General features: G+C 64.4%; 48 protein-coding genes and 1 pseudogene (1 of these 49 running past the window's edge). 26 read left to right on the top strand and 23 right to left on the bottom strand.

Annotation, left to right across the window (positions count from 1 at the left end):
* The 5 genes from dnaA to RH950_RS16250 form a co-directional block, all read left to right on the top strand.
* On the top strand, positions 1 to 306 hold the final stretch of the coding sequence (dnaA, locus tag RH950_RS16270) for a chromosomal replication initiator protein DnaA (protein ID WP_350058648.1). It extends 1128 nt beyond the left edge of the window; the window shows 306 of its 1434 coding nt (coding positions 1129-1434); its start codon lies off the left edge, out of view; it ends in the stop codon at positions 304 to 306.
* 185 nt (positions 307 to 491) lie between these two features.
* A complete protein-coding gene (gene dnaN, locus RH950_RS16265; protein WP_350058646.1) occupies positions 492 to 1610 on the top strand; it encodes a DNA polymerase III subunit beta in 1119 nt (372 codons plus the stop codon).
* A gap of 83 nt (positions 1611 to 1693) precedes the next feature.
* Positions 1694 to 2884, top strand: a complete 1191-nt coding sequence (gene recF / locus RH950_RS16260; RefSeq protein ID WP_350058644.1) for a DNA replication/repair protein RecF — start codon at positions 1694 to 1696, stop codon at positions 2882 to 2884.
* Positions 2885 to 2907: 23 nt separating this feature from the next.
* Complete coding sequence (gene gyrB / locus RH950_RS16255) at positions 2908 to 5358, top strand: DNA topoisomerase (ATP-hydrolyzing) subunit B (protein WP_350058642.1); 2451 nt, start codon at positions 2908 to 2910, stop codon at positions 5356 to 5358.
* A 126-nt stretch (positions 5359 to 5484) separates the two neighbouring features.
* Positions 5485 to 6102 carry a hypothetical protein gene (locus tag RH950_RS16250; RefSeq protein ID WP_350058640.1) on the top strand — a complete coding sequence of 206 codons (618 nt, stop codon included), beginning with the start codon at positions 5485 to 5487 and terminating at the stop codon, positions 6100 to 6102.
* A gap of 14 nt (positions 6103 to 6116) precedes the next feature.
* On the opposite strand, the gene RH950_RS16245 is transcribed toward RH950_RS16250, so the two are convergent.
* Positions 6117 to 6986, bottom strand: coding sequence for an MBL fold metallo-hydrolase (locus tag RH950_RS16245; RefSeq protein WP_350058638.1), 870 nt, complete (start codon positions 6984 to 6986; stop codon positions 6117 to 6119).
* A gap of 94 nt (positions 6987 to 7080) precedes the next feature.
* Here RH950_RS16245 and RH950_RS16240 point away from each other — a divergent pair, with 94 nt between their 5' ends.
* Complete coding sequence (locus RH950_RS16240; RefSeq protein WP_350058636.1) at positions 7081 to 7413, top strand: ArsR/SmtB family transcription factor; 333 nt, start codon at positions 7081 to 7083, stop codon at positions 7411 to 7413.
* Between the two features lie 26 nt (positions 7414 to 7439).
* A complete protein-coding gene (locus RH950_RS16235) occupies positions 7440 to 7982 on the top strand; it encodes a rhodanese-like domain-containing protein (protein ID WP_350058634.1) in 543 nt (180 codons plus the stop codon).
* Positions 7983 to 7985: 3 nt separating this feature from the next.
* Here the strand turns inward: RH950_RS16235 and RH950_RS16230 are convergent, their stop codons facing one another.
* On the bottom strand, positions 7986 to 9368 hold the full coding sequence (locus tag RH950_RS16230) for a tetratricopeptide repeat protein (protein WP_350058632.1): 1383 nt from the start codon (positions 9366 to 9368) through the stop codon (positions 7986 to 7988).
* A 335-nt stretch (positions 9369 to 9703) separates the two neighbouring features.
* On the opposite strand from RH950_RS16230, the gene RH950_RS16225 reads away from it, so the two are divergent.
* Complete coding sequence (locus tag RH950_RS16225) at positions 9704 to 11629, top strand: transglycosylase domain-containing protein (protein ID WP_350058630.1); 1926 nt, start codon at positions 9704 to 9706, stop codon at positions 11627 to 11629.
* Here the strand turns inward: RH950_RS16225 and RH950_RS16220 are convergent.
* The 4 genes from RH950_RS16220 to ada all read right to left on the bottom strand — a co-directional run bounded on the left by RH950_RS16220 (position 11626) and on the right by ada (position 15892).
* A complete protein-coding gene (locus RH950_RS16220) occupies positions 11626 to 12549 on the bottom strand; it encodes an endonuclease/exonuclease/phosphatase family protein (protein ID WP_350058628.1) in 924 nt (307 codons plus the stop codon). The two genes, RH950_RS16225 and RH950_RS16220, sit on opposite strands and share 4 nt — an antisense overlap.
* 91 nt (positions 12550 to 12640) lie before the next feature.
* Positions 12641 to 13363: a M48 family metallopeptidase gene (locus RH950_RS16215; RefSeq protein WP_350058626.1), complete on the bottom strand. Its 723-nt coding sequence runs from the start codon at positions 13361 to 13363 to the stop codon at positions 12641 to 12643.
* 91 nt (positions 13364 to 13454) lie between these two features.
* Positions 13455 to 14660 (bottom strand): multidrug effflux MFS transporter, encoded by a 1206-nt coding sequence (locus RH950_RS16210; RefSeq protein WP_350058624.1) that lies wholly within the window; start codon positions 14658 to 14660, stop codon positions 13455 to 13457.
* Between the two features lie 86 nt (positions 14661 to 14746).
* Entirely contained in the window at positions 14747 to 15892 is a 1146-nt protein-coding gene (ada, locus tag RH950_RS16205; protein WP_350058622.1) for a bifunctional DNA-binding transcriptional regulator/O6-methylguanine-DNA methyltransferase Ada, read from the bottom strand.
* Between the two features lie 227 nt (positions 15893 to 16119).
* On the opposite strand from ada, the gene ugpB reads away from it, so the two are divergent.
* From ugpB to RH950_RS16185, 4 genes are all read left to right on the top strand, one after another.
* A complete protein-coding gene (gene ugpB / locus RH950_RS16200; RefSeq protein WP_350058620.1) occupies positions 16120 to 17427 on the top strand; it encodes a sn-glycerol-3-phosphate ABC transporter substrate-binding protein UgpB in 1308 nt (435 codons plus the stop codon).
* Positions 17428 to 17506: 79 nt separating this feature from the next.
* Positions 17507 to 18385 carry an ABC transporter permease gene (locus RH950_RS16195; protein WP_350058618.1) on the top strand — a complete coding sequence of 293 codons (879 nt, stop codon included), beginning with the start codon at positions 17507 to 17509 and terminating at the stop codon, positions 18383 to 18385.
* 15 nt (positions 18386 to 18400) lie between these two features.
* Positions 18401 to 19243 carry a sn-glycerol-3-phosphate ABC transporter permease UgpE gene (gene ugpE / locus RH950_RS16190; RefSeq protein ID WP_350058616.1) on the top strand — a complete coding sequence of 281 codons (843 nt, stop codon included), beginning with the start codon at positions 18401 to 18403 and terminating at the stop codon, positions 19241 to 19243.
* A 10-nt stretch (positions 19244 to 19253) separates the two neighbouring features.
* Positions 19254 to 20324, top strand: coding sequence for a sn-glycerol-3-phosphate import ATP-binding protein UgpC (locus tag RH950_RS16185; RefSeq protein WP_350058614.1), 1071 nt, complete (start codon positions 19254 to 19256; stop codon positions 20322 to 20324).
* Position 20325: 1 nt separating this feature from the next.
* Here RH950_RS16185 and RH950_RS16180 read toward each other — a convergent pair whose 3' ends face one another.
* Entirely contained in the window at positions 20326 to 20844 is a 519-nt protein-coding gene (locus RH950_RS16180) for a MarR family winged helix-turn-helix transcriptional regulator (protein WP_350058612.1), read from the bottom strand.
* 110 nt (positions 20845 to 20954) lie between these two features.
* On the opposite strand from RH950_RS16180, the gene RH950_RS16175 reads away from it, so the two are divergent.
* From RH950_RS16175 to RH950_RS16160, 4 genes are all read left to right on the top strand, one after another.
* Entirely contained in the window at positions 20955 to 21557 is a 603-nt protein-coding gene (locus RH950_RS16175) for a nitroreductase family protein (RefSeq protein WP_350058610.1), read from the top strand.
* An 18-nt stretch (positions 21558 to 21575) separates the two neighbouring features.
* Positions 21576 to 22502, top strand: coding sequence for a DMT family transporter (locus RH950_RS16170; RefSeq protein ID WP_350058608.1), 927 nt, complete (start codon positions 21576 to 21578; stop codon positions 22500 to 22502).
* Between the two features lie 78 nt (positions 22503 to 22580).
* Entirely contained in the window at positions 22581 to 24365 is a 1785-nt protein-coding gene (locus RH950_RS16165) for an SLC13 family permease (RefSeq protein WP_350058606.1), read from the top strand.
* A gap of 45 nt (positions 24366 to 24410) precedes the next feature.
* Positions 24411 to 25331, top strand: a complete 921-nt coding sequence (locus RH950_RS16160; protein ID WP_350058604.1) for a DMT family transporter — start codon at positions 24411 to 24413, stop codon at positions 25329 to 25331.
* A 59-nt stretch (positions 25332 to 25390) separates the two neighbouring features.
* Here the strand turns inward: RH950_RS16160 and RH950_RS16155 are convergent, their stop codons facing one another.
* From RH950_RS16155 to cobS, 4 genes are all read right to left on the bottom strand, one after another.
* Positions 25391 to 26317, bottom strand: coding sequence for a dihydrodipicolinate synthase family protein (locus RH950_RS16155; RefSeq protein WP_350058602.1), 927 nt, complete (start codon positions 26315 to 26317; stop codon positions 25391 to 25393).
* 116 nt (positions 26318 to 26433) lie between these two features.
* Positions 26434 to 27042: an SCO family protein gene (locus RH950_RS16150; protein WP_350058600.1), complete on the bottom strand. Its 609-nt coding sequence runs from the start codon at positions 27040 to 27042 to the stop codon at positions 26434 to 26436.
* Between the two features lie 301 nt (positions 27043 to 27343).
* Positions 27344 to 27976 (bottom strand): histidine phosphatase family protein, encoded by a 633-nt coding sequence (locus RH950_RS16145; protein WP_350058598.1) that lies wholly within the window; start codon positions 27974 to 27976, stop codon positions 27344 to 27346.
* Positions 27973 to 28788, bottom strand: coding sequence for an adenosylcobinamide-GDP ribazoletransferase (cobS, locus tag RH950_RS16140; protein WP_350058596.1), 816 nt, complete (start codon positions 28786 to 28788; stop codon positions 27973 to 27975). Before cobS ends, RH950_RS16145 begins: the two co-directional genes overlap by 4 nt.
* 127 nt (positions 28789 to 28915) lie before the next feature.
* Between cobS and cobT the strand changes: the two genes are divergently transcribed.
* Positions 28916 to 29950: a nicotinate-nucleotide--dimethylbenzimidazole phosphoribosyltransferase gene (gene cobT, locus RH950_RS16135; protein WP_350058594.1), complete on the top strand. Its 1035-nt coding sequence runs from the start codon at positions 28916 to 28918 to the stop codon at positions 29948 to 29950.
* 4 nt (positions 29951 to 29954) lie between these two features.
* Positions 29955 to 30563 (top strand): NUDIX hydrolase, encoded by a 609-nt coding sequence (locus RH950_RS16130; RefSeq protein ID WP_350058592.1) that lies wholly within the window; start codon positions 29955 to 29957, stop codon positions 30561 to 30563.
* Position 30564: 1 nt separating this feature from the next.
* On the opposite strand, the gene RH950_RS16125 is transcribed toward RH950_RS16130, so the two are convergent.
* Both RH950_RS16125 and RH950_RS16120 read right to left on the bottom strand, forming a co-directional pair.
* Positions 30565 to 31398, bottom strand: a complete 834-nt coding sequence (locus RH950_RS16125; RefSeq protein ID WP_350058590.1) for an ABC transporter permease — start codon at positions 31396 to 31398, stop codon at positions 30565 to 30567.
* The gene (locus RH950_RS16120; protein ID WP_350058588.1) at positions 31395 to 32168 is read right to left on the bottom strand and encodes an ABC transporter ATP-binding protein; all 774 of its coding nucleotides are present in this window, start codon (positions 32166 to 32168) and stop codon (positions 31395 to 31397) included. Before RH950_RS16120 ends, RH950_RS16125 begins: the two co-directional genes overlap by 4 nt.
* Before the next feature lie 105 nt (positions 32169 to 32273).
* Between RH950_RS16120 and RH950_RS16115 the strand changes: the two genes are divergently transcribed.
* Positions 32274 to 33617, top strand: a complete 1344-nt coding sequence (locus RH950_RS16115) for an ActS/PrrB/RegB family redox-sensitive histidine kinase (RefSeq protein WP_350058586.1) — start codon at positions 32274 to 32276, stop codon at positions 33615 to 33617.
* A 77-nt stretch (positions 33618 to 33694) separates the two neighbouring features.
* A complete protein-coding gene (locus RH950_RS16110; protein WP_350058584.1) occupies positions 33695 to 34249 on the top strand; it encodes an ActR/PrrA/RegA family redox response regulator transcription factor in 555 nt (184 codons plus the stop codon).
* Between the two features lie 48 nt (positions 34250 to 34297).
* Here RH950_RS16110 and RH950_RS16105 read toward each other — a convergent pair whose 3' ends face one another.
* Positions 34298 to 35542 carry an EAL domain-containing protein gene (locus RH950_RS16105; protein WP_350058582.1) on the bottom strand — a complete coding sequence of 415 codons (1245 nt, stop codon included), beginning with the start codon at positions 35540 to 35542 and terminating at the stop codon, positions 34298 to 34300.
* A 468-nt stretch (positions 35543 to 36010) separates the two neighbouring features.
* Here RH950_RS16105 and RH950_RS16100 point away from each other — a divergent pair, with 468 nt between their 5' ends.
* The 4 genes from RH950_RS16100 to RH950_RS16085 are packed head-to-tail and all read left to right on the top strand — an operon-like array spanning position 36011 to position 41673.
* Positions 36011 to 37243 (top strand): outer membrane beta-barrel protein, encoded by a 1233-nt coding sequence (locus tag RH950_RS16100; RefSeq protein WP_350058580.1) that lies wholly within the window; start codon positions 36011 to 36013, stop codon positions 37241 to 37243.
* Positions 37244 to 37252: 9 nt separating this feature from the next.
* On the top strand, positions 37253 to 37849 hold the full coding sequence (locus RH950_RS16095) for a polysaccharide biosynthesis/export family protein (protein ID WP_350058578.1): 597 nt from the start codon (positions 37253 to 37255) through the stop codon (positions 37847 to 37849).
* A 9-nt stretch (positions 37850 to 37858) separates the two neighbouring features.
* A complete protein-coding gene (locus RH950_RS16090) occupies positions 37859 to 40231 on the top strand; it encodes a GumC family protein (protein WP_350058576.1) in 2373 nt (790 codons plus the stop codon).
* 29 nt (positions 40232 to 40260) lie between these two features.
* Positions 40261 to 41673, top strand: a complete 1413-nt coding sequence (locus tag RH950_RS16085) for an undecaprenyl-phosphate glucose phosphotransferase (protein WP_350058574.1) — start codon at positions 40261 to 40263, stop codon at positions 41671 to 41673.
* Here the strand turns inward: RH950_RS16085 and RH950_RS16080 are convergent.
* Genes RH950_RS16080 through RH950_RS16055 form a run of 6 tightly spaced genes read right to left on the bottom strand, consistent with a single transcriptional unit; the run spans position 41670 to position 47790 of the window.
* Positions 41670 to 42593, bottom strand: coding sequence for an NAD-dependent epimerase/dehydratase family protein (locus RH950_RS16080; protein ID WP_350058572.1), 924 nt, complete (start codon positions 42591 to 42593; stop codon positions 41670 to 41672). The two genes, RH950_RS16085 and RH950_RS16080, sit on opposite strands and share 4 nt — an antisense overlap.
* Complete coding sequence (locus tag RH950_RS16075) at positions 42593 to 43375, bottom strand: WecB/TagA/CpsF family glycosyltransferase (RefSeq protein ID WP_350058570.1); 783 nt, start codon at positions 43373 to 43375, stop codon at positions 42593 to 42595. Before RH950_RS16075 ends, RH950_RS16080 begins: the two co-directional genes overlap by 1 nt.
* Positions 43372 to 44544 carry a glycosyltransferase gene (locus RH950_RS16070; RefSeq protein WP_350058568.1) on the bottom strand — a complete coding sequence of 391 codons (1173 nt, stop codon included), beginning with the start codon at positions 44542 to 44544 and terminating at the stop codon, positions 43372 to 43374. Before RH950_RS16070 ends, RH950_RS16075 begins: the two co-directional genes overlap by 4 nt.
* The gene (locus RH950_RS16065) at positions 44541 to 45701 is read right to left on the bottom strand and encodes a glycosyltransferase family 4 protein (RefSeq protein ID WP_350058566.1); all 1161 of its coding nucleotides are present in this window, start codon (positions 45699 to 45701) and stop codon (positions 44541 to 44543) included. The genes RH950_RS16070 and RH950_RS16065 overlap by 4 nt, the downstream gene beginning before the upstream one ends.
* A complete protein-coding gene (locus RH950_RS16060) occupies positions 45670 to 46953 on the bottom strand; it encodes an O-antigen ligase family protein (RefSeq protein ID WP_350058564.1) in 1284 nt (427 codons plus the stop codon). Before RH950_RS16060 ends, RH950_RS16065 begins: the two co-directional genes overlap by 32 nt.
* A 21-nt stretch (positions 46954 to 46974) precedes the next feature.
* On the bottom strand, positions 46975 to 47790 hold the full coding sequence (locus RH950_RS16055) for a glycosyltransferase family 2 protein (RefSeq protein ID WP_350058562.1): 816 nt from the start codon (positions 47788 to 47790) through the stop codon (positions 46975 to 46977).
* 114 nt (positions 47791 to 47904) lie between these two features.
* On the opposite strand from RH950_RS16055, the gene RH950_RS16050 reads away from it, so the two are divergent.
* Positions 47905 to 48531: a class I SAM-dependent methyltransferase gene (locus RH950_RS16050; protein WP_350058560.1), complete on the top strand. Its 627-nt coding sequence runs from the start codon at positions 47905 to 47907 to the stop codon at positions 48529 to 48531.
* On the opposite strand, the gene RH950_RS16045 is transcribed toward RH950_RS16050, so the two are convergent.
* Together RH950_RS16045 and RH950_RS16040 are read right to left on the bottom strand one after the other, a co-directional pair.
* Positions 48521 to 50146 carry a hypothetical protein gene (locus RH950_RS16045; RefSeq protein ID WP_350058558.1) on the bottom strand — a complete coding sequence of 542 codons (1626 nt, stop codon included), beginning with the start codon at positions 50144 to 50146 and terminating at the stop codon, positions 48521 to 48523. The genes RH950_RS16050 and RH950_RS16045 overlap by 11 nt on opposite strands.
* Entirely contained in the window at positions 50133 to 50921 is a 789-nt protein-coding gene (locus tag RH950_RS16040) for a hypothetical protein (protein WP_350058556.1), read from the bottom strand. The genes RH950_RS16045 and RH950_RS16040 overlap by 14 nt, the downstream gene beginning before the upstream one ends.
* 41 nt (positions 50922 to 50962) lie before the next feature.
* On the opposite strand from RH950_RS16040, the gene RH950_RS16035 reads away from it, so the two are divergent.
* Positions 50963 to 52354: a lipopolysaccharide biosynthesis protein gene (locus tag RH950_RS16035; protein ID WP_350058554.1), complete on the top strand. Its 1392-nt coding sequence runs from the start codon at positions 50963 to 50965 to the stop codon at positions 52352 to 52354.
* A 13-nt stretch (positions 52355 to 52367) separates the two neighbouring features.
* On the opposite strand, the pseudogene RH950_RS16030 reads toward RH950_RS16035, so the two are convergent.
* Positions 52368 to 57671 (bottom strand): annotated as a pseudogene (locus RH950_RS16030) (hypothetical protein); the annotation flags it as partial.

Raw genomic sequence — 57671 nt, 5'->3', positions numbered from 1 at the left:
CTGCGGGCGAATGATCGCCGGGTGACGGTCGAGGAAATCCAGCGCCAGGTCGCCAACCATTTCCAGATCCGGTTATCCGAGATGCATTCCGCCCGGCGCTCCCGGGCCATTGCCCGTCCGCGGCAGGTGGCGATGTATCTGTCCAAGCAGCTGACCTCGCAGTCACTGCCGGATATCGGCCGGAAATTCGGTGGCCGGGATCACACGACGGTGCTGCACGCGGTACGGAAAGTCGAGGAATTGCGCGGGCTCGACAAGCAGTTCAACGACGATGTCGATCTGCTCCGGCGCATGCTGGAATCGTGATCTTTCCGGCACTGTTGGCCGACCGTTCATAATGGGTCAGCAGCACGAACTTTTTTACCCTTGAAACTACCGCAAGCGCCCTGCACTTGTGCTATAGTTTCATGCGCTTGTCTCATGCGGAGGCGCTCGCTCGCCGCTGGGTCGGCGATTGGGGGATCAACTTTCCAGCCGATAAGTAGAAGAATATGAAAATCGTTATTGATCGCGCGGCTTTGCTTAAGCCTCTCGGACACGTCCAAAGTGTTGTGGAACGCCGGAATACGATCCCGATCCTGTCCAATGTGCTGTTGAAAGCGCAGGACGGGCGGCTCGGTATGAGCACGACAGACATGGACATGGATATTGTCGAATCCGTGGCCTGCGACGTGCCGGAAGCCGGGATCGTGACGGTGCCGGCCCATACGCTCTACGATATCGTCCGCAAGCTGCCCGACGGATCGGATGTCGAGCTTGCCGCCACCGGCGATGTCAGCCGCGTGACGATCCGCGCCGGCCGCTCCAATTTCTCTCTTCCCGCTTTGATGCCGGAGGAATTCCCGGCCCTTAGCGGCGATGCGCTGCCACACAGTTTCGTCATCAGCGCGGCGGATTTCTGCATGCTGATCGACCGGAGCCGGTTCGCGATCTCCACCGAGGAGACCCGCTATTACCTGAACGGTATTTTCCTGCATGCGGCGGAAGCCGACGGCGTCAAGGTGCTGCGCGCGGTGGCGACCGACGGTCACCGTCTCGCCCGGGTGCAGATGCCGCTGCCCGAAGGCGCGGGGGACATGCCCGGCGTGATCGTGCCGCGCAAGGCGGTGAACGAGATCCGCAAGCTGATCGACGGTATCGAGGGTGAGGTCACGATCTCCCTTTCCGACACCAAGCTCCGGGTTTCCTTCGAGGATACGGTGGTCACCACCAAGCTGATCGACGGCACCTTCCCGGACTACGAGCGGGTGATCCCGAGCGGCAATGACAAGATGCTCCATGTCGACCGCCAGCGCTTCTCCGAAGCGGTGGACCGCGTGGCGACGATCTCGACCGAGAAATCCCGGTCGGTGAAGCTCGCCGTCACAAGCGGCCAGCTGACCCTCTCGGCCAGCAGCCCGGACAACGGCACGGCGCAGGAAGAGGTTGAGGTCGATTACACCGCGAGCGATATCGAGATCGGTTTCAATTCGAAGTATCTGCTGGATATTACCGGGCAGATCGAGGGCGAGCGGGCAGTGTTCCAGCTTGCGGATCAGGCATCGCCGACGATCATCCTCGATCAGGATGACGAAAGTGCCCTTTACGTGTTGATGCCGATGCGCGTCTGAGGACGTGCCGGCCCCCGGATGACCGGGGTCCGGCGGTGAGACCAGCACGAATGGAAATGTTGAACGCATTGCGAAACACGGACATGTCTCGATCGACAGCCGCACCGGTGCTGACCAGCGCCGGACAGGTCTCGCCGCGCGTCAACCGCCTGTCCGTCGCCGGGTTTCGCAATTATGCCGCGGCCCGGATGGATGTCTCCGCCTCGGCGATCGTGCTGACCGGCCCGAATGGCGCCGGCAAGACCAATCTGCTTGAGGCGGTTTCGTTTCTGACCCCCGGGCGGGGGCTGCGCCGGGCCAGGATTTCGGAAGTCGGCCGGGCGGATGCCGATGGAAACAATGCGGCCTGGGCGGTTTCCGCCGAGGTCGGCGGCATGGCGGGACTAGTGCAGATCGGCACCGGCCGCGATCCGGGGCCGGAGGGTACCGGCCGTGACGGCGGTGAGAAGCGCCTGGTGCGGATCGACGGCGCTCCGGCGAAAAGCCAGACCGTGCTGGCCGAGCATCTGGCCGTTTCCTGGCTGACGCCGCAGATGGACCGTCTCTTCATCGAAGGCTCCTCGAACCGGCGCCGTTTCCTGGACCGGCTGGTCTATGCCTTCGATCCGGACCATGCGACGCGGGTGAACGCCTATACCCACGCGCTGCGCGAGCGGGCGCGGCTGCTGCGGAATGGCACGCGGGACCGGGCCTGGTTCGCGGCGCTTGAAGAATCCATCGCCGAAAAGGCGGTTGCCATCGCCGCAGCCCGATCCGGGCTGGTGGCGCGGCTGAACGCGGTGACGACAGCCGGCTCCGATCCCTTCCCGGGGGCCGAACTCAGTCTTGACGGCTATGTCGAGACGGAAATTGCCTCGCGGCCGGCGCTTGCGGTGGAAGACGAGCTGAAAGCGCGGCTGGAAAAGGCCAGGCGCCTGGATGGCAGCGAACCCGCGGCCGTTCCCGGCCCGCACCGCAGCGATCTCGAGGTGCGGCACCTGACCAAGGGCATGATGGCGCCACACTGCTCGACGGGCGAGCAGAAAGCGCTGCTGATTGCCATCGTGCTCGGCCATGCAAGGCTGGGCGCGCAAGAAACCGGCGCGGTTCCCGTGCTGCTGTTGGACGAGGTGGCTGCCCATCTCGACAGCGGCCGGCGGGCCGCGCTTTACGATATTCTCCTCGCGCTCGGCGGGCAGGTCTGGATGACCGGCACCGACCGGGCGCTATTCGCGTCCCTTGAGGGCGCCGGTCAGTTCTTTGCCGTTGAAGACGGCGACGTGCGGGCCGATTGATCACCTAAGGACTGGGAGCCGACATGGCACAAGATGATCTTCCGGAAGAGAACGGCGCGACGGCCGAGGATGCCGCATACGGCGCCGAGTCGATCAAAGTCCTGCGCGGCCTCGATGCGGTCCGGAAACGGCCGGGCATGTATATCGGTGACACCGATGACGGCTCGGGCCTTCACCATATGGTCTACGAGGTGGTCGACAACGCCATCGACGAGGCGCTGGCCGGGCATTGCGATCTGGTGACGGTCACCCTGAACGCGGACGGATCGGCGACGATCACCGACAACGGGCGTGGTATCCCGGTGGATATCCATTCCGAGGAAGGGGTTTCCGCCGCCGAGGTCATCATGACCCAGCTCCATGCCGGCGGTAAGTTCGACCAGAATTCCTACAAGGTCTCCGGTGGTCTGCACGGGGTCGGCGTTTCGGTCGTGAACGCCCTGTCCGAAAGTCTCGAGCTGCGGATCTGGCGGAACGACACGGAATATGTGGTCCGCTTCCGCCACGGCGAAGTCGAGGCGCCGCTGGCCGTGGTCGGTCCGGCGAACGGCAAGAAGGGCACGGAGATCACGTTCCTGCCCTCGACAGAGACCTTCACCAAGACGGTGTTCGACTTTAAGACCCTGGAACACCGGCTGCGTGAACTGGCCTTCCTGAATTCCGGCGTGCACGTGCTGCTGAGCGACAAGCGCGAGGCCGAGGAAGTTGCCGTCGACCTGTTCTACGAAGGTGGCCTGAAGGCCTTTGTCGATTACCTCGACCGTAACCACAGCCCCCTGCACGAGTCGATCGTGGTTTCCGGCGAGCGCGACGGGATCACCGTCGAGGTGGCCATGCAGTGGACCGACAGCTATCACGAGAACACGCTCTGCTTTACCAACAACATTCCGCAGCGTGACGGCGGTACGCACCTTGCCGGTTTCCGCGGTGCCATGACCCGGACGATCAATGCCTATGCGCAGGAAAGCGGGATCGCGAAGAAGGAAAAGACCCAGCTCAGCGGCGACGATGCCCGCGAGGGTCTGACCTGCGTGCTGTCCGTGAAGGTTCCGGACCCGAAATTCTCCTCCCAGACCAAGGACAAGCTGGTCTCCTCCGAGGTCCGGCCGGTGGTCGAGTCGATCCTTGGCGAGCGGCTGCAGCAATGGTTCGAGGAACATCCGGCGGACGGCCGGAAGATTGTTTCCAAGGCGTATGAAGCGGCCGCCGCCCGCGAGGCTGCCCGCAAGGCGCGCGAGCTGACCCGGCGCAAGGGCGCGCTCGATATCGCCAATCTGCCGGGCAAGCTGGCAGACTGCCAGGAACGCGATCCGTCGCTCTGCGAAGTCTTCCTGGTCGAGGGTGACAGCGCCGGCGGTTCCGCCAAACAGGCGCGGGACCGGAAGACCCAGGCCATCCTGCCGTTGCGTGGCAAGATCCTGAACGTGGAACGGGCCCGCTTCGACAAGATGCTGTCCAGCCAGGAGATCGGCACCATCATCGCCGCGCTCGGCACCAGCATCGGCTCGGAAGAGTTCAATATCGAGAAGCTGCGCTACCACAAGATCATCATCATGACTGACGCCGACGTGGACGGCAGTCACATCCGGACCCTGCTGCTCACCTTCTTCTTCCGGCAGATGCCGGAACTGGTGGAACGCGGCCATCTCTATATCGCTCAGCCGCCGCTTTACCGGGCCAAGAAGGGCAGTTCCGAAACCTATCTGAAGGACGACCGGGAGCTGGAAGCCTACCTGATCAACAACGGCATTGACGGGGTGACCCTGAAGCTTGCCGACGGCACCCAGATGTTGGGCCCGGACCTGGAGCGGATGGCCGAACAGGCGCGGGATGCCAAGACCCTGATCGAGCCGCTGGTGCGCCGCATCGGCTCCGCCTTCGTGGTGGAGCAATGCGCGATTTCCGGCGCATTGAGCCCGGAATTGCTTGCCGATCCCGAGCGCGCCGCGGCAACGGCCACCAGCATCGCCGAACGCCTGGACGCGTTGTCAGAGGATATCGAGCGTGGCTGGACCGGTCATTTCGACACGGACAATGTCGAACTGGTGTTCGAGCGCACCCTGCGCGGCGTGACCGAGCGGTACCGGATCGACCAGATTCAGGTCCGGTCGCCGGAATCCCGCCGCCTGACCGGCATGGCCGAAGAGCTGAGCGGGACGTTCGGCAAGGGTGCAAGCCTGCTGATGAAGGACGCTGAACGGCCGATCCACGGTCCGATCGCCCTGATCGAAGCGATCCAGGAAAGCGGCCGCAAGGGTCTGACCGTGAACCGGTATAAAGGTCTTGGCGAAATGAACCCGGATCAGCTCTGGGAGACCACCCTCGACGTCAATCAGCGCACCCTGCTGCAGGTCCGGGTCAATCATCTGGACGAGGCGCAGGAAATCTTCTCGACGCTGATGGGCGACGTGGTCGAGCCGCGCCGGTTGTTCATTCAGGAAAATGCCCTGAAGGTCGCCAACCTGGATATCTAGCCAACCTGACAAGGCTGCATACCGGCAGCTCCAGTTGCGTGCTCATTTATTTGTAATTGCACGCGATTCTGGCCGCCGGTAGACTCCTCCCGGGGAACACTTACAGGTGCTTTGGGGGAGTGTGGCATGATTCGCCGCAGTGTGGCCGTTTGTCTGATTTTGAGCATTACGGCCTGCGCCGGTCGCGAGGCGGTCCCGGTGGCGACCTCCAACGCGCAGGACCAGACCATGAGCTGTCTGGAGATTGATCGCGAGATCGGCCGGAACAACTCGTCGATGCGGGCTCTGGCGGGCGAGAACCACGGCAGGACGGGGCGGAACATTCTGGCTGGCGCCGTCGGCCTCGTGCTGTTCTGGCCGGCTCTTTTCGCCCTGGACCTGAGGGATGGGGCGGGCAAGGAAATGGTCGCCCTGGATTCCAGGAACGATATGCTCGAGATGCTTGCGCGGCAGAACAGCTGCACTGTCCAGGCTGCTCTGAGATCGGAAACCGCAAAGACGGAATATGCGGCGAATCTCGACGAGGACGGCAATCCGATCAGGACGCTCGCCCCCTTTCAGGAGGCACAATCGCCCGGCACGCCGCTCGCCATGACGCCGGGATCGCATCCCGTGCCGGCCTCGGCGAAACCGGCAGCCGACGCCCAGGGCGGTGACGGCTTGAAATGGCTGATGGATTCTTTCCTGAACGGCGATATCGACCAGACGGAATATGAACAGCGCCGGGTTGCCCTCGGGCTCTGAGGGGCGGGCGCCGCTCAGAACTGGTTGAGCGGCAGTTTCAGATAGCGCACGCCATTGTCTTCGGGTTCCGGCAATTGTCCGGCCCTGACATTCACTTGGATGGCCGGCAGGATCAGTTTCGGCATGTCGAGAGTCTTGTCCCGGGCCTCGCGCATGGCGACGAAACTTTCCTCGTCGGCACCGTCCTTGAAATGGATGCTCCGGGCCTTTTCCGCGGCGACACTGGTCTCGAAGGCAAGCTCCCGCCCGCCTGGCTGGTAATCATGCCCGACGAAGATCCGGTATTCGTCCGGCTGGGACAGGATGCGCTGGACCGAGCGATACAGGGTACGGGCGTCGCCGCCCGGAAAGTCGCAGCGGGCGCTGCCGAAATCCGGCATGAAGATGGTGTCCCCGACGAACAGCGCGTCGCCGAACCGATAGGTCAGACAGGCCGGCGTATGGCCGGGTGTATGCATCACCGCGCAGTCCAGATTGCCGATCTTGAAGCTCTCGCCATCCTGCCAGAGATGCTGGAATTCGTTCGGTTCCTCGCTCAGGTTCTGCAGATTGAAGACCGGCTTGAAGACGTCCCGGACATCCTTGATGTGCGAACCGATGGCGATGCCCACTCCGAGTTCGCGCCGCATATAGGGCGCGCCGGATAGATGATCCGCATGGGCATGGGTTTCCAGCAGCCAGGCGACATGCAGATCCTTCTCCCGGACATAGGCCAGCACCTTGTCCGCGCTTTCGGTAAAGGTCCGGCCCGAGGCGGAGTCGAAATCGAGCACTGAATCGATGATCACGGCCTGCTGCGTATCCGGACAGCTGGCGACATAGGTGATGGTCGATGTGCGTGTGTCGAAAAACCCTTCGACCAGAGGCTTTGTCAGAGCGTTCACGGCATTTCTCCCGGAAAAGGCTTGTTTCCGCTTCGGTGATTTAATATATAAGCAATTACTTATATATGTAAACCGGATCCCTGAGGATTTGTGAATGGCGGGACTTCCCCTCGAGATCATGGAGCAGAAGGCCTCCGAGGTTGCAGATTTTCTGACGGCAGCCGCCAACAGGAACCGGTTGATGGTGCTCTGCCATCTGGCCGATGCGGGTGAGCTGAGTGTGAATGATCTCGCCGGTCGCCTCAATTTGTCGCAACCCGCCCTGTCGCAGCATCTGGCCCGGATGGCAGAGGAGAATCTGATCGAGGTCCGGGCAGACGGCCGCCGTCGGTATTACGCCCTGACGCCGGGGCCGGTCAGCGACCTGCTGGCCGTCCTGCAGAAACATTTCTGTCCGCCCGAAGCGGTGGACACAGCGGCCGAATAGAGTCCGGCCGAACGAAAGGAAGATCCATGCAGACCAACCATCCGCAGCTCCCCGGCATTGACGCCCAGAGCGCCGCCCCGCAGATCGAAGGCGGGACCCTTGTCCTGATCGATATCCGCGAGCCCGACGAACGGGCACGGGAATGGATCCCAGGATCGGTCGCCATTCCGCTTTCGGCATGGAAATCCGCGGATCTCGCTCCCTACCTCGACAAAGGCGTCGTGCTCCACTGCCGTTCCGGTAACCGGACCATGATCAATGCGCCGCTTTTTGTTGAAGCCGGGTTTGCCTCCGCCGCTTTTCTTGAAGGCGGCATCGAGGGCTGGAAGGATGCGGGCCTGCCAGTCACACGGAACAAGAAGGCGCCGCTGGAAATCATGCGGCAGGTGCAGATCATCGCCGGATCCCTCGCCTGTGCCGGGGGGCTCGCGGGCTATCTGGCCGATCCGGTCTATGCCCTGATCCCGGCCTTTGTCGGTGCCGGCCTGCTGATGGCGGGCGTGACCGGCTGGTGCGGTATGGCGCGCCTGCTGGGCCACATGCCCTGGAACAAACAGGCCTCTGCCTGACGCCTATCCGTGCAGGGCGATGGCCCGGGCTTCGGCTTCCGTCGCCCGTGTATGATCGCCGAGACCGCGATGGGCCCGGGCGGCGAAGCGCCAGTTCAGCGGGCTCGTCGGTTTCAGGGCCGTTCGCTCGGAGGCCAGGGCCAGCGCGAGATCGTTCCGCCCGCCTCTGAGGGCGGCTTCCAGCAGGGTCATGCCGATAATGTCCCGCTGGGCGTGACTGCCGCCGAGATACCGGGTCCGGTAGCGGATCGGCAGCAGGGTATCGACGGCCTCTCCGTACTTTTCCTCGGCAAAGGCCTTCAGGGCCTTGCAGAAGGGCTGGCCAACCGTCCGGGTCATGGCCGCATTGGCGTCGCTGGCGGCGGTGGTGTAGCGCTCATGCGCGTTCAGAACCCGCTCCGCCACGTCCCAGCGGCCATCGGCGACAAAGGTCATCATCGCGTGCACGTCATTGAAGGCATAGAGCGTGTCCGTCGCGCTCGGCTCCCACTTGTCCGCCAGCGTCTTCCAGCGGTCGCCGACATCGACGCCAAGCAGCTCAAGGCGCCAGAGCAGCGCGGCGGCGTCCAGCTCCTCGTACTTGTCGCCGCTGGGATCGGTGCTGCGCAGACGGCGATCATAGATATCGAGCACCTGATCGTTCTGGGCCAGGTCGAGATGGTAGAGCGAGAGATGCCACCAGAGATGACTGGCGAAATTGCCATAGGCCCAGTCCTGCTGGCGTGACTGCATCCAGTTGATGCCGCCGGACTGGCGCCCCTGGCTTTCCATCACATGGCCGACCGCGTGAATGGCATAGGCATCCTTGGGGTTCATCGCCACGGCGCGGCGGCCGCATTCCTCGGCAATGTCGAAATCCCGGTTCTCCTCCAGCCCGAAAGCATAGAGGCCGAGGACATAGCCGTATCCGGGCACGCTCTCGTCCCAGGCATGGAGAATGCGGGCCACCCGGTCCCGCTGGTTGTCCGTATCGCCGAGCAGCACGTCGGAGAGATGGGCGAGCTGCAGGGCCAGCAAATCGCGCGGGAACTGCACCAGCAGGGCGTCCCAGAGATCGACGGCGCCGTGGAAATCGCCATCGGCCCAGGCCCGGATCGCCCCGATGTGCCGCCGTTCCCTTTCATTCGCCCGCGGCGCCAGGGCTTCGGCAGTTTTCAGTGTGCTTACCAGGTCCGGATAGATCCGGGTTTCCATTGCCTGGGTCAGCAGTGCCGCCTTGAAGATCTGTCCCATGACAAAATCCGGCTCGGCATCGAGTATCTCGGTGATCTCGCCGAGCGGGTCGCCGGAATAGGTGAGGAACATCTCGTGGGCGTTCTCCAGTGCCGCGACGAGGGCGTTGTCGGCATTCGAGACGGCGAGGTCCCTGCAGTCCGTGATGGTCATGGCGGATCTCCGGCCGGTGATGGTGGTATTGTCAGTCCATAGCTACGCGTCTGGATGATCACGGGCAATGCGAGAGCGCGTGATCGGGTCGAGAGAGTCTGGAAATAAACCTTTATGCCATTTTTTCCGAGTATATTTATAAAGTTAACGCAATAAATTAGAATCATATTGAAGAAAAATATTTAACATATTGATATAGGATCATTTTTTCGTTTCGGTGTAAAATTTTATGCGATTTTCACACTTAATCCAATGCATTAAGTAAGATAAAAATATTTGCTTATATCAATTACTTATGAGTTAATTCTAACATTCGACATTGGGTGCGGTTCCAGATGGCACGGACTCCGACAAAAAAGCCTGCGGCGACCACCCGCCGCGCATCTTCCGGCGCGCGCAAGGCCGCCGGGAAGAGCGATGCTGCACGCAAGCCTGCAACGTCCCGGCGGCGCAAGTCTGCCGTGGTCCGCAAGCGCACGGGAATTGTCGTCCGGCTTGTCAAATTTGGAATTGTTGCCGCGATCTGGGCATTCGTGCTGGTCGGTGGAGTGTTTGCCTATCATGCCTACCAGTTGCCGGACATTACCGACCTGGACAGATATGAGCGGCAGGGCGCAACCCGGCTGCTCGATCGGGACGGGGCTTTGTTCGTATCCTACGGCGCCCTGCACGGGCGTCCGGTCACCGCGGCCAATCTTCCGCCCCCGCTGATCAATGCCCTGGTTGCGACCGAGGACAGGCGGTTTTTCTCTCATTTCGGTATCGATCCGATCTCCATCCTGCGTGCGGCCTTGGTCAATCTGAAGGCCGGGCGGACGGTGCAGGGCGGCAGCACGCTGACACAGCAGCTCGCCAAGAATGTCTTTCTCAGCGCGGACCGGTCCTATTCCCGGAAAATCCAGGAACTGCTGCTGGCTTTCTGGCTGGAGCATCGCTTCAGCAAGCAGGAGATCCTGGCGATCTATCTCAACCGGGTCTATTTCGGCGCCGGTGCCTACGGCGTGGACGCGGCGGCCCGGAAATATTACCGCCGTCCGGTGGAGGATCTGACCGCATACCAGTCCGCCATGCTGGTCGGTCTGCTGAAGGCGCCGTCACGCTACAATCCGGCCGTCGACCGCGCGCGTTCCGAGGGCCGGACCCGGCAGGTTCTGCTGAACATGGCCGATGCGGGATATCTGACCGAGGACGAGGCCGAGCGGATCGCCGCCAGACCGTCGGCAATTCAGGGCGCGGCGGGGGTCAGCCGGAACCATCGTTATTTCGCCGACTGGGCGCGTGAACGGGCGAACGGCTATGCTGGCCCCGGCGGCGGGGACCGGACAATCCGCACGACCCTTGACCGGCGGTTGCAGCGGATCGCGGAGCAGGCCGTCAGCGAGGGCATGAAACGCGGCGCCAAGAAAGGCGCCAGGCAGGTTGCCATGGTTGTGATGTCGCCGGACGGCGCCGTCCGGGCGATGATCGGCGGCCGCGACTATGCCGCCTCCCAGTTCAACCGGGCCACGCAGGCCCTGCGTCAGCCGGGCTCCGCCTTCAAGCCTTTCGTCTATCTGGCGGCACTGGAAGCGGGCTACACGCCGTCGACCAGACTGCCCGATACACCGGTGGCGTTGAATGGCTGGACGCCGCGCAATTTCGATGGCCGCTATCGGGGAGATGTCACGCTGGAGGACGCGCTGGCCAATTCCCTCAATGCGGCGACGGTCAATCTCTCCGAAGCAATCGGCCGGCGCCGGGCGCTTTCGGTCGCGCGCCGGCTCGGCGTGACGGCCACCCTGCCGGACCGGCCGAGCCTGGCGCTCGGAGCCGGTGAGGTAACGGTGCTGGAAATGACGGCGGCCTACGCGGCCTTCGCCAATCACGGGCAGTTCGTTTCGCCCTATGCGGTGGAACGGATCCAGACCTCGGCGGACGGGGCGATCTTTGCGCGCGATGACAGCGCCGCTCCCCAGGTTGTCGATGCCCGCATTGTCGCCGCCCTGAACCAGATGCTGCAGTCGGTCGTGGAAAGCGGCACCGGGCGCAAGGCCCGTATCGGACGTCCGGCGGCCGGCAAGACCGGCACCTCCCAGGATTTCCGGGATGCCTGGTTCATCGGCTATACGGCGGATCTGGTGGCGGGAGTCTGGGTCGGGCGGGACGACGCCTCCTTCATGGACGGCGTCACCGGCGGCAGCCTGCCGGCGGAGATCTGGGCGGCCTTCATGGCGGAGGCGGAAGACGGCCCGCCACGTCCGCTGGCCCTGAACCTTAACTAGAGCGTGCCTGTTTCCAGATCGATTATCAGCGGCAGATGGTCCGAGCTGACATGCGGCCCGACCGCGGCGCCGTCGGCCTTCAGGGTGGGTGTGATCAGAGCATGGTCGATCGGCAGCGCCATCAGGTCACCCAACCAGTTGTCACCCCAGGTGAAGGAGCGGCGCAGTCCGGGCACCAGCCGGGTGCCTGATTGGGCGGCGAGCTTCTGCACGGAGTGGCTCCACGGCGCGGCGTTGAAATCGCCGGTGATGACGAGCGGCGTGTCGAGCTGATCCCAGATACCGCTCAGCGCGTCGATCTGCTCGGCCTGGGGCAACGGGTACGGCCAGCGCAGATGCAGCGAGGCAACCGTCGTGTTCTTCCCGTCTTTGGAAACCGTGGCCCAGGCAAGCCGGTGATCGTTTATGCAGCCGGTTGCGGCAAAGGGCGTGCGCGACAGCACCGCGATCCCGACCGCGCCGCGATATCGGCAGATGACCCGATGCGGGTAGGCTTCCGTCAGGCGCTTCGTCACGCGCGGCGGCTCGACCGCGGCTTCCTGCAGGGTGACCACATCGGGCTGCATCTTTCCGATATAGGCCGCCACCCGGTCGATATGCGCGTTGTTGTGGTTCATGTTGAGGGACAGGATCCTGAGATGACCCGGTCCGTGCGGCCGGTCGTCCGCAAGCGTGCTGCCGCCGAAGAGTTGTCCCAGGGAGCCGATGCTGACCACGATCACGCCGGTCAGGAACAGGGCATTGATCCAGGCCCGTGTGGCCAGCAGCAACAGCAGGAAGGGCACGGCCAGCGCCAGCAGGTGCAGGCGCAGATGGGAGAAACTGTCCGCCGCTGGATGAAACGCACCGAACTGACCGGCGATCAGGGCGGCGGCGATGAGCCAGGAGCAGAACAGCGAGAAACGCCGGAGAGAATCCATACGAGATGTACCCAAAAGACAGCCATTGACGAATGTCCGGGACTCTCATGGGGAAATTTGACCGGATCATGACCCGGTGAGATGAGCAGGATCAGCCGTAGCGGTGCAGCGTGGCGCCGTGCCGCTTCAGCCAGGCGCGGGACATGTCCATATTGTCGACCAGACCGTCGACCAGCGCCCAGAACCGGCCGGAATGGTTCATCTCGACCAGGTGGGCGGCTTCATGGGCGCAGACATAGTCGAGCACATGTTCCGGCGCGAGGATCAGCCGCCAGGAGAAGGACAGCGCCCCGGTGGAAGAGCAGCTTCCCCAGCGGCTGCGGGTGTCGCGCACGGAGATCCGTGAAGGCTTCCGGCCGAGTTGCTCCGCATGGAAGCGGGCGCGGTCCGAGAGCTCCCGCCGGGCTTCCCGTTTCAGCCAGTCTGTCAGCCGTCGGGCCAGATGGTCGGCGCCGCCGGACACTTCCAGGTGGGGCGTGCCGTCCTCCGGCATCTCCGTGCGACGGACCGCGCCCCGCAGCTCCGGGGCATGCCGGATCCGGTGCTCGATACCGAGCAGGGGAATGGTGATGCCGTCGGCAAAGGGGATGGCGTCGGGCAGGCGGGCCAGCCGGTTTTCCAGCCAGACCACGTTGCGGGCGACGAAGCTCTCGGCCTGTGACAGGGAAACGCCGGGCGGCAGCACCAGCTCCGGCGCGCCGCGGGCCGGGTCGACCTTCAGCGACAGCCGCCGGGCCCGGGGCGAGATACGCACCGGCACTTCGATATCGGCGCCGTCACGGCCGCGCACGATCAGCGGGCGGGAAGCGGTCATGGGGCAGCTTTCGTCAAGGTCTTGTGGTTACGGATCGACAGACTACCAGATATTAGTGCCATTGAGGGAGCGCCTGATCAATCGCGGCGCGTCAATCCTTCGAGGCACCCGGGCGCGGGATCAGCATCACGGAGAGCACGCCGAGCACACCGACAACCGCGAACAGGTCCGGCATCACCAGGGGATGGTTGTTCTGCAGACTGCTGATGATGAAGGAGCCGACCGCTCCCGTGCCCATCTGCAGGAAGCCGAGCAGGGCGGAGGCGACACCGGCGATGTGCGGAAAACGGTGCATCGCGCCTGCCATGGAGCTCGGTATCGTGATGCCCAGTCCAATCAGCAACAGCATGCTCGGGCCGATGATCGCGGCGGCGGAGACATGGCCGAGCTGGGCCGGAATGAACATCGCGGCCCCTGCAAGCAGGCCGATGACACTGCCGATCCGGACCATGTTGTAGATCCCGATCCGGCTGCCGAACCGGTTGGTGATGATGTTGCCGGTCAGGAAGCCCGCGACATTGAACAGGATCAGCAGCCCGTAGGCCTGGGGCGAATAGCCGAGTTCCACCATCAGGATGTAGGGAGAGCCGGTCTGGTAGGCGAAGAGCATGCCGAAGATGCAGCCGTTCAGCGCCGCATAGCCGAAGAAGCGGCGATCCACGATGAGGGTGCCGTAGGTCCGGAGCATGCCGCCGAGCTTCATCGCATCGAAATTCTTGTGCTCGTTGGTCTCCGGCAGGCGAAACAGGCTGTAGAGGAACAGCATGCCGCCAACGACAGCCATGAGGATGAAGCTGGCCTGCCAGCCGAAGAAGCCCTGAAGCTGACCGCCAATGGTTGGTGTCAGCGCAGGTGACAGGGCCATGGCCATGCCGATGAAGGACATGATGCGCGCTGAATCCAAGCCTTCGGAACTGTCCCGTATCACAGCCCGGCTGACAGCATGGCCGGCGCAGGCGCCGATCGCGAGCAATATGCGGGCGCTGATCAGTCCCCAGATACTCGTTGCCATCGCGCAGGCGAGCGCCCCGGCAACATAGATGGCAAGCCCGGTCAGGATGACCGGACGCCGTCCGAACCGGTCGGACAGGGGTCCGGCCAGCAACTGGAAAAAGGCAAAGGCGGTGAAATGCACCGTCAGCGTGAGCTGGACGGTGCCCATGTCGGTCTGGAAATAATCGACCAGCGAGGGCAGCGACGGGACAAACAGGCCAACGGACATCTGGCCGAGGGCGACCATCAGCGTCAGAGTCGCGATGCCGCTGGCCGAATCAGCCCGGAAATCTGTTTTTTGCATGGATGATCTTCGACATGGAGGAAGGCCGCCCTGACGAGCGACCTCTCTTCATAGCGTATTTTTGCACTGCGGTAAAACCGGATGGTTTACCCGGCCTCGGCGAGGCTCTCCATGCCAAGCCGCTGCCGCTCCTCTTCCAGTAGCCGTCGCTTCCGTGGCACGCCCCAGCGGTAGCCGGTCAGGCTGCCGCCGGCGCCGACCGCGCGATGGCAGGGGATGATCAGGGCGACGCGGTTGCTGCCGCAGGCCCGGCCGACGGCCCGGGGCGCGCCCGGCTTGCCGATGGCGTGCGCCAGCTCGCCATAGGTCCGGGTCTCGCCATAGGGCACCTCCATCAGGGCTTCCCAGACCTGGCGCTGGAAGGCGGTCGCCTGGATATCGAGCGGCAGCTTGATGTCCGGCAGGCGTCCTTCAAGATGGGCGATCACGGCCTCGGTGATCCGTCCGAGCGTGTCGTCGTCCCGGACGATCTCCGCTTTCGGGAATTCCTCACGGAGTTCCCCCTCAAGCCTCCCGGCATCCTCGCCCAGGGCCAGAAAGCAGATCCCGCTTTCCGTGGCCGCGATGAGGATCTGGCCGAGCGGGCTTGGTGCGAGCGTGAAGGCGATGACCGCGCCGCGTCCGCCCTTGCCGTAGGTCGCCGGTGTCATGCCGAGCTGGCCGCGGGCTTTCTCATAGAGCCGGCTGGAGGAGCCGTATCCGGCGCCATACAGCGCCGGGGAAACGGCTTCGCCCGATTTCAGGTTTTCGCGCAGTCTGCCGAGCCGCCGCGTGTCCCAGTATTGCCGGGGAGTGACGCCGGTCGCGGCCTTGAAGGTGCGTTGCAGGTGATAGGGCGAGAGGCCGGTGGCGTCAGCCAAATCGTCCAGGGTCGGGGCGGTTTCGTCTGCCGCGTCGAGCAGGGCGCAGGCGGTCTCAACGGCTTCAAGCCGCCGGGTTTCGGCCGCGTCCGCGCCAAGGCATTTCCGGCAGGCCCGGTAGCCGCCCGCCTCTGCGGCGGCGGCGCTATCATAAAAGCGGACATTCTCGCGTTTCGGTCTGCGCGAGGAACAGCTCGGACGGCAATAGATACCCGTGGTGGTCACCGCGTAGAAGAACACGCCATCCGCTGTGGCGTCGCGGGTCTGCACCGCCGTCCAGCGCTGCGCATCGTCGGTGATGTGGTTCGATTCTGGCGTTCCGGTTGAAATGCTGTCCGGCATGGGTCCGGCCTCCTCGGTGACTTCGCCCATTTTATACTCTTTCGACGCTGCTTCCGACTATCCGCTGATTGCGCGGCAAACCGGGCATTTCCGTCGCGGTTGGCTGAGCGGAACAGAAAAAGCGAACAGTTCATATTTTCAAATGAAAAGAAAGCCTTAGCCGTAGTCATTGCAACGAAAATGTCACGGTTCTTTCACCGTTCGGACGTGAGCCGGGAATAGGGTCGGCGCTCATATTTATTCCAACGGAGCCTCTTATGAAAGCGACCAAGACGATCCTCGCCGCTGCGACCGGCCTCGCCATGCTCGGCGCCGGTGCCGCAAACGCGGCCACCGAAATCACCTTCTGGCATGCCATGGGCGGCGGCCTCGGCGAGACGGTCAACACCATCGCCAAGGACTTCAACGCGTCCCAGAGCGAGTACAAACTGACCCCGATCTACAAGGGCGGCTACGAAGAGACCATGACCGCCGGGATCGCGGCGTTCCGCGCCGGTGAAGCGCCGAACATCATCCAGATCTTCGATGCCGGCTCCGCCACCATCATCAATGCCAAGGGTGCCGTCTATCCGGTTGCCAAGCTGCTGAACGAGAACGGCGTTCCGTTCCACGCCGAGGATTATATCTCCGGCGTGCGCAACTTCTATGCGGACAGCAAGGGCGACATGATCGGCATGCCGTTCAACAGCTCCACCCCGGTGCTGTATTACAACAAGGACGCGCTCGCCAAAGCCGGCGTGCAGCCGCCGAAGACCTGGGAAGAGTTCGAGGACATCGCGCCGAAGCTGAAGAAAGCCGGCTATATCGCCCTTTCCCAGTCCCACACCCCGTGGATCTTCTCCGAGAATTTCCACTCCCGGCACAACATCCCGCTGGCGGACGAGAATAACGGCTTCGACGGCGTTGCCACCAAGATCAACTACAACAACGAACATATGCGCATGCATTTCTCCAAGGCACGCGCATGGCAGCAGGCCGGTCTGTTCGGCTATTACGGCAGCAAGTGGGGCGACAACCAGAAGCCCTTCATCGACCAGGAAGTCGCCATGTGGCTCGGCTCCTCGGGGTCCTTCGGCGGCCTGAAGTCGAGCGCCAAATTCGACTTCGGCACCACCAACCTGCCCTACTGGAACAGCATCACCAAGGGTGAGGAATACACCACCTTCATCGGTGGCGCCGCGCTCTTTGCTTTCAGCGGCAAGGACAAGGCCGAGAACGAAGGCGTTGCCAGGTTCTTCCAGTTCCTGACCAAACCGGAGACCCAGGTCTTCTGGCACAAGGAAACCGGTTACGTGCCGATCACCAACGCCGCTTACACGCTGGCCAAGGAAACCGGTTACTACAAGGACGAGCCGGACGCCGAAGTCGGCATCCAGCAGCTGAACCAGAAGGCGGCCGCCAACAACAAGGGCTATCGCCTCGGCTACTACGTTCAGATCCGTGAGGTCATGACCCGCGAATATGACCAGGTCTTCGCCGGCACCAAGTCCGTCGACGACGCTTTCGCGGCCATCGAGGACGGCGCCAACAAGCTGCTGGCCCGCTTCGCCAAGACGGTCCAGTAACCAGCATTGCCCGTAAGAGCGGCGGGCGGTTTCAACCGCCCGCCGCTTTCCCGTTCCGGCTCATCAAGGGATACCGCCGATGAAACGGCAGCAATTCGACAGCTCAACCCTGCCGTATCTGCTGATCGCGCCGCAGCTTGCGATCATCTTTATTTTCTTTGTCTGGCCCGCGGCCCAGGCGGTCTACCAGTCCTTCATGCTGGAAGACCCGTTCGGTCTGGCCAGCCAGTTCGTCGGGTTCGACAATTTCATCGACGTGGTTTCGAACGAGCATTACGCCCGCTCGGCGCTGTTCACCGCGCTCTTCTCCGGGCTGGTCGCCTTTCTCTCCATGGCCATCGCCCTGCTGCTGGCGGTCAAGGCGGACGGCATCCTGCACGGCCAGTCGGCCTACAAGATCATGCTGACGTGGGTCTATGCCGTGGCGCCGGCCGTTGCCGGCATGATGGGGGTTTTCCTGTTCGACCGCAGCATCGGTCCGCTCAATCACCTGTTCAACGCCACCGGCTGGCCGTTCAACCCGCAGCTCGACGTGTTCGACGCCTCGGTGACGGTGATCCTGGTCTCGGTCTGGAAGCAGATCAGCGTGAACTTCATCTATTTCCTTGCCGGTCTGCAGTCCATCCCGCGCGCCGTGCGCGAAGCGGCCCTGATCGACTGCCGCAACGGCTTCCGCCGGTTCTGGACGGTGACCCTGCCGCTGCTGGCACCGACCGGCTTCTTCGTGCTGGTGATCAACATCACCTATGCCTTCTTCGAGACCTTCGGTGTGATCGACACCATGACCCGCGGCGCCCCCGGTGGCGGCACGGCGACGCTGGTCTACAAGGTCTATCAGGACGGCTTCCTCGGCGCGGATATCGGCGGCAGCTCCGCCCAGTCCGTCATTCTCATGATCCTCGTGCTCGGGCTGACCATCGTGCAGTTCCGTGTGCTCGAGAAGCGAATCCATTACTGAGCCGGGGATCGAGCCATGCACCGCATCAAACTCACGGACCATCTGATCCTGATCTTCGGCGTGCTGTTTCTGCTGCTGCCGATCTGGGTGGTCTTCGCTTCCTCGACGCACCGGCCGGAAACCATTCTGAACCAGGGACTGCAATTCTGGATCGGCGACTATTTCTGGGAAACCTACAGCGCCGTGCTGTTCGACAATACGGGCTTCACCGAGGCCGTGAACGCCGTGCTGATGCTGAAGAACTCACTGATCCTCGGCCTCGGCTTCTCGGTCGGCAAGATCCTGATCTCGACCATCGCCGCCTACGCCATCGTCTATTTCCGGTTCCCGGCGGGCAGCTTCTTCTTCTGGATCATCTTCTCCTCCCTGCTGCTGCCGCTGGAGGTGCGGATCATCCCGTCCTACGAGGTGGTCTCGAAACTCGGCATGCTGAATTCCTATACCGGCCTGATCCTGCCGCTGATTGCCTCCGCGACCGCCACCTTCTTCTTCCGCCAGTTCTACAAGTCGGTGCCGGAAGAGATCCTGGAAGCTGCCCGGATCGACGGTGCCGGGCCGTTCCGTTTCTTCGTCGATATCCTGCTGCCGCTGTCGAAAACCATGATCGCGGCGATCTTCATCATCATGTTCGTGGTCGGCTGGAACCAGTATCTCTGGCCCATCCTGATGACCACGGACGAGAGCTATTTCACGGTCGTCATGGGGATCAAGCAGATCCTGAACGATCTCGAAGGCAATCGTATCCCGCAATACAACAAGGCCCTCGCGCTGTCCTTCCTGGCGATGCTGCCCCCGGTCATGGTGGTGCTGATCTTCCAGCGGTGGTTCGTGAAAGGTCTTGTCGAGTCCGAGAAATGAGGAACTGAGGATGGCCGAGGTCGCACTCAACAACGTCGAGAAAACCTATCCGAACGGCTTCAAGGCCATTCACGGGATAGATATCGACATTCATGACGGCGAGTTCATCGCGCTCGTCGGCCCGTCGGGCTGCGGGAAATCGACCCTGCTGCGTATGGTGGCCGGGCTGGAAAGCATTTCCGGCGGAGACGTCTCCATCGCGGGCCGGGAGGTGAACAGGCTGGAGCCGGCGGACAGGGACATCGCCATGGTGTTCCAGAACTACGCGCTCTACCCGCACATGACCGTCCAGGGGAACATGGCCTACGGGTTGAAGAACCGCGGCATGCCGAAGGACGAGATCGCCCGGCGGGTCCGGAAGGCCGCCGAAATTCTGGAGCTCTCGGCGCTTCTCGACCGGCGGCCGCAGCAGCTTTCCGGCGGCCAGCGCCAGCGTGTCGCCATGGGCAGGGCCATCGTCCGCGAGCCCGCCGTCTTCCTGTTCGACGAGCCGCTCTCTAATCTCGATGCAAAGCTCCGCGTGCAGATGCGGGTCGAGGTGAAGACACTGCAGCGCCGGCTCGGCACGACCAGCCTCTCTGTCACCCACGATCAGGTCGAGGCCCGGACCAGGGCGGACCGGCTGGTGGTGATGCATGCGGGCATCGCCGAGCAGATCGGCACCCCGATCGAGGTCTATGACCGCCCGGCCAGCATGTTCGTCGCGGCGTTCATCGGCTCCCCCTCCATGAATTTCATGACAGGCACGGCCGAGAGCGGCGCGGCCGTGCTCGGCTCCGGCCAGCGCATCGGCCTGAACGGGCAGGCGAAAAACCTGACCGAGGGCCAGCCGGTGACGGTCGGCATCCGGCCGGAACATTTCCAGCCCTGCGGCGACGGCGAGGGCGTCGAAGTGCGCATCGATCTGGTCGAGCATCTCGGCGCGGAAACGCTGATGCACGGCACGGCACCGGGCAATGGCGACCTGACCACGATCCGGATCGCCGGACATCAGACGCTTGCGGGCGGCGAAAGCCTGCGGGTCACCGTCGCGCCGGATCAGGTGCACCTGTTCGACCCGGAGAGCGGCAAGCGGCTCTGAGCTAGACGCCGACCTTCGCCAGCAGACGTTTCAGTTCCTCCCGCTCGGCAGTGTCGAGCGGCGTCAGCATCTGTTCCTCGACGGCGAGATGGGACATGACGAGCCTGTCCGCCAGCGCGAAGCCGTCTTCGGTCAGGGCGATCTTGAGGCTGCGCCTGTCTTTCGGGTCCGACCGGCGCTCGACCAGGCCACGTTTTTCCAGACGGTCGAGCCGGTTGGTCATGGCCGAGGTTGAAAGCATCATCTCGCCGGCCAGCGCCGAAGGCGTCAGGGTTTCGCCTCTGCCCTGACGGCGCAGCGTCAGCAACACGTCGAATCCGGCGCCATCGAGCCCGCCTTTCGCGGCATTGCCTTCAACCGCGGTCCGGACCCTGTCATTCGCCCGCCGCAGCGCGCCGCAGACCGCCATGGGGGACGGATCGAGGTCGGGCCGTTCCCTTTTCCACTGCTGAAGGATCGTCTCCAACGGAGCGCCCTGTGCGGATTCCGCAGGCGATCTTGCACGCGAGTCTTGACTCATGGATCTTTCGCCATCAAATAGTTCGATATCAAATTATGTGATGCCGTATAATCGTGCATCGAATGATGGCAACTTAAGACACCCGCTGCTGATTGTGAAGGACTTGCCCCATGAATTATTTCCGTACAACGGACCATCCGATCGAACCGCTCTTTCTGGACCGATGGTCGCCGCGCAGTTTCGAGCCCGAAATCATGCCGGACGAAGACCTGCTGACAATTCTCGAAGCGGCCCGGTGGGCTCCCTCCGCCTTCAATATTCAGCCGTGGCATTTCCTCTATGCGACCCGGAACGGTGCCCATTGGGACCGGTTCGTCGGCGTGCTGGACGATTTCAACAATGCCTGGGCGCGCGATGCCGCCGTTCTCTTCGTCTTGCTCTCCGATACGCTCATGCCGGGGGACGCGACCCGGCCCGACCGGGTGTCCACGATAAACAGTTTCGATGCGGGGGCGGCCTGGGCCCATCTCGCGCTCCAGGCCACGGCGCGGGGCTACCACGCCCATGCAATGGCCGGGATTGACCGGGAGCAGGCACGCGCCGCGCTCTCTATCCCGCACCGCTTCAAGATTGAAATCGCCATTGCGGTCGGTCGCAGAGGGGCGCCGGAGCGGTTGCCCGATGCGCTGGCCGAACGGGAGCAGCCAAGCGGCCGCAAGCCGTTGTCCCGGATTGCCACGCCGGGAGCCTTCCCGGCGGGGACAGTGCGCTAGACTGAAAGGAGAATCGCGATGACGCAATCGCTTGACCATCCCGCGGAAGGCGCGCAACCAAGATCGATGTTCGCGAATCCGTCCTTGCTTCTGATTATGACCGGCGCCCTGATAGGGGTGAATTTCCCGCTCGGGAAGATCGCCGGCGATGCCGGTGTCTCACCCATCCTCTGGGCCATGATCCCGTCGCTCGGGGTTGCCGCGATGATGCTGCCGGTCCTTGTCCTGCGGCGCGGTCTCCGGCGTCCGGACCGCGTGCTGGCGCGCTTTTCGGTGATTGCGGGGCTGGTCTCCTACGTGATCCCGAACATCATTCTCTTTGCCGTCATTCCGCATGCGGGCGCCGGCTATATGGGGCTGATGTTCGCCCAGTCGCCGGTCTTCACCCTGGCCTTCTCGGCCCTGCTCGGCCTCAAGACACCGAACCGGCTCGGTCTTGCCGGGATTGCCGTCGGACTGGCTGGGGCGGCGATTGTCAGCCTGACACGGGGCGCGGCGCCGGATGCGCCGGACCTGTTCTGGATCGTGGCGGGCTTCGCCGTGCCGGTGGCGCTTGCCGTCGGCAATGTCTACCGGACCGTGGCCTGGCCGGAGAACACTTCGCCCGACGCGCTCGCCTTCTGGAGCCATGGGGCGGCAATCGTCGCTTTCATCGCGCTGCTGTTTCTGGTGGAGGGGAGTGTGCCCATTGCCTCCCTGGCGGCCGTGCCCGGAGCGGCCCTGTTGCAGGCGGTGGCGGCCGCGGCGACCTTCCCGCTTTTCTTCCGGCTGCAGCATCTCGGCGGGCCGGTGCTTCTGAGCCAGATCGGCTATGTCGCCGCCAGCGTCGGTCTGGTGATAGCCACCTTCCTGCTCGACGAGCGCTACAGTCTCGAGACCTGGGCCGGTGCCGTGGTCATTGCCGTGGGTATTGGTCTGACTGTGATGGCGCAGCGGCGCGGCTGACCGTTCTTTGATCCGCGACCCCGGGTATAGCCCCGGAATCCACTTCCGCACAGCGCGTGGGGACGCTATAGCTCGGCAATGACATTTGATCAGATTGCCATCCTCGCCATTGTCGTTGGCGCCCTTGCAGCCTTCATCTGGGGGCGGTACCGGATCGATCTCGTTGCCATGGTGGCGCTGCTGCTGTCGGTGGCTGCAGGCGTCGTCGATCCGTTCACGGCATTTTCCGGTTTCGGCCATCCCGCCGTGATCACGGTGGTGGCCGTGCTCGGCATGTCGGCGGCGCTGACCCGGTCCGGCGCGGTCGGCGTGATCGCGGAACGCATTGCCCAGCGCACCAAGTCGGACCGGGCGAAGAGCTTCTCGCTGATCGGTCTGGCCGGGCTGATGTCCAGCGTGATGAACAATGTCGGCGCCCTGGCATTGCTGATGCCGATCACCCTGTCGGTCGCGCGCAAGGCCGGGCTTTCGCCCTCGCGGCTGCTGATGCCGTTGTCCTTTGCCTCGCTGCTAGGGGGCATGGTGACCCTGATCGGCACGCCGCCAAACATCATCATTGCCGATTATCGCCGCAAGGCGGTTGGCGAGTCGTTCCAGATGTTCGACTTCCTTCCGGTCGGCCTTGCGGTTGCTTCTGTCGGTATCCTTTATCTGGTTTTCATCGGGATCCGGCTGGTGCCGAACCGGCGCGGAAACGACGAGGGAAAGCGCCTTTTCGAGCTTTCCAGTTATGTCACGGAATTCAGGGTTCCTGCCGATTCGCGGATAATCGGGCAAACCATCAAGGCGCTGGGCGAACGGAACGAGGAGGGCGGGCGGCCGACTGTGCTTGCCCTGCTGCGCGGAAATGAGCGCGTGGTCCGGCGGCTGACCCGCGAGCCGTTGGTGGAAGGCGACCTGCTGCTGGCCCACGGCTCCGCCGAACAGATCGAGGCAGCGGTGCAGAAGGGCCTCGAGCTGGTCGACGCCAAGGAGCTGGACGCGATCAAGTCCGACATGTCGGAAGATGCGGAATTGTCCGTGGTCGAGGCGGTGATGCCGCCGCGCGCCTGGATCGAGGGCCGCAGCGCGGCCATGCTTCGCTTGCGCTCGCGCTACGGGCTGAACCTGCTGGGCGTTGCCCGCGGCGGCGCGCCGATCAATACAAGGCTGCGGGACGTGCGGTTTCGGGCGGGCGACGTGCTGATGCTGCAGGGCGACAGCGACCAGATTTACGGCACCATTTCCTCGCTTGGCTGCCTGCCACTGGCGCAGCGCCGGATGAGCCTGGAGCGGCCGAAAATCCTCGTTCCCGCGCTGCTGTTCCTGGCCGCCATCGTTGCCGCCAGTGTCGGTTTCGTTCCAGCGGCGGTGACGCTCGCGGGCGGTCTCACGGCCATGGTGCTGACGGACAACATCTCCATGGCCGAGGTCTATGACGCCATCGACTGGCAGATCGTGGTCCTGCTGGGAGCGATGATACCGGTCGGCACGGCCATGCATGAAACCGGGGCGGCGGGGCTGATCGCCGGTGCGCTGGCAGGCGCGGTGGCCGATGTCTCGCTTTATCTCGTGCTGGCGCTGTTGCTGATGCTGACCATGTTCCTCACGGACATGATGAACAACGCGGCGACGGCACTGGTCATGGCGCCCGTCGCGCTCGGTATCTCGGAGCAGCTCTCGGTCAATCCCGACCCCTTGCTGATGGCTGTCGCGATCGGCTCTTCCAGCGCCTTCCTGACGCCGATCGGGCACCAGAACAACCTGCTGGTGATGGGGCCTGCCGGATACAGGTTCGGGGATTACTGGCGGGTCGGCCTGCCGCTCGATCTTCTCATCATCGCGGTGGCCGTTCCGTTACTGCCCGTGGTCTGGCCGTTCTGAGGCGCCAGCCTTCAACCGGGTCAAGGCCTTCAACCGGGGTAATGCATGTCTGAGCAAAAGACGGGAGTTGGCCTGATCGATCCCGGCCTGATTGTGCCGGCCATCATGCTGGTCGGGCTCGGCGGTCTCTGGGGGCTGTCCTTCTCGCTGTCGAAAGTGGCGGCGATGGGCGGGGTGCATCCCTTCGCCTATGCCTGGATGCAGTCGACCGGTGCGGCTCTGTTTCTGATCCTGGTCTGTCTTCGCAAGGGCATTCCGTTCGATTTCAGCCGGGGCCATCTGATGTTTTTCGTTGGCGCCGCGGTGATCGGCCTGGTGCTGCCGAACATCAACATCATCACGACCGCGAAATATATTCCGGCGGGTGTGATGAGCACGGTGGTCTCGACCGTGCCGGTACTTGGCTATGTGCTGGCCGTGGCCTTCCGGATCGAGGGCTTTCGCTGGAATAGCGCGGTCGGCATAGGGCTTGGTCTGGTCGGCGCCCTGCTGATGGTGCTGCCGAAGACCAGCCTGCCGTCGCCGGACATGGTGCCCTGGGTGCTGCTTGCCTTCCTGACCCCCGCGCTCTATGCCTGCAGCGGGATATTCAGCGACCGGATGCGGCCCGAAGGCACGCATTCGCTGGCGGCGGCGCGCGGCATGCTGATCGTGGCGTCGCTTGCGACATTGCCGCTGATGCTGGCGGTGGACGGCTTCTACCCGCTGATGGCGGACCCGGGTCCGACGGATTACGCCATGCTCGGACAGATCTGCATCTCCTCCGTCGCCTACATGCTGTATTTCGAGATCCTGAAGCGGGCGGGGCCCGTCTTCCTCAGCCTGGTATCCTACGTCGTCACCCTGTTCGGCCTCTTCTGGGGCTGGGTGGTTTTCGGCGAGATCCATTCTGCCTGGATCTGGGCTGCCGTCGGCTGCGTCTTCACCTCGCTGGTGCTGGTGAATATCGGGCGCCGGGCGCGCTGAAAAAGAAAAGCGCCCCGGGCGGAACCCGGAGCGCTTTCCTGGTCCGAGTGTTGCCTGGTTCAGGCAGCTTTCGCCGGAAGGGCGAAGTTCACGGCGTCCAGTTCGGAGACCAGCGAGGCGGCCTTGTCGGCCGGGAGCGGCATGAACGGGGCGCGGACATTGCGCCAGCTTGCCTTGCCGCTGTCCTTTGCCAGCAATTCCTTCAGCGCGGCGGCTGCCGGATAGTTCTGCAGGGTCAGGCGCTCACGGGTGAGCTGGTCCTGCAATGCTTCGGCATCGGCCGAGCCGGCTTTCCAGGCGGCATAGACCTTGGCGCAGCCGCCGACCGTGACGTTGCCCGTCGCGGTGATGGTGCCGACGCCGCCGGCCTTCAGGGTGTCGAGCAGATAGCGCTCGGTGCCCGCGAAAACGTCGAAGCCCGGGAACTTTTCGGCCATCGCCTTCATGTTCTCGAAATCGCCGGAGCTGTCCTTGATACCGTAGACAGTGTTCGGGAATGCCTTCAGCATCCGGGCGATCAGCTCATGGCTGAACGGCACTGCGGACATCTGCGGGAAATGATAGAGATAGACCTTCATCGCATCGCTGCCGATGGCCTCGAAGGTGCGCGAGAAATGGGTGAACAGACCCTCGTCGCTCGGGTTCTTGTAATAGAACGGCGGCAGCATCAGGACATGCTCGATACCGATATCGAGGGAGGCCTTGGTCAGGGCGACCGTGTCCGGCAGGGCGCAGCAGCCGGTGCCGATCATCAGTTTGTCCTTCGGCAGATCGGACGCGCCGAGCTTCTCGAGGAAGGCCAGCCGCTCGTCGACGGACAGCGAGTTGGCTTCGCCGGTGGTGCCGAACAGCAGCACACCGTCGCAGCCGCTGTCCAGCAGCCAGCGGGTATGGGCGAGGGTAAGGTCGGTGTCGACCGAAAGATCGTCTTTGAAGGCGGTCAGGCCGGCGGCCATGACACCCTTGATGCGCGGGCTCGTGCTCATGCGCGCTCTCCTTGGGGATTGAAGGACGGAAGGAAGCCGGATCTTAATCGGGCGCGGGATTCCATTCAAGCGGGGGCGACACCACGATGCGGAAGAACTGCCGTGCGCTTACGGCGTCAGCCGGCGATCCGCTTGGTCAGGTCTTTCGCGATCTCTTCCGGTGTGGCGTCGAAGCCGAAATGGCTGACATAGCGCCCGTCCGGGCCCATCAGGTAGGTGATGGTGGAATGATCCATCAGATAGTCGCTGAACTCCGCGCTCTCGACCTTCTGGAAGAACACCCGGTAGGCCTTGGCCACGTCCGAGATCTGTTCCGGGGTGCCGGTCAGATAATGGATCTTGTCGTGGAAATGCTCACTGTAGTCGCCGAGAGCCATGGCGGTATCCCGGGCCGGATCGATGGTGATGAAGACCGGCTCGACCTGTTCGGCCACCTGAGGGTCCAGCATGTCGAGCGCCTGGGTGATCACTGTCAGCGTGGTCGGGCAGACGTCCGGGCAATAGGTGTAGCCGAAGAAGACCAGCATGTGGCGGCCCTTGAGGTCCTCGCTCGACAAAGCCGCGCCGGTCTCGTCCGTCAGCGTGAAGGGGCCGCCGACAAGATCCGCGGTGCTGGACTCTCCGCCGATTCGGCCGCCGCTGACGATCCAGTAGCCGGCGGCGATGGAGCCGGCCAGCGCAAGGCTGAGAAAGCCGACGAGGAAAAAGAAGGTCCGTTTCGACATGTCAGCTCCGGTATCCGTACGGCTGTGGGGCGATCAGTCGGGAATATGGCGCCGTCGCATCGGAATTGCGAGAGGGTCTTGCGCAATTGCCGGGCCTCGAAGGCATTGAACCGGCATTCGATCAGGATTTGCCTGGGAGACGCGGCACTGCGGTAAAACGCCTCATTCCTCTCCGGCTGGGGCTGGATCACCGCGCCGTCGGGGGCGCCGCAAGAAAACCGTACCGCATGTCCCATCTCCTGCTGGCCCGGCCAGGCGGGATGCGGTCAGCCGGAAAGTATCGATGGCGCGCGGTGTTCGCTCAAACGCCGTCTCCGATATTCAGGCCGCGCAGCCTCCAGGGCGACAACGCGCCGGAGGGTTCTCCAGCTCCGATATGATCGGCGAGGGAGAGGGACAGCGGGGCGATCTCCAGCGCCAGCGCGGCCTCCGGCGTCAGACCGAGGAGCGCGGCGATGATCGCCCGGATCGAGCCGCCATGGCCGATCAGCACGATATCCCGACCCCGGTAGGCTGCGGTCAGGGTCTCCAGGGCGGTGGCCGCGCGCTGCATCAGCACGGCGAAACTCTCTCCGCCGGGCGGACAGCTGCGAGCCGGATTGTCCCAGAAGGCCCGGTATTCAGCCGACCTCTCGCGGCCAAGCGCGTCGTGGGTCGCGCCCTCCCAGGTCCCGAAATCCTGTTCCGCGAAAGCGGGCTCGACGATCCGGTCCTTCGGCACCCAGCCGGCCGCCGCGAGCATCTCGGCTGTTTCCGTTGTGCGGCGGAGCGGTGTGGTGACGAGCAGGCTGTCGGCCGGCAGCCGCGCCGCGATCCGCCGGAAAAGGGCGGCGTCCTGCGGCAGCACGGATACGTCCGTGCGGCCATAGACGGTGCCTTTGTCTACCGCCGCCGGGGCATGGCGGAGCAGGTGCCAGCGCGTCGCCGCGCTCATGCGGGCCAGCCGAAACCGGCGGCGTCGGCGGGAAGCATGGTGAGGGCCAGCAGCACAAAACATTCCACGGTCTGTTCGCTGCCGCCGAGCACATCGCCGGTATAGCCGCCGATCTGCCGCTTCGCGAGCAGTGCGGTCGCGCCTCCGGCAAGTGCCGTGGCGGCCATGGCGGCGATGAAACCGGGGCCGGGAATCAGGAATAAGGACAGCAGGGTGCCAAGGGCGAGGCAGAGACCGGTTGTCACCGGTTTTGCCCGGCCGGCGCCGCTGCCGAGGCCGGTCGCGGTGGCGGGCGCCAGGCAATAGGCAATCGGCAGGATGGCCGTGCGGCCGAGAACATGCGCCGCCATGAGGCCGAGTGCGGCAAGCCACGGCGCGGCGATGGCAAGGTTGGCGAGGCAGGCGGCCTTGATCCCGGTGACGAGGACGAGGGCGAGCACGCCGTAGGAGCCGACACGGCTGTCCCGCATGATCTCGATCTTCCGCTCTTTCGTGCCGCCGCCACCGAAGCCGTCCGCCAGATCGGCGAGGCCGTCTTCATGCAGTCCGCCGGTCAGCCCGGCGGTAAGCGCGAGGGCCAGCAGGGCGGCCGCAAGCAGGGGAATTCCGGCATGGGCGCCGAGCCAGAGGATACCGCCACCGAAGGCGCCGACCAGCAGCCCGACCAGGGGAAAGGCCCAGCCGGTATGCATCAGCGGCCGGTCGTCGCGCACGGGTGCCGGAACCGGCAGCCGGGTCAGGAACATCAGGGCATGGAGCAGGTCATCCGCCCACCAGGGGCGCCAGACCGAAGCCGGTTTCTTGCTCGCCATGACTGCCAGAATCCTGTCGTACTGATCCGTTGCGCGGCGTCTTCGCGCGTCGCCCCCGGACTATGCACAGGCCCGGATCGCCTGTATAGGGGGCGGCATTCCAAAGAACAGCTCCCTGTGATGATCCATGAGCGACGACCGTTTTTCGCCCGAGAGTGCGACCTTCGACGAGATCCGCGGCCTGTTCCGCACCCTGCCCCCGGCGGACCTCGAGGCGGGCACCGCCGCGGTCAGCCGCGAGGCGCAGCTGACCAAGCCGTCCGGCTCGCTCGGCCGGCTTGAGGAGCTGACGCGCTGGCTGGCGGCCTGGCAGGGCAAGTACCCGCCGACCGTCGAGCATCCCCGGATCTGCGTCTTCGCCGCCAATCATGGCGTGACGGCCAAGGGCGTCTCCGCCTACCCGGCCGATGTCACCGCGCAGATGGTGCAGAATTTCATTTCCGGCGGCGCCGCGGTGAACCAGCTTGCCCAGCTGTTCGATGCAGACCTCAGGGTTTACGAGATGGCGCTTGACCAGCCGACGGCGGATTTCACCGAAGAAGCGGCGATGGATAATGGCGACTGCGCCAAGGCCATGGCCTACGGCATGATGGGGGTCGAGCCGGGCATCGATCTGCTGTGTCTCGGCGAGATGGGCATCGGCAACTCGACCTCCGCCGCCGCGATCTGCCATGCGCTCTATGGCGGCACGGCGGAAGACTGGACCGGTCCCGGCACCGGTGTTACCGGGGATGCCTACAATGCCAAGGTGAAGGCGGTGGCCGATGGCGTCGCCCTGCATCGGGCGCGGACGCAGGATCCGCTGGAACTCTTCGCCGCCGTCGGCGGGCTGGAGCTCGCGGCCATCGCGGGCGCGGTGCTGGCCGCCCGCATGGCGCGGGTGCCGGTGCTGCTGGACGGGTATGCCTGCACGGCCGCCGCCGCTGTCCTGCATGCCGCCGATCCGCGCAGCATCGAGCATTGCCAGGTCGCCCATTGCTCCGCCGAGCCGGGCCACAGGCTACTGCTGGAGAAGATCGGCAAGGAGCCGATCCTCGATCTCGGCATGCGGCTGGGCGAAGGCTCCGGTGCGGCCGTGGCCATCGGTATCCTGAAATCGGCGGTGGCCTGCCACACCGGCATGGCGACCTTCGCCGATGCCGGTGTCAGCGGCCCGGCCTGAACTCATGCCGAAACCCTGGCGCGTGCTCGACAGCAGGATCGCATATAGCGACCGGTTCCTGGCCCACCGCATGGACACGTGCGAGACGCCGCATGGCCAGATCGTCGATCCCTATCATGTGGTCGAGCTGCCCGACTGGGTGAACATGGTGGCCGTGACCGAGGACCATCAGGTGCTGATGGTGCGGGAGTACCGGCACGGTATCGGCGAGGTGGTGTTCGGGTTGCCGAGCGGGACCGTCGATCCGGGGGAGACCGACCCGATGGGCACGGCCAAGCGGGAGCTGCGCGAAGAGACCGGCGCGGAGGCCCCGCACTGGGTGCAGACGGGACGGATGTATCCGAACGCGGCTGTGATGACGAATACCTGCTTCAGTTTCCTTGCGGTCGGCGCCCGCGTCACCGGCGCGACCGACTTCGACGATGCCGAGGATATCGAGACCGTGCCGGTGCCGATCGAGGATCTCTATCGCCGGCTTCTGGCCCGCGAGCTGACCATGACGGCGATGCATCTGGTCAATCTGCACGAATCCGGGCTCTATATCCTGACCTCGGGCGATCCGCTGGTGGCGGATCTGCGCGCCAAGCTGGCGCCGCTCTACGCGCCGACCTGACCTACTCGCCAACCTGGAGCAGGCGGCCCTCCTTGCGGGCGCTGCGGTAGGCCAGCCAGAAGATCCCGGCGCCGATGATGAAATAGACGACATTGAGCATCATTGCCCCGGCGATCAAGTCGAGCCGGAAGGTGCCTTCGAACAGCACGGCGCGCATGCCTTCGAAGACATAGGCGGACGGTGTCGCCCAAGCGACCATCTGCAGCCATTCCGGCATTACCGAGACCGGGTAATAGACGGCGGAGATCGGCGCGAAGGCGAAAACCAGCACCCAGGCGAGGCTTTCGGCACCAAGCCCGAAGCGCAGGATCACACCGATCACCGCAAGCGCAATGCCCCAGGCCATGAAGAACAGGCAGGCCATGAAGGCGAACAGCGGCGGGCCGATCGAGAATATCGAGAAATCATAGAACAGGATGGCCAGCAGGGCCGGTGGCAGGGCGCCGATCATCGTGCGCAGCAGGCTCATCATCATCAGCGTGATGACGAATTCATGCGGCCGGAGCGGGCTGACGAACAGATGGCCGAGATTGCGCGACCACATTTCTTCCAGGAAGCAGAGCGAGAATCCCATCTGGCCCCGGAACAGGATGTCCCAGAGCAGCACACCCGCCAGCAGCACGCCGGCGGCGCTGGCGACCCAGCTCGACTGGTCGAGGAAGAATTTGGTGACGAAGCCCCACTGGATCATCTGCATGGTCGGCCAGTAGGCCATTTCCAGCAGCCGGGGCCAGGAGCCGCGCATCAGGTAGAAATAGCGCAGCGCCATGGCCTGGATCCGGCCGGCATTGAACAGGGATGCGGGCGGCGGGGTGAAGTCGAGATCCGCGCTCATGCCGGCTCCTTATCTGCGTCTGCGCCGCCGTTCGCCGCCGCGCCGGTCTGCCGGGCAACATCGAGGAAGACTTCATCCATGGTCCGGCGGCCGTATTTGGCCAGCAGGTCGGCCGGGCTGCCCCGGTCGACGATGGTCCCCTGCCGCATCATCAGAACGCCGGCGCACAACCGCTCGACCTCCTGCATGTTGTGCGAGGCAAGCAGGACTGTTGCCTGGGTCTCGCGCTGATAGGTTTCCAGATAGGTTCGGATCCAGTCCGCCGTATCGGGATCGAGCGACGCGGTGGGCTCGTCCAGCAGCAGCACGCGCGGCTTGTTGATCAGCGCCTTGGCAAGGGCGACACGGGTCTTCTGCCCGGCCGACAGCTTGCCGGAGGGCCGGGACATGAAATCCGTCATGTGGAGCAGTTCCGCCAGTTCGGCGATGCGCGCCTTCGGGTCCGGGACAGAGTAGAGCCCGGCATAGATCCGTAAATTCTCGCGCACGGTCAGCCGGTGCGGCAGGTCGACATAGGGCGAGGAGAAATTCATGTAGGGCAGCGCCCGGTAGCGGTCGCTCGCCATGTCGCAGCCGAGGATCGAGACGCTGCCGCCGGTCGGCTCCAGCAGACCCAGCATCATGGCGATGGTCGTCGTCTTGCCCGCGCCGTTGCCGCCGAGCAGCCCCATCGTCACGCCCGCGGGGACGGAAAAGCTGACACCGCGCACGGCATGTACCGTGCCGTAGCGTTTTTCCAGGTCTCGAACCTCGATGACCGTCTTGCTCATGAAACCGTGCTCTTGGGAGTTCGTCCGGGGCGCCTAAATCGGCGTCGCGACCTTAGCCCGGGCTGTGCTACTGGACAATGATGCAATCAATGGAGATCACGCCGCGTGGCTGACAGGCAGAACAGCGCCGGAGGGTTCGAGGACCGGTTCGCCCTTGGCGACGGGCTGGGTCCGGCCGGCGCGCGAACGCTGACGACGATCCGCTGGGTGGCCCTGATGGGTCAGCTGATCAGCCTGCTCGTGGTGCATTACGGGCTCGGATTCCCTCTGCCTCTGGAAACCGCCCTCGGCATCGTGGCCGCCGGTGCGCTGTACAATGTGGTTATCCAGGCGGTGCGGCGGTCTGGTCGGGCGATGACCACCCGGGCGGCGGCCTTCGGGCTGGCCTTCGACATCGCCCAGCTCGGCTATCTGCTGTACTGGACCGGCGGGCTGGAAAATCCGTTCGCGCTGATGCTGATCGCGCCGGTGACTGTCTCCGCCACCATCCTGTCCGGCGCGGCGACCATCTGGCTGAGCTTCCTCGCCCTGGCATCCGCCTCGGTGCTCGCGGTCGTTCACCAGCCGCTGCCCTGGGGCCCCGCCGGTCTGGAGCTGCCGAACATCTATGTGTTCGGCCTGTGGATGGCAATCGTCATCGCGACGCTGTTCATCGCCGGCTACACCTACAGGGTAAGCCGGGACGCCAGACGCATGTCGAATGCGCTCGGCGCGACGCGGCTGGCGCTGTCCCGGGAGCAGCAGCTCTCGGCGCTCGGCGGCTTGGCGGCCGCGGCGGCCCATGAGCTCGGCACGCCGCTCAGCACCATCGCCGTTGTCGCACGCGAGTTGCGGAAGGATCTGCCGGAGGACAGCGAATGGGGTGAGGATGTCGATCTGCTGCTCAGCGAGACGGCGCGCTGCCGCGACATCTTGACCCAACTCTCGCGTCAGCCGGATCAGGAAGCTGCCGGACCGTTCAAGCTGATGCCCTTCAGTGCCATGGTCGAGGCGGCGGCAGCACCGCATCAGCGTGACGAGATTGTCGTCATTATCGAACAGCACGGGCCGGAGGGCGCACTCGGTCTGGCGGGTGACCAGGCCGCGGTGGTCGCTGCCCAGCCGCGCGTGCTGCTGACGCCGGAACTGAATCAGGGGATCGGCACGCTGATCCAGAACGCGGTGCAGTTTGCCGCGGAGACGGTGGAAGTCACGGTCTACTGGGACGAGATGACGGCTTCGGTCATTATCGAGGATGACGGACCGGGTTTCTCATCCCTGGTGCTCGACCGGCTCGGCGAGCCCTATGTTTCCAGCCGGGCCGGCAAGGGCGGCCATATGGGCCTCGGTATCTTCATTGCCAAGACCCTGCTGGAACGCGGCGGGGCGTCACTTTCCTTTTCCAACCGGTCCGAAGGCGGTGCCCGGGTGACGGTGCGCTGGCGGCGCAGCGACCTGGAAGCGGCATGAGCGTATCTTGACCGAACGCAGATTTCCCAGCATAAGCCAGCTGGCGACAGACCGGCCCCGAAAGGTGGAGGTACCTGGTGACAGACGATCAAGTTTCAGGCGATGAGACCCGCAAGCTGCTGGTGCTCGACGATGACGAGCCTTTCCGCAACCGGCTCGTCAGGGCGATGGAAAAGCGCGGTTTTGCCGTGACCAGCGCAAGTTCGGTGGCCGAGGGTCTGCAGGCCGTGAAAGAGGATCCGCCGTCCTATGCCGTGCTGGACATGCGGCTGACGGATGGCAGCGGGCTCGATGTGGTGGCCGCGCTGCGTGAGGCAAATCCGGACGCGCGGATCATCATGCTGACCGGGTATGGCAATATCGCGACTGCGGTCGCGGCGGTAAAAGCGGGGGCGGTGGACTATCTGCCGAAGCCCGCCGATGCGGATGCGGTTGCCGCTGCATTGCTGGATCACGAAGAGGCCCTGCCGCCGCCGCCGGACAATCCGATGTCCGCCGACCGGGTGCGCTGGGAGCATATCCAGCGGGTGTTCGAGCAATGCGGCCGGAACGTCTCGGAGACGGCGCGCCGTCTGCGCATGCATCGCCGGACCCTGCAACGGATTCTCAACAAGCACGCGCCGCGCGGCTGATCTCCACCAGTCTCTCAGATAGCGTTTCCGCGGACTGTCGAACGGGTCTCAGACGATCCGGGCTTCGGAATTCAGCAGCTTGTCGATATAGCGGCCCTGGAACATGGTGATGCCGAGGGACTGTCCGAAGCGGACGGCCTCGTCGCTGTCGCAGCGGGTCAGGATGATCCGGGCCCGACCGCAGCGGTCCACATGTTCCTTCAGCTCGGCGGTCCGGTTGCCGGACATGTCGTCCGCCATGTCCGGTGTCCAGATCAGCTTCAGCAAATCGAGGCCGAGCCGTTCGCGGTCGATGAACTGCAGGGTCAGGTGATTCAGACCGTCGAGGCAGATCCGGTAGCCGCGCTCGCGCATGAAGTCACGGGCGAACATGTAGGCGCCCATATCACCGAAAATGTCGATCTTCTGGAGCTCGATCACGACCGTGCCGCGGGCGACGGCCTTCAGGCTCGCGTCGAAGTTCAGGAACGGCGGCGACAGGATCGTCTGCACGTTCAGATTGACGCTGAAGGAACTGGCGATGGAGCTGTCGTCGTTGCGGATCAGGAGGGACAGCATCCGCGCGTCCAGCGTCTGCGTCAGATGCTGGAACAGCCAGAGATTGGACGCCAGGTCGAATTCCGGCAGCACGGTCTGCTGCAGATCATGGATCGAGATGAACAGCTCGCGGAACACCGGTTGCGGCGTCGGATTGTTGGGTGTCAGCGCACAGACCGGCTGACGGCGCATCAGGTTCGACAGATCGGCCCGCTGCAGGAAGGATTCCAGCTTGCCGAGCTGTTCCGGATCGAGCGGCTTGCGCACGCTCTTGTTGCGCGGATCGACCTTCTGGTCGGAATTGACGGAGAGGCGGGATTTGCGCTCGCGCTCCCGGTGCATCTGCTTGACCAGCTCCAGCAGATCCTCGAACTGGGTGGCGACATTGTACCAGGAGCAGAACCGGGCCAGGTCCTCTTCCTCGTCGCCCTGGGACAGCGGATCCTCGGAGAACAGATAGCGGACCTTCATGATGGCCGCATCGATATCCTCGACGGTCGCGTCCTTGCAGACGAAGAACAGATCCATGTTGCTCAGGATAAAGATCTGGCCTTCGTAGTTCTGGACCATGCCTTCGAAGGTGGCTGCCGCGATCCGGATATGGTGATCCTGACGGTTCTGCGGGCGCAGCCGGGAGAGATGGATATGGACGGCCATCCGGCCTTCCACGTTGCGCCCGAGGCGCTGGAGATAGTCGAGCAGCAGGTATTCCTGGCTCGGGCCCCTATTTCGGCTCTGGACTTGGCTCAGCGCCATGTGGTCCTCCGTCTAAACTCCTCAGGGCCGTTTTCTACCCTCTTTCTTATCATGTGTCCCACCGCGCAGGCATCCGATTTTTGTTCGGGTGCAACCGTCTGCGTGGAAGAGCAACTCCAAGATAGAGTGCTGAATGACCGATCGGTAACCAAGCCCGAAAATGCGGAAATTTGCATAAAAGGCCACCAAATTCTTGCTCGGGATACAGAATCTGGTTGTGTCTACATAAACTATGCTCATAAAAATGTTTTGTTTCAATGGATAATTGGACTATTTTAAAGCGCTGCGTAAACGATTCGCAGTTCAACCCCGGATTGGAATCGGCTGGCCTGTCACATGGACCTTTGTATTTTGTGTCGTAAATGCAGGATCCTCTCGGTGTCCGGGACTCTCGGTACTGTTTTAATCTCTATTTTAATAGGGTTATCTGCTGAGATCGCCCTGGCGCAGGACGCCTCCGAGGAGTCCGTGCGCGGTCGGCCCCGCCTCGATTTCGAGAGCTACGGCTTGTCGCTGGACTTGCTCAGCCAGCCGGACGACCGCTCGGATTCCGGGCGGCTGGTCGGCAGCTTCGACCTGTTCCCGCGGGTCACCGTCGATGCCGGGCAGGACAGCAATGTCACGCGGGTGAAGAATAACGAGATTTCCTCCTCGGTGACGGACGTGAAGGCAGAAGTGGCCCTGCGTTCCAACTGGACCAATCACGAAGCCCTGCTGATTGTCGATGTGACGGACCGGCGGGTCGCGGAATCGAGCCGTGAGAATACCACGGATGCCCGGCTGGCGGCAGCGGCGCGGATCGATGTCGATGACGGTTTGTTTGCCCGCGGTTTTGCCGAAGCGAAGCGCGACCATATCCGGCGCGGCAACGATGCCGACCCCGGCGATGCCTTCGAGCCGCTGACCTTCAACCAGTATCTCGCCGGCGCCGTCTATGACGACAGGCGGGACGATCAGGTCTACACCCGGATTGTCGCCGAGGCACTGTATCGGGACTATAACGCGACGGACGGCGTCAGCCGCGATTCCCTGGACCGCGCGGCGCTCAATCTGCGCGGCCTGGTCGGCTATTCTCCGGGCGGGGAATATGACGTCTTTGTCTCTCCCAGCCTGTTGCGGCAGGTCTTTGCCGAGAAGGTTTCGGAAGACCAGAATTCGACGCGATTCACGCTGTCTGTCGGTTCTTCACGGGATGTGACCGGTGTCAGCGCCTTTAACGGGCGGGTCGGCGTCTCGCATCGTATCTTCGATGAAAGCGACCGTTCATCGCAGACTGATTTCGTTCTGTCCGGCGGTTTGCTGTGGAACCTGACGCCGGTCATCAGCCTGACAGCAGGCGCGGATATAGAAAATCAGCAATCGGACGATCCGCGTGCCGGGACTAAACTTTCCCGATCCTTTAATCTGGGGCTCGACTATGATCCGTTCGAGCAGTTGATAATCGGTGGTTACCTGTCCGTGGCAAACGAGGATTTCAAGCAGATCGACCGGGAAGACGACGACCTGACCTTCGGAGCAAACGCGACCTACCTGATCAACGAACATCTGTTCGCCGGTCTGCGCTTCGAGCATGAGGTATCGGATTCTACCGACCCGACACGGACCTTCGACGCCACCACGGTGATGTTCCGGATTGGTGCAAAGTTCTGTTGCCGTGCCGATGACGGTTTCGTCAATCCTTTCAATCTCGGTCGGCTTTAGGAGGCTTTGATGCGATTCGCCCTGATCTGCGCATCGACCCGTCTCCTCCGTGGCGGGTTCGCTTTCGGACTGCTTCTGTGCCTCGGGCTCGCCGCGTGCAGTACAACGGACATCGACGAGCTGCCGCCGCCATCGACTCCGACCATTGCGGAATACAGGCTGGTCGCCGGCGATCGCGTCGCGGTCACGGTCTTCGGTCATCCGGAACTGTCGGCGGTGGTCGATCTCTCGGATGACGGGAACATGGAACTGCCCCTGGTCGGCAAGATCAATGCGCGCGGCAGGACGTCTCTCGAGCTGCGCGCGCTGGTGACGGAGATCGTCGACCGCGACTATGTGATTGACCCCAACATCGATATCGTCATTGCCCGCTACCAGCCCTTCTACGTGCTGGGCGAGGTGAATACGCCGGGCAGCTATGATTTCGCCCTTGGGCTGAACATGCGCAAGGCGGTGGCGGAAGCCGGCGGTTTCACCCGGCGCGCGGCGAAGTCGCAGGTGCTGCTGACACGCCGGACCGAGCACGGCCAGACCGTCCGTGACGTCAGCCTCGATACGTCGGTCTATCCCGGTGACGTGATCGAAATCAAACGGCGCTGGTTCTAGGGAGCGGGGATGGCCAACGTTACGACATTCCCGAGGTCAAGGCGCTCCAGCGAGGCGCCGTCGGCCCTGTTCGCCGACCCGATGGAAACCGGCGAAACCTTCGATCTCTGGCGCCTGGTGTCGGTCATGCGCCGGCGTTTCTTCCTGATTCTGTTCGTCATGATCCTGGTGCCGCTGCTGACCGGGCTGGTCGTCTACTCTATGAAGCCGGTCTATTCCGGCCATACCAAGCTGCTGATGTTGGAGTCCAAGGGGGCTGTCAGCTTCCAGGGCTTCAACCTGCCGCAGGCACTTTCACCTGGCGGCACCAGTCTGCCGACAGAGTCCGCCTATCTGAAATCCCGGGCCTTCGCCTCCTTGGTGATCGATCGGCTCGGTCTTGACGAGGTTCCGGAATTCAACCCCGCCCTGCTGACCGAGAGCGAAATTGGCTGGCGCCACACAGCGGAAGAGTTTTTGCAGTTGTTGCATCTCCGCGACCTGGTGTTCGGGTGGGTCGAGACCGCGGATCGCTGGCTGCAGGAGAATTTCGGCTTCGATGCAGGGGCATATCTGATGCCCCGAGATGCGCCGGAGCCGCTCACCCAGGAAGCGCTGCGCGCCGATGTGACAACCAATTTCCTCGAGAAGCTGACTGTCGACGGCGAACAGCTCTCCCGGGTCATCACCATCGAGTTCCAGAGCAATGATCCGGCCCTCGCCGCACGGGTTCCGAACACTATCGCGGAGCTTTTTCTGGAGCAGAAGCGGAACCAGCGGAACCGGGCGATCCGGCAATCCAGCCAGTGGCTGACCGACCAGGTCGCGGCACTACAGGAACGCGTGCTCGATTCAGAGCAGAAATTCGAGCGCTTCCGGCGCGAGGAAGGGCTGCTCGATATCCGCGGCACGGACATGATGCAACAGCAGCTCATCAAGCTGAATGACCAGCTGATCCAGGTTGGCACCGAACGGGCCGAGCGCGAGGCGCGGTTGCGCCAGGTGCAGCTGCTGATCGATCAGCCGGACGGGACGGACAGCCTGGCCCCTGTTCTGGCTTCCCAGCTGATCAACAACCTCCGGCTCCAGGAATCCCAGATCCAGCAGCGTCTCGCCGAGCAGCTGACGACTCTCCGCGATGGTCATCCGGATGTCATCAAGACCCGGCGTGAGCTTGAGGATGTGCGGGCGACAATCTCTGGCGAAGTGCGCAAGATCGTCCAGTCGATGCGCAACGAGACCGAGATTGCCCGGGTCCGCGAGGCCAATGTCGCCAATGCCGTCGGTGAGCTGAAAGCGGTCATGGAATCCCAGGCGGATGCGGAGATCGAACTGCGCGCCATCCAGGCCGAGGTGGCCGCAAACCAGAATCTTTATGAGGTTATGCTGAACCGGCTGGCTGCTGTGGATGTGGAAGGTCGCGAGCCGGAGCGGGTCGGTGCCGAGGTGATTTCCCGCGCCGTGATGCCGCGGGTGCCGATTGCGCCGAAGAAGAAGCTGGCGGTGCTCGCCTCGCTGATCGCCGCAATGATCATCGCCGCCCTGCTTGCGCTGCTGATGGACTTCCTGATCCGCGGCTTCAAGAACGCCAAACAGGTCGAGCAGGCGACCGGCCTGCCGGTGATCTCGAGCATCCCGCTGTCGCCGCAGGCCCGGGAATCGCAAACGCCGCTATTCGAGATCGTGCGCCGCCGGCCGGGTTCGGCTGTCGGCCAGGGCATCCGGAAGTTGCGCACCGCGCTCAATCTGCTCGGCGAAGGCAAACCCATTCGGACCGTGCTGATCACCTCGTCGATCGCCGGTGAAGGCAAGTCCTCCATCGCGCTGGCTCTGGTGGTGAACGCCGTCTCGGCCGGGCTCCGGACCCTGATCATCGACTGCGACACGGTGAACGGTACCGTGACAAAGCAGATCGGCCGCGTCACCAGCCGGGGCCTGAAGCAGTATCTGAACGGTGATGGAGAGGTCGAGGACGCAATCGAGTTCGATACGGAATCGGGTATCCACTATGTCGCGACCGGCGGTGTCCTGCCGAATTCGGATGATCTGTTCGGCTCACGGCGGATGGCCGAATTGCTGCGCTACGGCGCGCAGAACTTTGATTTCACGGTGCTGGACAGCGGTCCCGCATCGGTGGTTTCGGACACGCTGGTACTGGTACCCCAGGTGGATGCGACGGTCTTTGTGGTCGAATGGGAGCGCACCCGGCGGGAAACGGCCGAGCAGACCATTCGGGAAGTCTATGAGGTCGGCGAAAATCTGGCCGGGATCGTGATGTCGAAAAACAATCTCCGGATCCAGTCGATCGACGGCGGGGCAGAAGCCTATGACGGTCAGTATTACGGCGTCGACACAGCACCCCCGGACGACGGCGACGAGCCGGCCTGGGCGCGTGCACGATGACGGTGTGCCGCAGCGGAATGCTTTAATCCATGCGCAACAAAACGCTGATCTGGCTGGCGGTGTGGCTGGCATCCCTTGAAGCGCTGGCCCTGTTCACGATCAACATCGTTGCCTACGCGATCCGGAACCGGAGTTTCGAGCTGCCCGAGGGATACCTGTTCGGCGGTCTCTTCATCTGTGTCCTCTATCTGATTTGCGGCGTCAGCCAGGGCAGCTATGCCTTCCACCGCAGCGATGCGGAACGGATCCACGTCATGCAGGCGCTGCGCTGCTGGACCGGCACGATGATCATTTTCGTGGTCGCCCTTTATGCCTTCAAGATTTCCGATCAATTTTCGCGTTTCTGGCTCCTGGAAATGGTGTTTGGCGGTGCCGTCGCCCTGATCGCGGTGCGGACTTCCGTTCTGGCCTGGGCCGCCAAGGCGCGGCGGAGCGGACGGTTTGCCAACCGCGTCGCTGTGCTGGGCTCTCCGCGCCTTGTGAATGAAGCGGTGCAAACCCTGCTTGCCTATCGCGGCGGCGCCCGCCTGGTCGGCGGATTTGTCAGTGACGGGCTCGGCAACGAGACGCTGCAGGGTGTGCCGCTGCTGGGCAGCGAAGCCAGCCTGCGCCGGATCATCGCGGCGGGGCGGGTTGACGATGTCCTGCTGTGCTACGAGCCGGACGAAGAGGCTGCATTCCGCGCGGCGCTGGCGGGGTTGAAGGATCAGCCGGTCAATATCCGGTTACAGTTGCCGTCCTACCTGCATGGTGTGCCGGCCCTCGGTATCGACCGGATCGCCGGGCAGGCCGGACTGATCCTGGCGGATCTGCCGATCGGCGGCTGGGAGAGCGTGCAGAAGCGTTGTGTCGATCTGGTTCTGGGATCCTTCCTGCTTCTCGCGCTGGCGCCGGTGATGCTGGTCATCGCGCTTGCCATCCTGATCACGATGGGTCGCCCGGTGCTGTTCCGGCAGCGGCGTTACGGCTTCAACAACGATGAATTCATGGTGCTGAAATTCCGCAGCATGGTGCGCGGGGATGACGGGTGCGCCGGTGCGGAAATCGATCGGGAGCCTGTGCTCCGGCAGGCAACGCGGGACGATCCCAGGATCACCGCCCTTGGCCGGTTTCTGCGCCGGACCAGCCTGGATGAGTTGCCGCAGCTTCTGAACGTCCTGGGTGGCAGCATGTCGCTGGTCGGCCCGCGTCCGCATGCGGTTTCCCACAACGAGCATTATGCCGGACTGATCGACGGCTATCTCGGGAGGCACCGCGTCAAGCCCGGGATCACCGGCTGGGCCCAGGTGAACGGGTTGCGCGGCGAGACCGACACGCTCGACAAGATGCGTCACCGGGTCGAACTTGATCTGCACTATATCGAGAACTGGTCTCTCGGCTTCGACCTGAAGATCCTTGCCCTGACCGTGATCGAGGTCGGGATCGGCCGTTCCGCCTACTAGGAAGCCGTGCCGCGTTGCCAGGTGACGGTGTGCTGCAAACCATCCTGCAACGGGATCCTGGCGCGGAAGCCGAACAGCTCCTCTGCCCGGCCCGGGTTTCCCAAAGAACACTGCACGCCGCCGGCCCGGCCGGGGCCGGGGTCGATCCGGATATCGCCGCCGCAGATGCGGCCGATCTCCTGCGCAAGCGCGGTCACGCTGGTGGCGGTCCCGGTGCATCCGTTCACGATCAGGGCGCCGGGTTGCCGTTGTTCCATGGCGGCGGACAGCAGGCGGATGAGATCATCGATGAATATGAAATCGCGGCTCTGGCTCCCGTCGCCGTCTATCCGCAGCGGGGTTCCTGACAGCGCGGCGGCAATAAAGCTGGGAATGACACCGGCATAGGGCGAGTCGGCACCCTGACCCGGGCCATATACATTGAAAGGCCGGACGATGGCGGCGGAAAGACCGTTCGCGGCGGCATCCAGCGCATGCTGCTCGCCCTGCAGCTTGTCCGCGCCATAGGCCGAGAGCGGCGCGCAAGGATGCGTCTCGGAGACGGCGCCGGATCCGGCATCGCCGTAAACGGCAGCAGACGAGATCAGCACGAGCGGGACGCGGCTCCGGGTTGCGGCGGCGACCGCATTTGCCGCACCGCCGGCATTGACGGCATGGGCCCGGCCCAGATCTGCCTCGACGGCGGCGATGGAGGCGATCGCAGCCAGATGGAACACACCGTCCGTCGCCTCGGCCAGCCGGGCGAGCGTGCGGGCATCGGTGACGCACCCTTCTTCAAGGCGGGCGGCGGGCGGCAGGGATGCCGGATTGCCGGAGGACAGGTCATCCAGCACGGTAACGCCGTGTCCACCCTCCAGCAGGGTGGCGGTGAGATGCCGGCCAATGAAGCCGCATCCGCCCGTGACGAGATAACGGGTCATCAGCGGGTCCCCCGTTTGCGCCGGTGAGAGGCCAGATCGAGCAGCGCAAACCAGGCGAAGCGGGCATTGTGGAAAAGATAGCGGCCGAGCAGCCGGCGCGGTTCCTGGGCCAGCCGATAGAGCCATTCCAGACCGAGCGCCTGCAGGATGCGCGGCGCCCGAGTCAGCCGGCCGGACATGAAACTGAAGGCGGCACCGATGCCCACCATGGTGCCGTTCACGGCGGCGCTGTGCGTGGCCATCCAGAACTCCTGGCGCGGGCAGCCGAGGCCGATGAAGATCAGCCTGGCACCGCTGGCATTCATGCGGGCAACCGTTTCCGCGTCGAAATCCGGGCGCACCGGCAGGGCCGGCGGAGAGTCCCAGCCGACGACTTTCAGCGTCGGGTGCGACAGGGCGAGGGCACGGCGCAGCGCGTCGAGCTGGTCCGGGAAACCGCCGTAGAAATAGACCGGAAGGCCTTCGCCCTCTGCTTCTGTGATCAGCCAGGGGGCAAGATCCGGCCCGGCGACCCGCTCGCTGTGCCGGTATCCCTTGAGCGCGAGCATCCAGCGCACCGGCATGCCGTCCGGCGTGATCAGGGCGGCGCCGTCGAGCGCCGCCGCGAAACCGGGATCGGCCCTGGCCAGGGAGAGGGGATGCGCGCCGGACACGCAGATATAGGCCGGCTTCGCCGAACGGGCGTGGCCGAGGATCGCCGCGCCGATCGCGCTGAACCGCCCGGCGGCAATCTTGCGCCCGAGGACACTGACGGTTTCGACGGCGCTCCGGTCGGGACTCATGCTGAGACTCTCCCGCGGGTCAGGCCATCATAGAGCGCAATCTGCTGCGCCATCGTTTGTGTGCTGGTCAGATGCTGTTCGTAATGGTTCCGTGCCGCTGCGCCCCAGCGGCTCAGCCGATCCGGGTCGGAGAAGGCGGCAGTGATGGTGCCCGTCATGCTTTCCGGATCGAAGGGATCGAACCGCGCTCCTGTCCGGTCTTCCTCCACCAGCTCGCCGAGGGCACCGATGTCGGACGCCAGCACCGGCAGGCCGGAGGCGAAGGCCTCGGCCAGGACCATGGGAAAGTTCTCGTAGCAGCGCGACGGGATGATGCAGACGGCGGCCCGCTGCATCTCTGCGGCGATATCCGCGGGCGCAAGAGAGCCGAGCGCGATGGCGCGGCCGTCGCGAACGGCCGCCTCCAGGGCCGGCGCGTCTGGTCCCTCGCCGATCACCCGGAGCGGCGGCCAGTCCGGTTGCCAAAGGCGCAGCAGCGCGGCGATGCCCTTTTCCGGGGAGAGACGGCCGACATAGAGGGCGCCCGAACGCTCTGCCGGTTTCGGCTCGGCGGCGAAGAGCGCCCCGGGGCTGTTCGGCTTCACGAGGATCCTGTCGGCCGGAAACCCGGCGGCGACGAACCGGCTTTTCGAGAAGTCTGAAAGCGCGATGAAGCGGTCGACAGACCGGCTCCAGGTGCCCCGCTTGCGGTGGCTGTCGATCATCCTGGCAAGCGCGAAGGAGCCGGCCACGGAGTCCCGGTAGCAGCGGTGCCAGACCGCCTGATAGGGGCTGCCGCCGATGCAATCCTCGCAAATCCGGCCGTCGCGCATGAGCAGCGCGGACGCGCAGATATTCCGGTAATTGTGCAGGGTCTGGACCACGGGCACGCCGAGATCCCGCGCCGCCTCGTACAGGGCTGGGGTGATCAGCGGAAACAGATTGTGGGCATGGATGATGTCCGGCGCCTGTGCTGCGATCTCTTCCCGCAGGGCCGCCCGCAGCGCTTCGGTGCCCGGCAGCGACCAGGCGACCGTCATTTTGTCATGGAATGTCGCGATGGTCTCGTTGTCCCGTTCCAGGATCGAGACTTCGTGCCCTGCGTGACGCAGCGCCGCCATCTCGGCATCGACGGCCCTGTCTTCTCCTCCGGTCTGCTGGTAGCGGCAATGGGCGAAGAGGATTTTCATGACGACCAGACCGCGTCGATGGCGCGCGTCATCCGCTGCACAACATGTTCATGGGAAAAACCGGCGCTGGTCCGGCGCGCGGCACCACCCATTGCGGTGCGTTGTTCGGGGGGCGTGTCGAGCGCGCGGAAAAGGGCCTTTTCGGTCGAGTCCGGGTCGGCGGGATCGAACAGCCAGCCATTCTCCCCGTCCGTGACCATCTCTTCGGATGCCTGCGCCCGGCTGCTGGCCAGCACCGGCAGACCGGCGGCCATGGCTTCGTTGACGACCAGTCCCCATTCGTCTGCAAGGGTGGGAAAGGCGAGCAGATCCGCGTCGGCCATCAGGCCGGGGACGCTCTCATAGGGCTGGTTGCCCAGCAATTCGAGCCGGAGATTGTCCGGCAGGACCAGGGCTTCCAGCGCGGCGCGTTCCGGTCCCTCGCCGATCAGACGCCAGTGCAGTGTCCGGTCCGGATGCAGTCCGCACCAGGCACTGAGATGCTGCAGGAAAGAACGCAGACCCTTGCGCGGGATCAGACTGCCCACGGTGACCAGACGGACGGCCTGTTCCGTGCCGGTCGCGGTCCGCGCCGGGGCAGTGATATCCGTGAACCGGTCGAGATCGGTCGACTGGTGAATGCGGAAGATCCGCCCGGGCGCGAACCCGATACCTTCCAGATAGCGGGCCCCGGATTCGCCGTTGGTCATGACCCCGTCCGAGAGTTTCGCGATCAGCCGGCGGAGGATTGTGCGCAGGCGCCCGCGTCCGTGCTCGCTGTGCTCGGACACGGTGGCCCAGACCAGCAGTCTTGTGCGCCGGCCGAAAAGTGGCGCCAGCCGGCGATAAAGGCAGGCCTGCAGGGTGCGGATGCCGAATTCACCGCTGATCACCATGTCCGGAGCGAGGAAACCGAGACGCGGCAGCAGGTCGACGGTCAGATGCAGGGTCAGGGCCTCGCTGAATCCATCCGGATGCTGCCGCCGGTAGGGCAGGGCAATGGAACGCGCAACCCGGATATCGAGTCCGCGCCAGTCCGGCTTCCACGACCGGTCCGCTTCCATGTCGGTGGAAACCAGCACGGTGAGCCGGCGCACCTCTCCCTCCAGCGCCCGCAGCAGGGCGGTGCGGTAGGGGGGCACGAAGTTAAGCAGCAGAACGACGGAGCAGCGGGGCATGCGGAAGCGATCCCAGGACCAGGCCGGAAAGGATGAAAATCGGGACCATGTTGTAGAAATAGATCAGCACATTGTCGGTCAGCATTAGGGCCAGCAAGGTGACCTGGGCCAGCAATGTCGAGGCGCCGACCGAGGTCTCGCGCGCGCCCCATTGCCGGAACCGGGCATATTGCCGGCGGCAGGCCATCATCATGGTCCCGAAGGCGCCGAACCAGAGCATCACGCCGATGATTCCGTAATCGTGCCAGATCCGCAGATAGTCGTTGTGCGGCTGCTCGATCCCGGCATGCAGCACCGCCAGGGCCTCGGAACTCGAGGCCGGTCCCTTGCCGACGATCGGTGCCTCGAGTGCGGAATTGATCACTGCGGTCCAGGCGGCGATGCGGCCCATCGTGTTGATCTTGACGCCGCCGACCGCGGCGGACAGATCTCCGGTAAAGAAGCGCTGTCTCAGCGGCTCGAAATTCATCAGCATGAAGGCGGCGATCCCGCCGGCGACGGCGATGATGGCGATCATCCGGAACCAGCCGGCGAAACTGTTCAGCCTGATCTGCGCCAGGATGAACACCCCCAATCCCATGCCCATCGCGGCGCGCGACAGGGACAGCACCACCACGGCATAGAGGAACAGCGCCAGCCAGAGATCGCCACGCGAGCCGTGCCGCCAATAGCCGCAATGGATGGCGATGCCGATCAGCAGGAAGCCGGCAAGCGAGCGTGGTGCGAACAGCTCGGAATGGCCGAAGCCGAGCACCGGGATCGCCAGCACATACATGACCGCCGGAATCCAGATCGAGATCAGCACCGCGCGGACGATGGCGCGGGTCGGCGCCCGCAGGCTTTTTGCCACCTGCGCGGCGATGATGAAGGCGAGAATGCTGGAGATGATGACGACGGTATTCTGAATACCCTGCACCGTCACCCTGTAGAAGATGAAGCCATAGGCGATCCAGGCGGTGAACAGCAGGAACATGAAAACCGGCCATCGGGTCTCGCGCACGACCTGGGGCCGCATCACGAAATGCATGATCAGCAGAACGACGAAGAACAGGGACAGGAAACCGCCGAGGGAGATCTGCGGGATGATACGGAACTGGGCCGGGATCGTGACCAGGGCCTGGGTGAGGATGATGACCAACAGCAGCGACACGCTGAGCGGGGCGGCCTGACCAAGCCGGCGGATCGAGAGAGCGCTGCGGTAAAGGGTGCTCTGCGCCCTGGCGCGACTGTCGCTGTCCGGCGTCCTTGGCATGCGATAGCGTCCCACCACGGCTCAGGTTGCTCCGGTCGGTGCGTGCAGAAGCGCGCCCAGCTGCTTCGCGTCGCTCCGGATCGAGCGGGCGGCGGCCGCGAGCCGTGCCCAGAGCGGGATCGACAGGCTGTCGCGCGCCTCGGCCCGGATCCGGGACAGGGCACCGTGATAGTCACGCCGGTCTTTGGCGGCGAAATAGCTGTCGTCCCGCCGCTCTCGGAAACAGGTCACGGCGTCCGTGCCGGCAATGCCGCCGGTCCGTAGCAGCCGGAAATAGAACGCATAGTCGATGCAGATGTCGAACCGCTCGTCGTAACCGCCGGCCTGCTCCCAGGCGGAACGCCGGAACAGCACGGTGGAATGAATGATCCGGTTCGAGGCGTACAGCATCGCGGGCGTGATCCGGTGTGTCTGCGGAGCGGTGTGCGTTCCGGCGGGCAGCTGCGGCGGGGTGCCTTCGAAGACAATCGCCTCCGAACAGACCATCGCCAGTTCCGGGTCGGCCTGAAGGACCGGCACCGTGACCCGTAACCGGTGGGGCAGGGCGATGTCATCCGCATCGAGGATGGCGATGAAATGCCCGGTGGATTCGGTAACCGCTTTGTTGAGGGCTTTTGCCCGGCCCTGACGGCCGCCCTCGATGACATGGATGCGGGGCTCGTCCCCTGCCTCGGCGCGCGCCGCTGCCAGCGTGTCGTCCGTCGACCCGTCATCGAACAGGATGATCTCCACCGGCCTGTCCGCGTCGAGCTGCGCCGCCGTGCGGAGTGCCCGCGCCACATGGTCCTGGGCGTTGAAGGCGGTGATGACAACGGAGACGAGAGGCGACTGGGCCACCTGAATGTATCCTCTGGTTATAGCGCTGGCATGGGTAAATAACCTATCAGATCACTGCCCCGTCGTATATCGTGCCAGGTTACGACTTTTCGTTCTTTCGCAATCGGTTGTGCCATGAGTCTTCGCAAGAAATTCTTCGAGCATTTCAGGCGGCCCCTGAGGGACTGGTATCAGGAGCGCCGGCTGAAACGGGCAGTGACCTCGGGCAGGCCGTTGAAGATCGTGCTTGGCGGGACGGCGCCGGCACCGGACTGGTACGGCTCGGATATCGGTTTTTTCGATGCGACGCGCCCGGACTCCTGGGCGGCGCTTCTTGGCGAGGCGGGAGCGGTTGACCGGCTGCTCGCGGAGCATGTGTTCGAGCATATTCCGCCGGATCTGGTCCCGGCCGTGCTGGAAAACGCGTTCCGCTACCTGAAGCCGGGCGGAACCATCCGGATCGCGGTCCCGGACGGGCATAATCCGGACCCGGACTATATCCGTCATGTCGAGCCCGGCGGTATCGGTCCCGGCGCCGACGACCACAAGCAGCTGTTCACCCTCGAGAGCCTGACTGCCGCGCTTGCCGCTGCGGGGTTCCGGGTTGAACCCGGCGAGTGGTTTGACCCCGGCGGGAAGTTCCACGAGACCGGGTGGGACGAGGCGCGCGGACATATCCATCGCTGCAGACGCCATGGCACACCGGACAAGAGCTTCGCCTCCTCGCACCTTTCCCTGCTGGTCGACGGGATCAAGCCGTAAACAGGATCCGGTAGCGCGCTTCCGCAATCTCGCCCGGCGGGGGCGGTGGGGCCGCATGGGACCAGATCCGGAGCAGGCCGCTGACACCGTATTGCGGCGCGGCCGCAGTGACTTCCGTGAGGGGCAGATCGCTTTTCAGCCGCGCTCCGTCGAGGGCAAACGCCGTTCCCGCCCCAGTCCCCGCTGCCGGCTCCGCTTCAGCCGGCAGGGTCAGCCAGGGGAGATGCAGCATTGCATGGCCCGGCGCCTCGGTCAGGGTCAGGGCATCCTCGATGCCGATTGAGCCGGCCTCGAAGCGGAATCGTCGTTCGAACCTGAACGTGGCGGTCTCGCCGACGATCTTGTCCGGCCCGGACCAGCGGAAATCGGTGCCGGACAGCAGGTCGCGGAATCCGCCATCCCTTTGCTCGAAAACCGGCAGCGGCAGGGACAGGGCAGTGTAGATGCTGCCCGGCAGAACCTCGTCGCCATAGGATGCCAGCGGCCGTGCGCCGTCGGCCATGACGATGTAGGGCAGGGGCTGCGCCGCGGTGATGGTGCGGCGGGGCAGGGTCGTGATCGCGGAATAGGCGGCATTGCGGACCACCCGGATACCGTCCGCAAGCGTGTCTTCCAGCGGAAGCGGCAAGGGTGTTCCGGGCTCCGGAGTGGCGGCGAGCTGCTCCGAGGCGAGCTTCAGGATCGCGCCGGAAAAGGCAAGATAATCCGGCCCGTTATTGTAGGAATGCCAGCCGATCCGCTGCTGGTGAGCGTGCTCCGGCGCCGGCGTGACCGCCTCCGTCTCGTCGATCTGGGTAATCATCAATGGCAGGGCCTCGTCGGGACCGAGTGCGGCCTCCAGCCGGTCGGCGATGGCACGCAACAACTTGATCGAGCCTTCCGGCGCGCAGGCAAGCCGGAGACCGAACGCGATGGCCAGCGCCGCCGCGGCATATCCGAAACTCTGAAACCGGCCGCGCCCGACGGCGTTCACTTCGCCGTCATGCAACGCGGTCCGGACAAGGGCGTGGAGCGCCGACCGGAAGCGTTCCTGCAGGCCGGCTGAGGATTCGCCCAGCACCGCGATCTGATAGCCGAGCAGGGCGGTGGCGAAGGCATGATATTGCTGTGTCGGGGCGCCGCGCTGGTCCTCGATGAAGCCGTCCGGCTTCTGGTAGACGGCAAGGGCGATCCAGCGCTCGACCCGGCCGACCCCCTGTTGCAGCCGGGATTCGCCGGCGAGCCGGACGGTACTGCGCAGCAGGGCCCAGTTGGCGACACGATTGCCGACGAAGCGGGTCTTGCCGAGCACGTCTTCCGGCGTCCGGTAGCCGGCGACCGGGCCGGACCTGAAAAGATCTGCCAGCGCGAATCGCACGAACTCCCAGTGAAACCGGTTCCGCCAGAGGCCGATCCTTGCCTGTTTGTCCTGCCGTTTCAGACGCTCGCATGCGGCGGCGACATCGCTGCCGAAGCGCTCGGGCCAGCGCTGCCAGAGCATGGCGGCGAAGGCGGACCCGTAGAATTCGGTGTCCGGGAAACCGGCCTCGGGATCGCACTGCGCGGCAAGGGCGCCGGCGATCCTCTCTGCAAGCCTGTCGAACCGGGCGCCGACCGTGCCGTCAGGAACGTTCAAAATTCATCTCCATTGAGAGTGCGATCCGTTCGCTCGCTTGCAATCGGGCCAACCCGCTGGCCTGCAGCTGCAGGGCGTCGCGGCCGCCGCGCTCCGCTGCATACCAGAGCCGGGATTTCAGGACCGGGATCGAAAGCAGCGCGCGGCTCGCCGGATCGGGCAGGGAAAGCCGGAAGTAGCGGTTGAACCAGCGGACCCAGAGGTGGGCATAGGGTGGTGCCGGAATCAGCCGGGCATGCACGACCCAGCCTTCCGGAGCGTCCCGAACATAGAGAACCTGTTCGAATGCGGATCCCGTAACGGCGCCGGTGACCCGGATTTCCGCCCGCCCGGCGAGCCCGGAAAGCGCGGCATGACGGACCGGGTACTGGTGGTAGATATTGCTGCCTGTATGTCTGAACCGCGCCTCTCCGATTGCCGCCTCGGCGAAGGACTCCGCCGAAAAAACCGCCCTGACGACAAAATCCTGGAAGAGTGAGGCCGAAAGCGTGGTAAGCGAGGCGGAGAGGGTGAGCCCCTGCTTGCGGAGGCGCGTCGCGATGACGGCATCCCAGCGGCCCTCGGCCATTTCGACGGTCAGGTGCCGTTCGCCGTCTGCAGGGCCGTTCATCAGCGTCCGGTCATCCGTGACGCGGGCACCGTGACATTCAGGCGCAAGGGTGAAGAACGAGTGACGGTCGGCAGTTTCAATTCCGAATTCGGTTCCGCGTATGCCGCCGCACAGGATCGTGGCCGGAATTCCGTCTTCCCAGTTGCACTCCATGAATTCCGTCACACACAATCCAGTTCGGCCGATGCCGCGGTGGGGACCAGCATATGACGAGCGAAAGCGCACCGCCAAGCGCCGCGCCGCCGCCGCCGGGCGAAGAAGAGACGCCAAGCTCGCTTGAGCGATTTCTGGCGAGCCCGCGCAGCTACGCGCTCGTGGTCCCGACCGTCAATGCCTGTGTCGCGGCGACCGGGCTGTTTATCCCGTGGTTCATGCAGCCGGTCTCGTTCGGTCAGTTCATCCTGATCTCGACCTTCGTCCAGTATCTCTGGCTGCTTGACCTGGGCACCTCGCAGCTGATCACCCGGACGGCAGCGCGGATGAAGCAGGCCGGGCTGAGCAATCCGGCCGGTATCCGCATTCAGGGCATTCTCTGGACGCGGTTCTATCTCGCCGTCATCGCCACCGTCACGGCGCTCATCCTCGCCTTCGCCTTCAGGAATTCTTTCAAGGTGCCGCTGCCCATGCCGGCAACCCTGCTGGCGATTCTTGCCGGGGGAGCGCAATTCATCCTGATGGGGCATCTCTCGCTCTACCGCGGGCTGTCGAATTACAGCCTGTTCACGTCAAACAATGCCCTCGCCCAGGTCGGTCTGACCGCGCCCCGGGTGCTGGGTCTTTTCTTCGGCGGGCTGTCCGGCTGCTTCATTGTCCTGATGGTCTGGTTCGGCGCCGTCGCGGCGAAAATGCTGCGGCGCGATCCGCCGGGTATCCGCTATCGCCCGAATGCGCTCCGGGTGCGCCGGACCGTTACTGTGGCTTTCCCGCTTTTCGTGTCGGTATCGCTCTGGAGTGTCTTCATGATGGCGAACCGCTGGTTCGTTGCGGATTTGGCCGACCCTGAAACATACGGTCAGTTCTCTTTCGCGGCGGCGGTCCTGGGGCTTTATGCGGGCACTTTCGGGACCATCGCGCAGGCCTACTACCCGAAGCTGTCGGCGGAAGCCTATGCCGCCGAACCCTTCGCCCTGTCGCGTCGCGTGGTTGCCGATGCCCTGAAACTGGCTGCGGTCATATCCGTGCTGTCGACCATTGGCGTGATGCTGGTCAAGCTGGTCGTGCCGTTCGTCTACGCAGCCTATGCGCCCGCGGTCCCGGCGCTGAAGATCTTCCTGGTCGCGGGTATCCCGATGATCATGGCGTCCTGGCTCATGCCAATCGCGATGTCCGCCCGCACCCGCCCCAGCCGGGAGATCTTCATTGTCTACCTGCTGGCCATCGCGACGCTCTGGGCGGGCACCGTGATCGGCTTCAGGACCACCGGCCTCGAGGGCGTCGGCATCGGCGTGATCGTGGCGTCCTACGTCATGCTCGGGGGGCAGGCTGTATTGCTCAGGCGCAGCCGCGTCCTCTCGATCAGGGACGCGGCCAGACTGGTTGTGATGGTGCTGCTGCTCAGCGGCAGTGTCGCCGCCATCAGCCGTTTCGTCGCGCCATAAACGGGATATCCCGCTAGATCAGATCGTTCCAGAGGTTGCCGGTCAGACCCGCGACCACGACATCCGCACCGTCCATCTCCCAGATCGAGACCTGACCGGTGTCGGTGTTCTGGAGCTGCAGGTCTGCTTTACCGTCGCCGTTGAAATCGGCGATCTTGCCGATCTCCCAGCCTTCCTGCAGCTTGCCGACATAGGATTTCTCGGACGTACCGCCGGCATCCATTTCCCAGAGCGACACGACGCCGTCCCCGTTCGCGGTGAGCAGGTCCATGGAGCCGTCGCCATTGAAGTCGGCGATTGCCTCGATGTCCCAGCCGGTGCCGAGCTTGCCGACATAGGTGCGCGCCGTCGGTGTGCCGCCATCCATCTCCCAGACCGAGACCGAGCCATCCGCGCCGCGGCTCAGGATGTCGGCCTTGCCGTCGCCTGTGAAGTCTTCGACCGCCTCGATTTCCCAGCCGGCACCGAGCTTGCCGGCATAGGACTTGCTGCTCGCGGTACCGCCATCCATCTGCCAGATCGAGACCGATCCGTCATCCTTGACGGCCATGATGTCCTGCTTGCCGTCGCCGTTGAAGTCCGCGACCGCGCCGATATCCCAGCTGCTGTCCAATTTACCGGCATAGCTCTTGCTGCTCGCGGTGCCGCCGTCCATTTCCCAGATCGAAACGGCGCCGTCTGAATTGCGGGCGAGAATGTCGGTCTTTCCGTCCCCGTTGAAATCGGCGAGGGATTCAACGGCCCAGTCCGAGCTCATCTGCCCGGCATAGGAGCGGTTGGTGACGGTGCCGCCATCCATGTCCCAGACCGAGACCGCACCGCTCTGGCTTCGCATCAGGATATCCAGCCCGCCGTCGCCATCGAAATCGGCTGTGCCGGTGATTTCCCAGCCGGCCTGCATCCGGCCGGAATAGACCTTCGCGTCGGCGGACGTTCCGTCCATTTCCCAGACCGAGATGGCGCCGTCGCTGCCCAGCAGCAGGATGTCGTCGTCGCCATCGCCGTCGAAATCGCCAACGGTCTCGATGGAGAAATCGCCGCCGCGATTAAGCGCGCCGGTCAGACCCTTCTCGTCGGCTGTCGCGCCGTCGAGGGTCCAGACGGACACATTGCTCTTGTTCGACACCAGCAGCAGATCCTGGTTACCGTCGCCGTCGAAATCGCCGGTAGCCTGGACCGCGAACCGTTCCTGGTCCGGGTTGACCGGCGCCTCTGTCGAGAAGGCCAGCGTGGTGTCGCCCGATGCTGCCGTCGCGGTAACGGAACGGAATTCACCGTCCAGCGTGAAGCTGGCATCGGCCGTGCCGTCGCCGTTCGAGTCGATGGACACGGTGGTGACGCCATCGGCGACCGTCAGCGTGACATTGTCGCCGGTGAATTCCGCGCCCTTGATCAGCACGGCATCGCCGTCCGCGAGGTCGCTGATGGTGTCTCCGGCGACGTCGGACGCGGTGCCCTGGAAAGTGTCGTTGCCGGCACCGCCGGTCAGCGCATCGGCACCCGCGCCACCGAGGATCAGATCCGCGCCACTGCCGCCGACCAGCGTGTCGCTGCCGAGACCGCCGGACAGGGTGTCCTCGCCGTCGCCGCCGTCGAGCAGATCGTTGCCGCCGCCACCATTGAGAAGGTCGTTGCCGGCGAGGCCGCTGATGGTATCCGCACCGGATCCGCCGGTCAGCGTATCCGCGGCCTCTGTCGCCGTCGCCTCGGTGCTGAAGGTGAGGCTGGTGCGGCCGTCCGCGCTGCTTGTGCTGACGCTGAGGAAGGTGCCAGCGATGGTGAAGGTCGCGTCCGCGCTGCCATTGCCGTCCGCGTCGATCGTGACAATGGTCTGGCCGTCGGCCTGGGACAGGGTGATTGCATCCGTGTCGAAGGTGGCATTGGCGATCACAAGGTCGCCGGTCTCCGGATCGAAACCGGTGATGCTGTCGCCGTCCAGATCGCCGAGGGTGCCGACGATGCTGTCCGCGCCGGCCCCACCGTCGATCGTGTCACTGCCGGAGCCGGCAGCGATGGAATCGTCGCCGCTGCCGCCGGAAATCAGGTCGTCGCCCGCGCCGCCGTCGATGGTCTCGGCATTGTCGCCACCGGTGATCTGGTCGTTCCCGTCGCCACCGGCAATGCTGTCGGTTCCGCCGCCACCGGAGAGGGTGTCGTCGCCTGCGCCGCCATCGATGGTTTCCGCCGTATCGCTGCCGGTGATGACATCGTTGCCGTCGCCGCCGCTGACATTGTCCGCGCCGCCTTCATTGACGATGGTGTCGTCGCCGCTGCCGCCGAGCACCGTGTCGACGCCGCTGCCCGCTGTGATGACATCGTTCCCGTCACCGCCGTCGAGCACATCGTTGCCGCCGCCGCCGGAGAGGGTGTCGTTGTCGGCGTTGCCGGAGAGGGTTTCGCCTGCATCGCTGCCTGTGAGGGCGTCATCGCCGGCACCGCCGTCTAGAATATCCGCGCCGCCCGCATTGACGATGGTGTCGTTGCCGTCGCCGCCGGAAACAGTGTCATTACCGGAGCCTGCCGAGATCAGGTCGTTGCCGGCCCCTCCGGTCAGAGCGTCGTCGCCTGCGCCACCGTCGAGCGTGTCATCGCCGGCCCCGCCGTCCAGCAGATCGTTGCCGTCGCCGCCCGAGATCAGGTCGATGTCGTCACCGGCCGAAACCGTATCGTCACCGGCCCCGCCATCGACCGTGTTTGCGCCGGATCCCGCGTCGATGCTGTCATTGCCCGCGCCGCCATCCAGGCTGTCATTGCCGAGACCGCCGTTCAGCGTATCCGCATCCGCGCCGCCGTCGAGGCTGTCGTCGCCGTCACCGCCGTTGAGGATATCCGCCCCCGCGCCGCCGCTCAGAGTGTCGGAGTCGGCGCCGCCATCAAGCGTGTCATTACCGTCGCCACCGTCGAGCAGGTCGTTTCCGGCAGCGCCGGACAGGGTGTCCGCACCATTCGCACCGTCGAGAGAATCGTCTCCGGTGCCGCCGTCCAGGCTGTCATTGCCGAGACCGCCGCTCAGCGTGTCCGCATCCGCGCCGCCTTCCAGGACGTCGTCGCCATCACCGCCGGCCAGTGTGTCGTCGCCGCCGGCACCTGTCAGAGTGTCGTTGCCCGCACCGCCATCAATCGCGTCATTTCCGGCGCCGCCATTGAGCAGGTCATTGCCTGCGCCGCCGTCGATCGTATCGTCGCCGTCAAGACCGTCGATCACATCATCGCCGTCCGTGCCGATCAGGCTGTCGTCGCCTGCCGATGCTGTGACGTCGGGGGAGAAGCTGATGGAGGTCTTGCCGTCCGCCGTTGATGTGGTGACTGAGTGGAACTCACCGGTCATGCTGAAGGTGGCATCGGCGGACCCGTTGCCGTCCGCGTCGATCGCGACCGTGGTCGTGCCGTCGGAATAGGTCAGTGTCACCGCATCGTCGCCGAACGCGGCATTGGCAATCACCAGATCGCCGGCATCCGGATCGAAATCGGCGATGCTGTCGCCGTTCAGGTCCGCAAGGTCGCCGACAAAGCTGTCCGCGCCTTCGCCACCTTCGAGCGTGTCGGCACCTGCACCGCCGGTAATCTCGTCATTACCCGCGTCACCACTGATCTCGTCGGCGCCGTCGCCGCCATCGAGGAGGTCATTCCCCGAGCCCCCGTTGAGCGTGTCGTTACCGGCGCCGCCATCGAGGATGTCATTGCCGCCATTGGCTCTGACACTGTCGTCCCCGTCGCCACCGTCCAGCGTATCGTCGCCATCTGAAGATACGACGGTATCTGCCCCGGCCCCTCCAACTAGGCTGTTATTTCCCGCGGAATCGAATACGCGATCATCGCCATCTCCGCCAGAGAGCGTGTCGTTGCCTGCACCGCCGTCGAGAACATCGTTCCCGGCACCGCCGTCGATCATGTCATCGCCGGCATTTCCTATCAGGAAGTCGTCGCCTTCGCCGCCGTAGACAGTATCGTTTCCGGTTCCTCCGCCCGCAGTGTCGTCGCCGAGCCCGCCCTCGACCATGTCGTCGCCTTCGAACCCTTCAAAAAGGTCGTTGCCTTCTCCTCCGATGAGCGTGTCGTCGCCATCATCGCCGATGATGCTATCGTCGCCCGCGCCGCCTTGGACAACGTCGTTTCCATCGCCGCCGTAAAGCGTGTCGTCGCCTGCGCCGCCGTCGATGGCGTCGTTCCCGACACCGCCGGTGATCTGGTCATTGCCCGCGCCGCCGTCCAGGACGTCGTCGCCTGCAAGACCGTCGAGTGTGTCGTTACCCGCGAGACCGCTGAGCGTGTCGCTGTCGGCAAAGCCGCTGATGGCGTCGTCGCCCTCGGTGGCCTGCTCGTCGGCGATGACGATGTCTTCGACGTTGGAGAGGCTCAGACCGTCGAGGTCGGAGCGGGTGTCGACATAGAGCGTGTCGTCACCGGCACCGCCGTCAATGACGCCAGAGTCGCCGGCATAGATCGCATCGTCGCCGTCGCCGCCGGACACCGTGTCCGTGCCCTCGGTAGCGTCGATCGTGTCGTTGCCCGCACCACCGTCGATGGCATCGTTCCCGGCACCGCCGGTGATGGCGTCATTGCCCGCGCCGCCATCGAGGACGTCGTCGCCTGCCAGACCGTCGAGCGTGTCGTTGCCGGCCAGGCCGCTGAGCGTGTCGCTGTCGCCGAAGCCGCTGATGGCGTCGTCGCCCTCGGTCGCCTGCTCGTCTGCGATGACGATGTCTTCGATGTTGGAGAGCGTCAGCCCGTCCAGGTCCGAGCGGGTGTCGACATAGAGCGTGTCGTCGCCGGCACCGCCGTCCACGACGCCGTCCGAACCAGCGTAAATGGCGTCGTTGCCGTCGCCGCCGGACACGGTGTCCGTGCCTTCGGTGGCGTCGATCGTATCGTCGCCGGCACCGCCGTCGAGAACGTCGTTGCCGGCACCGCCGTCAAGAACATCGGCGTCTGCGCCGCCCGACAGGGTATCGCTGTCCGCACCGCCATAAAGCGTGTCAGAACCAAGACCGCCTGTCAGCGCATCGTTCCCGGCACCGCCGGTAATCTCGTCGTTGCCCGCGCCGCCGTCGAGGACGTCGTCACCGGCAAGGCCGTCGAGCGTATCGTTACCGCCGAGGCCGGACAGGGTGTCCGCATCGGCGAAGCCGCTGATGGCGTCGTCGCCCTCGGTCGCCTGCTCGTCGGCGATGACGATGTCTTCGATGTTGCTGAGGGTCAGACCGTCGAGGTCGGAGCGGGTGTCGACATACAGCGTGTCGTCGCCGGCACCGCCGTCGATGATGCCTTCGGAACCGCCGTAAATGGCATCGTTGCCGTCGCCGCCGGACACGGTGTC

This window comes from Nisaea sp. (genome assembly GCF_040217065.1).
Classification (GTDB): domain Bacteria; phylum Pseudomonadota; class Alphaproteobacteria; order Thalassobaculales; family Thalassobaculaceae; genus Nisaea.
This window is presented reverse-complemented; position numbering and strand designations above follow the sequence as displayed.

Bases quoted from the DNA above. Each gene is read 5' to 3' on its own strand.
- dnaN (WP_350058646.1), top strand. From the start codon at position 492: ATGAAAATCGTTATTGATCGCGCGGCTTTGCTTAAGCCTCTCGGACAC.
- recF (WP_350058644.1), top strand. From the start codon at position 1,694: ATGTCTCGATCGACAGCCGCACCGGTGCTGACCAGCGCCGGACAGGTC.
- gyrB (WP_350058642.1), top strand. From the start codon at position 2,908: ATGGCACAAGATGATCTTCCGGAAGAGAACGGCGCGACGGCCGAGGAT.
- RH950_RS16250 (WP_350058640.1), top strand. From the start codon at position 5,485: ATGATTCGCCGCAGTGTGGCCGTTTGTCTGATTTTGAGCATTACGGCC.
- RH950_RS16240 (WP_350058636.1), top strand. From the start codon at position 7,081: ATGGCGGGACTTCCCCTCGAGATCATGGAGCAGAAGGCCTCCGAGGTT.
- RH950_RS16235 (WP_350058634.1), top strand. From the start codon at position 7,440: ATGCAGACCAACCATCCGCAGCTCCCCGGCATTGACGCCCAGAGCGCC.
- RH950_RS16230 (WP_350058632.1), bottom strand. From the start codon at position 9,368: ATGACCATCACGGACTGCAGGGACCTCGCCGTCTCGAATGCCGACAAC.
- RH950_RS16225 (WP_350058630.1), top strand. From the start codon at position 9,704: ATGGCACGGACTCCGACAAAAAAGCCTGCGGCGACCACCCGCCGCGCA.
- RH950_RS16220 (WP_350058628.1), bottom strand. From the start codon at position 12,549: ATGGATTCTCTCCGGCGTTTCTCGCTGTTCTGCTCCTGGCTCATCGCC.
- RH950_RS16215 (WP_350058626.1), bottom strand. From the start codon at position 13,363: ATGACCGCTTCCCGCCCGCTGATCGTGCGCGGCCGTGACGGCGCCGAT.
- RH950_RS16210 (WP_350058624.1), bottom strand. From the start codon at position 14,660: ATGCAAAAAACAGATTTCCGGGCTGATTCGGCCAGCGGCATCGCGACT.
- ada (WP_350058622.1), bottom strand. From the start codon at position 15,892: ATGGGCGAAGTCACCGAGGAGGCCGGACCCATGCCGGACAGCATTTCA.
- ugpB (WP_350058620.1), top strand. From the start codon at position 16,120: ATGAAAGCGACCAAGACGATCCTCGCCGCTGCGACCGGCCTCGCCATG.
- RH950_RS16195 (WP_350058618.1), top strand. From the start codon at position 17,507: ATGAAACGGCAGCAATTCGACAGCTCAACCCTGCCGTATCTGCTGATC.
- ugpE (WP_350058616.1), top strand. From the start codon at position 18,401: ATGCACCGCATCAAACTCACGGACCATCTGATCCTGATCTTCGGCGTG.
- RH950_RS16185 (WP_350058614.1), top strand. From the start codon at position 19,254: ATGGCCGAGGTCGCACTCAACAACGTCGAGAAAACCTATCCGAACGGC.
- RH950_RS16180 (WP_350058612.1), bottom strand. From the start codon at position 20,844: ATGAGTCAAGACTCGCGTGCAAGATCGCCTGCGGAATCCGCACAGGGC.
- RH950_RS16175 (WP_350058610.1), top strand. From the start codon at position 20,955: ATGAATTATTTCCGTACAACGGACCATCCGATCGAACCGCTCTTTCTG.
- RH950_RS16170 (WP_350058608.1), top strand. From the start codon at position 21,576: ATGACGCAATCGCTTGACCATCCCGCGGAAGGCGCGCAACCAAGATCG.
- RH950_RS16165 (WP_350058606.1), top strand. From the start codon at position 22,581: ATGACATTTGATCAGATTGCCATCCTCGCCATTGTCGTTGGCGCCCTT.
- RH950_RS16160 (WP_350058604.1), top strand. From the start codon at position 24,411: ATGTCTGAGCAAAAGACGGGAGTTGGCCTGATCGATCCCGGCCTGATT.
- RH950_RS16155 (WP_350058602.1), bottom strand. From the start codon at position 26,317: ATGAGCACGAGCCCGCGCATCAAGGGTGTCATGGCCGCCGGCCTGACC.
- RH950_RS16150 (WP_350058600.1), bottom strand. From the start codon at position 27,042: ATGTCGAAACGGACCTTCTTTTTCCTCGTCGGCTTTCTCAGCCTTGCG.
- RH950_RS16145 (WP_350058598.1), bottom strand. From the start codon at position 27,976: ATGAGCGCGGCGACGCGCTGGCACCTGCTCCGCCATGCCCCGGCGGCG.
- cobS (WP_350058596.1), bottom strand. From the start codon at position 28,788: ATGGCGAGCAAGAAACCGGCTTCGGTCTGGCGCCCCTGGTGGGCGGAT.
- cobT (WP_350058594.1), top strand. From the start codon at position 28,916: ATGAGCGACGACCGTTTTTCGCCCGAGAGTGCGACCTTCGACGAGATC.
- RH950_RS16130 (WP_350058592.1), top strand. From the start codon at position 29,955: ATGCCGAAACCCTGGCGCGTGCTCGACAGCAGGATCGCATATAGCGAC.
- RH950_RS16125 (WP_350058590.1), bottom strand. From the start codon at position 31,398: ATGAGCGCGGATCTCGACTTCACCCCGCCGCCCGCATCCCTGTTCAAT.
- RH950_RS16120 (WP_350058588.1), bottom strand. From the start codon at position 32,168: ATGAGCAAGACGGTCATCGAGGTTCGAGACCTGGAAAAACGCTACGGC.
- RH950_RS16105 (WP_350058582.1), bottom strand. From the start codon at position 35,542: ATGGCGCTGAGCCAAGTCCAGAGCCGAAATAGGGGCCCGAGCCAGGAA.
- RH950_RS16095 (WP_350058578.1), top strand. From the start codon at position 37,253: ATGCGATTCGCCCTGATCTGCGCATCGACCCGTCTCCTCCGTGGCGGG.
- RH950_RS16090 (WP_350058576.1), top strand. From the start codon at position 37,859: ATGGCCAACGTTACGACATTCCCGAGGTCAAGGCGCTCCAGCGAGGCG.
- RH950_RS16085 (WP_350058574.1), top strand. From the start codon at position 40,261: ATGCGCAACAAAACGCTGATCTGGCTGGCGGTGTGGCTGGCATCCCTT.
- RH950_RS16080 (WP_350058572.1), bottom strand. From the start codon at position 42,593: ATGACCCGTTATCTCGTCACGGGCGGATGCGGCTTCATTGGCCGGCAT.
- RH950_RS16075 (WP_350058570.1), bottom strand. From the start codon at position 43,375: ATGAGTCCCGACCGGAGCGCCGTCGAAACCGTCAGTGTCCTCGGGCGC.
- RH950_RS16070 (WP_350058568.1), bottom strand. From the start codon at position 44,544: ATGAAAATCCTCTTCGCCCATTGCCGCTACCAGCAGACCGGAGGAGAA.
- RH950_RS16065 (WP_350058566.1), bottom strand. From the start codon at position 45,701: ATGCCCCGCTGCTCCGTCGTTCTGCTGCTTAACTTCGTGCCCCCCTAC.
- RH950_RS16060 (WP_350058564.1), bottom strand. From the start codon at position 46,953: ATGCCAAGGACGCCGGACAGCGACAGTCGCGCCAGGGCGCAGAGCACC.
- RH950_RS16050 (WP_350058560.1), top strand. From the start codon at position 47,905: ATGAGTCTTCGCAAGAAATTCTTCGAGCATTTCAGGCGGCCCCTGAGG.
- RH950_RS16035 (WP_350058554.1), top strand. From the start codon at position 50,963: ATGACGAGCGAAAGCGCACCGCCAAGCGCCGCGCCGCCGCCGCCGGGC.